The sequence below is a fragment of the Pantoea sp. ANP04 genome (assembly GCF_041982285.1).
GTDB lineage: Bacteria > Pseudomonadota > Gammaproteobacteria > Enterobacterales > Enterobacteriaceae > Pantoea > Pantoea eucalypti.
On record NZ_JAUTYS010000001.1, the window covers coordinates 115,025 to 172,695 of the forward strand.

A 57,671-nucleotide genomic window follows, 5' to 3' on the forward strand; every position below is an offset into this window, starting at 1 on the left:
ACCGCCGCGCTGACCACTGCGCGAACTTCCGGGTCAACGGCCACATAGCCAAAATCTGCGCTGAATGCGATGCGCAATTTGCCCGGAAGATGTTCCGGTGCACCCAGCCAGTCAACGTCGCTGCAGGGGATGGAGTGGCGGTCACGCATATCCGGTCCTGCCATCAGTGACATCATCAGAGCGGCATCGCGCACGCTGCGCGTCATCGGCCCGATATGCTCCAGCGACTCCCAGCTTGAGACGCCGGGATAGCGTTCATCACGACAGCCAGGCCATAACGGCACCCGCCCCATCGACGCCTTGAAGCCAAAAATGCCGCAGTGCGCCGCCGGAATACGCACTGACCCGCCGCCATCGCTGCCCAGTGTAATCGGGCAAAGGCGTGCCGCCACCGCCGCCCCGGAACCCGCGCTGGAACCGCCCGGCGTCATCGCCAGATTCCAGGGATTACGTGGCGACGGAAAAAGCGGATTGTGCCCGACGCCGCTGTAGCCGAACTCCGGCGCGGTGGTTTTACCCAGCAGAATGGCGTCGGCGGCCAGTAGCCGTTCCACCGTGATGTCGTCATCTTCCGGTATGAACTCTTTGTAAGCTGCTGAACCGGAGGTAGTGCGGACGTTTGCGGTGCAGATGAGATCTTTTACCGCCAGCGGCACGCCTGCCAGCGCGCCCAGTGTTTCTCCCCGCGCACGTCGGTCATCTATGGCTTTAGCCTGTGCCATCGCAAGCTCGGGTGTCGGGGTGCAAAAGGCCTGCACCGTCGGTTCACGCTGTTCCATCCTCGCCAGCGCCGCAGCGGTCAGTTCGCAGGCTGATACTTCCCCGTTGCGGATCAGAGCGGCCATCGTGGTGGCATCGTCGTCTAATAAGGAGTCAAACATGGGTTACCTCGCCAAAAGTGTACCCATGAGCTAGTGCATGAAGCGTGCCAGATAGCCGCGAACTCAAGGGGCTGGGTCAGGGATGCGAGGTGGAATACGGGCTGGGATACAAGATCGAATTCTTATGGTGTCAGAAGCGGGTCGCTGTTTATTTTTTCAGCACAGTGATGGCGCAGGGCTGCGCAATAAGGGTGCGTGCCAGGTGAATGGTTTGTGGGCTGGCTTACAGAACGGTGTTGTTAATGCGCAACAGCGGCTGAAATGCTGGAATGAATAACCTCACTTTTACCATGGATGTTTGACGGTGCTGAGCAGGAACTGAAAAATCGAGTTTCAGGGATTCATATGTTACGGCAGGGATGAGAAGTGCGTATTGAAGAAGATATTTATCTCGAAAACTACGAAATCAGACGAAAAAGATTTATTTATGACCGCCAGATTTATCACAGCTACGTTTTTGTTGGCGGCAGCGAAACTTACACTGTCATCGTTGGCGACCGGATAGATGAACAGACCTTTACCCGCATCGGATATCGGATGCCACCCGGTATCTCCTTTCCTGTTAACGGGCTGGCTGAGGTCTGTTTTGACGTGTTCGATGGTCTGGAGTGCATGAGCGATTTTCGCCACATCAGCATTCCCGGATTAGGTAGTGCAGTCGTTTTAAAAAGTGTAGTACTTGCGTTAATGGCACACCATGAAAGCTTCTCTATCGGCGGTTTTGTTTTCCAGCCTGCGTCTGGCGAGATCGTTGAACGCAATCGTCCGACTCCTCTGGAAGAGATCTACGACGCCATGCTTGGGTTAAAAAATGAACTACGCTACAATCGCCGAACAGGGTTGCCGAAGAAAGCGCCGCAACCTTTAATCCCGGACTGTTTCCAGGCTTATAAAGTAGTGACTACAGGGAGAGCTTGCTATGTCGTTTTATGATACACACGATGAAACAACCCCTTTGGCTCCGGTTGAAACCCGATATAAAGAGTTAAGGGCACTTTTGATTGCAGAGTGGCTGGCCCGGCCCGATCTGCCCGCCATTAAAGCTCAGTTAGCTCAGGCGAGAAAACGTTCGTCATCTGCCCTGTTGCGCCGCAAGCTGAAAGAACTGAATGCGCGCGACATGCAGGAAGCAAAGATTCCCGATTAGCACTCAAAGGCCCGATAAACGGGCCTTTCGTATTTTAATAGCTTCTGGTTCACCCGCAGGCGGCTTCCCGCCACCCACAATTCACCTCTATTCCGGAAAATCCGTCTCCACCGACGTCTGTTTCCACGCGTCTATCTCAGCCAGACGCTCTTTGAGCTTACCTGTCACGGCGTCATGGCCCCAGGCCCCCATCACCAGATGACGTGGCGGGTTTTCATGCTCGGTAATAGCAATCATCGCCGCGGCGGCCCGCGCCGGATCACCCTTCTGAGTGCCGCTGTATTCGGAGGTCGCTTTCATCCGCGCGGCGGCGGTCTCCGCATAGTCTGGCAGCGTGCTCGGCGTCTGATGCAGTGAGCGTCCGGCCCAGTCGGTGCGGAACGGACCTGGCTCAACACAGGTCACGTGAATGCCCAGCGGACCGGCTTCCAGCGCCAGCGAATCGGACCAGCCTTCCACCGCATGTTTGCTGGCAGAGTAGTAGCCTGAGCTGGCAAAACCGATTAAGCCTGCCACTGAGGTAATGTTGATCACGTGGCCGCTGCGCGCCTTTCTCATTGCGGGCAGCACGGCGCGGGTCAGGGCAAACAGACCGAAAACGTTGGCATCAAACTGCGCGCGGATTTCGCTTTCCACACCCTCTTCCACCGAGCTCTGATAACCGTAACCGGCGTTGTTTACCAGCACATCAATGGTGCCGAACGTGTCCAGGGCCGCACTGACGGCCTGGTCAATACTCAACTGCTGCGTCACATCCAGCGCTACCGCCAGTGCGTTGTCGTGTCCCTCAACCAGATCGGCAATGGACGCGGTATCACGCGCCGTCACAACCACCTTAAAGCCACGCGCGATGGTCTGCTGCGCCAGTTCACGACCAAAACCGGTCGAACATCCCGAGATTAACCAGACAGGGCTGGAATGAGCAGTCATAACAAGACTCCCGTTGAGAATGATGAAGGGGTTTAAGACCCGGACGCGAGGGCATCCGGGAATAAAGGTTAGTGAGACGCGACCGCCCCACTTAGCCCTTAATGCTTTTTATGAAACAGCTGACTGGCGGTGTCGCTGATGATTTGCGCTGCGCCGCGATCGCCCTTCACCATCGACGCCATAAAGGCTTTCGCCTGCTTAAAGGTGATGTGTGGCGGTAATGGCGCGACTTCCGGATCGGTTTTCACCTCCAGTAATACCGGGCGATCGGCGCTGAGCGCACGCTGCCAGGCACCTGCCAGATCGTCAGGATTGTCGACAAAAATACCGACCATTCCCAGCGACTGCGCAAACTCAGCGTACTTCACATCCGGCAGCTGTTGTGACGCGTCGAAGCGAGGGTTACCCTCCATCACGCGCTGCTCCCAGGTGACCTGATTCAGATCCTGATTGTTGAACACGCAGACAATCAGGCGCGGATCGGCCCACTGCTGCCAGTATTTCTGAATAGTGATCAGCTCGGCCATGTTGTTCATCTGCATCGCACCGTCTCCCACCAGCGCCACCACCGGTTTTTCCGGGTGAGCAAATTTCGCGGCAATCGCGTAAGGCACCGCCGCGCCCATACAGGCCAGACCGCCGGAGAGTGACGCGCGCTGTCCCTGCTTCACCCGATAGTCGCGGGCAAACCAGTTGGCGCAGGAGCCGGAATCCGAGGTGACAATGGCGTTGTCCGGTAACTGAGGTGACATCTCCCACACTACCCGCTGCGGATTGACCGGATTAGCCGGTGCCATGGCACGCTCTTCCATCAGCGTCCACCAGTCACGTACCTGAACCGCAATATCCTCCTGCCAGCTGCGATCCGCTTTATGCTCCAGCAGCGGCAGCAGCGCGCGCAGCGTTTCTGCCGCATCGCCATGCAGGTTCACTTCGCTGGGATAGCGCAGGCCCAGCATGGCGGGATCGATGTCTATCTGCACCGCACGCGCCTTGCCCTCTTCCGGCAGAAATTCCGTCCACGGGAAGCCGCTGCCAATCATCAGCAGGGTGTCGCAGTTTTGCATTAAATCGGATGAAGGTTTCGTGCCGAGCAGGCCAATCGAGCCGGTAACAAACGGCGCGTCGTCCGGCAGCACATCTTTGCCCAGCAGCGCTTTTGCTACTCCGGCACCCAGCACATTGGCAACCTGCACCACCTCAACGGCGGCGTTGCGTGCGCCCGCACCGATGAGAATCGCCACTTTTTTACCGGCGTTAAGCACGTCGGCAGCGCGTTGCAGGTCCGCTTCGTAGGGGATAACTTTGGGACGCTGATAGCCGCTGCCGGAATGGGTGAAGCCATGCAGATGCTGCGGCGGCTGCCACTCTTCATCCTGAATATCTTTAGGGATGATGATCACCGCCACGCCGTTTTGCGCTTTGGCAATGCGCACGCCACGATCCAGCAGATGGCGCACCTGTGTCGGGGTCGAAGCTTCCTGAACGAAGTTAGCGACGTCCGAGAAGATGCGGTCCAGGTTCATCTCCTGCTGATAACTGGCTCCACGCGCAGTCGCTTCTGCCTGTCCGGCAATCGCCAGCACCGGCGCATGGTCCATTTTGGCGTCATAAAGCCCGGTCAGCAGATGGGTTGCGCCCGGCCCGCCAGTTGAGAGACAGACGCCCAGCTCCCCAGTAAACTTCGCGTGCCCGGCCGCCATAAAGGCCGCCATCTCCTCGTGCCGCACCTGAATAAATTCGATGCCGTCACCTTTAGCGTTAGCGCGCTGGATAGCTCCCAGCACGCCGTTAATCCCGTCACCTGGATAGCCGTAGATGCGTGTGACGCCCCACTCTTTCAGGCGCTGGACAAAAAAATCACTGGTTTTCATGCTCATCGTCGCGTTGCCTTCATAGTCCATGCAGACTTAAAGCGTAGTCGACGATGCGCACTCTCCGTTAATTGTTCGCCATGGCCGGGTATCGCTGATGCAAATCACTGAATATTTGATTCATATCCGCCGTTTCGCCTATCTCCGCTACCGCCCGGAATACCTGGGTTTTCAGGAAATGACGCCAGCTGACCGGTGCGCCTGCCAGAAAAGCGGTCAGCAACTGGTAACGCTGAGGGGTCCAGAGCGTTTCAAAGCGATTCCGTGCCTCGCCGTGCTCAAAATGCTGCGCAGCGCGTTGCGGCATCGCGGCGCGAAGGCGCGCTGTGGCTGACTCATCCACACCGTCATCAACGATCACTACGCCATACTGCGCCCGGGCTGCTGCGACGCTGAGATAACCACAGCGCACATCCTGCATGACCGCCTCAGTCTCGCGCTGTGACGGCAGGCCATAACCGCCCGCGCCAGGGCCCCGCACTTCGACCACGTCACCCGGCTGGCAGTGGATTACGTCTGTGTTGCCGTGATTGATAACCTCGCCATTGCGCCGGGTGCAGAAGTAAGAGAGCGCCCCGTTCTGCCCGCCCACCAAGCCCGCCGAGGCAAACACCGACCGGTTACGGTTGCGCGCGGTAATCGTGGTGTTGGGCGAGAAAATCTCAAATGCCATTTCGGTCGCTAAGCCGCCGCGATAGCGACCTGGGCCGGCGCTGTCCTGAGCCAGCCCGTAACGATGAAAACGGATCGGGACTTCCGCTTCGTTGATCTCAATGGGCGTGTTTTTCAGGAAGGCAGACAGCCCGCCAGAGCCGTCAGGCCCGTCATGACGCGGCGTACCGCCCGCGCCACCACCCACTGGACCCAGAGAAGCAACCACGCTGCGGTTATGCGTCTGCGTGCGGATGTTCATGATTGAATTACCGCCCGGTGAATTGGCGGGAAGACGGTCCGGCATCGCCAGCGAGAAGACGCCGATTGTCGCAATCTGCGACAGTGCACAGGTCAGCGAGCGCATCCCCACCGCCGCCGGTGCTTCACAATTCATCACCGTACCCGGCGGCAGGATCGCCCGGGTCGGTCGCAGTGTTCCCGCGTTCAGCAGCAGCGAACGATCCAGTGTGGAGAGCACATAAGTGACGCCCACCAGCGCCAGCGGATGCCGTTCACGGCCGCCGGTCGGCATGTTCAGTGACGAGGCCAGCTGCGGGTCGCTGCCGGTGTAGTCCAGCTCCAGCTGATCGCCCTGCACCCGCAGTGTAATGGCGATACGGCAGGGATAACCGCCCTCGCCATCTTCATCGGCGTAGTCGGCATAAAAATACTCCCCATCGGGAATGGTGCTGATAATGCTGCGGGCCTGTGCTTCGGCGTAATCGAGAATCCCTTCTATGCCCTGTAAAAAATCGTCGATACCAAAACGGGCGATAATGTCGTGGATTTTACGCTCACCGACGTTAACTGAAGCCAGCTGTGCTTTGAAATCACCCCAGTTCTGGTCCGGCACCCGCACGTTGAGCCGCATGATGCTGGCGACCTCTTCATTGAGCTGCCCCTGCCGCATGATTTTCAGTGGCGGGATGCGGATCCCCTCCTGCACGATATCGGTCAGCGAGCGCGACAGTGAGGCGGGCACCGCGCCGCCGACGTCGGTGTTATGAATGTGCCCCACCACGAAGCAGACAATTTCGCCCTTGTAAAACACCGGCTTCCAGATGTGGATATCGGGCGAGTGCGTCGCCACATTGCCGGCGTAGGCGTCATTAGTAATGCAGATATCGCCGTCGGCGTAATCGTCAATCAGTGCCAGTACTGGCGCATAGTCGATGCCGCTGTACCAGGGTGCGCCAAAACTGCGCGGCGAGGCAAACGCCAGTCCGGTGCGGCTGACAATCTGGCAGGAGAAATCCTCCGTCTCTTTAACAAAGGTGGAGTGCGCGGTACGCATCAGGGTAAAGGCCATCGCATCAGCAGCAGCGGCGCAGTAGTTCGCCAGGATTTGTAAGTTACGTCCATCAATCGCCATGTTATGCCTCGTTCGCCGTGATCAGCAGGTTACCAAAGGAATCGACCGTCACGCCCATACCGGGCGGCACGCAGGTGGTGCAATCGTTCTGCGCAATGATGACCGGACCCCGTAACTGATGGCCGGCAAGCAATACGGTTCGCAGCACCACATCCACCTGATGCCATGCGCCGTCGATCCATGCATCGGTCTGTTTCAGCACTGGCACCGGTTCTGTCGCCGTTGCGAGCCGGTTAATCACCGGTTTTGGCGTGGGTGAGGCGATCACCAGCCGCAGGTTAATCAACTGCACCGGTGCCTGCGGGTCACTGTGACCAAACAGCTGCTGATGCTGGCGATCAAAGGCGTCATGCAGCGCAGTGAAATCTGCCTGCGTCAGCCAGCTCGCCTCCAGCGGCACGTCGATTTCAAACGACTGTCCGTGATAGCGCATATCCGCGCTGAACTGCAGGCTATAGGGCATGTCGCTGCCGTGCTCCTGCGTCAGCCAGTTGCAGGCGCGCTGCTGCAAGGCTTCGGCTTCACTGGCTAATGTGTCAGCCAGCGCAGGCGTCAGGTCGCCGTAGAGTGTGCGGATAAAATCGTTGCGGATGTCCGCTACCAGTCCGCCTAATGCGGAGAGCACGCCTGGCGTAGGCGGAACAATCACCCCTTTCATGTTCAGTTCGCGGGCAAGAAAACAGCCCATCATCGGGCCCGCTCCGCCAAAGGCGAGGAACCAGAATTCACGTGGGTCGAGGCCAAAGCGGGACAGCAGGCCACTGGTGTCGCTGTACATGCTGGAGATCGCCAGTTGAATAGCGGTTTCCGCGGTTTCCTCGACCGAAATAGTGAGGGCATCGGCCAGGGGCTGCCAGGCCGCCCGGGCGGCGGCAACATCCACCGTCACGGCGTTATAACCCAACGCACCGTGGCCCATCATGCCGCAGGCGGCAAAGGCATCGGTGGCCGTCGGCTGTGTGCCGCCGCGCTGGAAGCAGACCGGACCCGGCAGCGATCCGGCACTGTCTGGTCCCATCTGCAATACGCCCTGCCCGTCAATCCACGCCAGCGAGCCGCCGCCTTGCCCCACTGAGGTGACGGCGACAGAAGGAATAAAGATCGGGAAGTCGCCGATGATTTCGCCGTTGCCCTGCGCCACTTTGCCGTCAATGATCACCGCTACGTCGGCGCTGGTGCCGCCAATATCCAGGCTGAGGATTTTGTCAAAACCGCAGGCGCTGGCCAGATAGCTGGCCCCGATCACCCCGGAGGCGGTGCCCGAGAGCACCATCTGGACGCATTCGCGTTTCGCCTGCCCGACGCCCATTACCCCACCGTTGGATTTGGTGATACGCGGCGGCGGCTTTACGCCAAGCCGTTTCAGCGCCTGCTCAAAGGATTCCAGGTAGTGAATGACCATCGGCTGCACGTAGGCATTAATGGTGGCGGTGATGGTGCGTTCATATTCACGAATAATCGGCCAGATGTCAGCGGAACAGGAGGTCAGCAGCTCAGGCGCGACTTCCTCAATAATCGCTTTTACTGCTGCTTCATTATGCCGGTTGCGATAGCTGTGCAGCAGCGACACGACAATACCCTGACAACCTGCGGCGCGTGCCTGCTCAATGGCGTCCAGCACGCTCTGACGATCAGGCGCGTGCAGCACATTGCCGTGGGCGTCAATGCGTTCGCGGATGGCAAATACCCGGTCGCGGGTAATCAGCGGTGCGGCACGCCGGGAGAAAAGATCATGGATATGCGGAATTTTCAGCCGCGCCAGCTCCAGAACATCGCAGAAGCCCTCGGTAGCAAACAGTGCCAGCCGCACACCGCGCCGCTGGATCACCGCGTTAATCCCTACCGTCGTGCCGTGGGTAAAGTAGCCAATCTCAGCGGGATCAATGCCCTGATGCTGCTGAAATTGCGTCAGCCCGGTCTCGATTTCGCTGCCAGGTTTGTCCGGGCGTGACAGGACTTTGAGGGTATGGATCTGGTTCGTTTGCTGGTCCAGCACGGCGAAATCAGTAAAGGATCCACCAATATCCACGCCAACGCGGTATCGCATATCGGGTTAACTCCAGAGTTATGAGAGCGGAAATTCCATCAGCGTCTCGGGATGCTGCACAACACGCCAGCCGAGTCGCTGGTAGACCTGATGGGCATCCTGGGTTGAAAGCATCCAGCGGTGCACCGTTTGCAGCTCCGGATGTTCACGGACGCAGGTCGCCAGCCAGCTGCCCAGCCCGTGACCGCGCCAGTTTTCATCAATGATCACGTCGCACAGCCAGCCAAAACGGGTGTAGTCAGTGATCAGTCGGGCAAAACCTATCTGAGTCTGCTGGTGATAAAGACCAAACGGCAGCGAACCGGCAATCGCCCGCGTGGTTTTGGCCTGCGGCTGACCTTTGGCCCAGTAGGACTTCTCCGCCAGCTGAATATGGATCCAGGCAAGGTCCAGCCGCTGGCGATCGGTAGAAATGGTGAACATATCGCGCTGCCACTGCTGATCAGCAATCTGTAATGAGTCCATGGCAACTCCTTGTATCGGTTGAAATCATTTTAAAAGGGTTCGGACGATGGTTGAGGCTGTAGCGCGCCCTGAAACCGGGTGCAGCCACTGAATTTTGTAACGGAAAAAAATTTTATGCTGAGGGAAGATTGGGCAGATTAAAGCGGTATAGAGGTAACGGGATAACGGGTCAGGCAGGCAGCCAAAAAGCGGGATGGGTGTGACGGCCCTCTCTCCGGTGGACGCAGGAGAGAGGCAACGCCGGGCAGACATTTATACGCCGAACTCCACAGTGTGCTTCCCGATGAGCGATCGTAACGGCACGCTGCTTTTCATGATCGGGGATTTAATCACGATATAGCTGAAGTACTTATCAATGCCGATCTGCGCATCCAGCATCTTCTCAATCACTTCCTGATAATGTTCAATGCTGCGGGTAATAAAGCGCAGCAAATAGTCATAGCCGCCGGTGATCAGATGGCACTCCATCAGCTCATCGACGTCGCGCATCGCACTTTCGAACTTCATAAAATCTTCGCGGCGATGGCCTGACAGGGTGACTTCGGTAAAGACGGTCACCGAATCGGTAATGCGGGTGAGATTAATGTGCGCTTCATAACCGGTGATAAAACCAGCCTGTTCCAGACGTTTGACCCGTTGCAGACAGGGACTGGGCGAGAGACCGACGGCGTCGGCGAGGTTAACGTTGCTGATACGGCCATCTTTCTGGAGTTGCACCAGGATGTTGATGTCGATGCGGTCAAGTTTCATTAAGCCGTTCATAGCACCCCCCTCATTGTCAGAGCCTGTTGGGCCAGGCGCTTAATCAAATGTTCAGAACCTCCCGAAGATATAACACGCTTTACCGTAAACGCGCCAGCGCTTCGCAGTGGTTATACCAGCGGGAGGCTTTCAAATTATTCTAATAAAATCAATGAGGAATGCAGATTTAACCCAACCGGCCCGTGGCGCGGGCCAGCGCAATATCAAAGATATGCAATGCCTCTTCCAGTTGTGAGTCGGTCGTGACCAGCGGCGCCAGGAAACGGATGGTGTTGCGATGCAGGCCGCATTTGATCAGCAGCAATCCTTCCTGGCAGGCGCTGTCGAGGATCTTCTGGGTAAGCGCCGCATCGGGACGCCCCGTTTCGAAGTCGAGAATTTCCACCGCCTGCATAAAGCCCACGCCGCGCACATCACCAATGCAGGCATATTTGTCCGCCAGCTGTCGCAGACGGGCGTTGAGCTGTTCGCCGAGCTGACAGGACCGCTGCAACAGGTTCTCATGTTCAAACAGATCCAGTACCGCCAGCGCCGCCGCACAGCCCAGTGCGTTGCCGCCGTAGGTGCCGCCTAACCCGCCTGGCGTTGGCGCATCCATGATCTCTGCACGGCCAACCACACCGGAAATCGGCAGACCGCCGCCGAGGCTTTTCGCCAGGGTAATTAAATCTGGTTTGATCCCCAACTGCTGGAAGGCAAACATGGTACCGGTGCGCCCAAAGCCGGATTGCACTTCATCACAGATCAGCAGAATGCCGTGCTGGCTGGTGATACGACGCAGAGCCTGCATAAAGGCCGGTCCGGCTGGCAGGAAGCCGCCATCGCCCTGTACCGGCTCGATGATAATCGCAGCCACACGCTCAGGCAGTATCTGCACGGCGAAGAGCTGATCCATCGCCTTCAGGCAGTCCGCTTCGGTGATGCCGTGCAGCGGGTTCGGGAATGGCAGACGATAGATGTCGCCAGGGAACGGACCAAAGTTCTGTTTGTAAGGCGCGGACATACCGGTCAGGGTGACGCCCAATAAGGTACGCCCATGAAACGCACCATCAAACGCGATGATGCCAGGCCGCTGGGTGTGCGAGCGGGCAATCTTCACCGCATTTTCCACGGCTTCGGCGCCGCTGGTGAAGAAGACGCTTTTGAATGCCTCATCGCCGCCGACCAGTTTGTTCAGCCGCTGTGCCAGTTCAATGTAGCCCGGATAGGCCACCACCTGAAAACAGGCGTGAGAAACCAGACCCAACTGCCTGGTGACCGCATTGACCACCGCAGGGTGATTGTGGCCGACGTTCAGCACGCCGATGCCGCCAACAAAGTCGAGATAGCGATTGCCCTCCACATCCCATACTTCACTGCCTCTGGCGCGTTCGATCACCAGCGGATGGGCGGTCACTACACCGCGCGGCACATTCTGCTCACGTGCATCCAGTAACAGGCTGTTATCGGAATATGCTTGCTGCTCTGCCATGACATTCTGCATTTTAAACCCTCATCCACGTAACGTTCGGTTGGCTCAAGTATCGCAACCTGCTGGTTTCTTACGCTGCCGTAATTCCCCAGGCAGCGGCATTTCCTGTCAAAATCCCGCTGCATTCAGCAGGGAAATTTCTCTGCCAGCGCCTGACGAATCAGGGCGACAAAAACGTTAATGCCATGCGGGATCAGCGCATCATTGAAGTCGTAAGCGGCATGGTGCAGCGGCTTGCAGGGTGCCGATCCCAGCCACAGATAGGCACCGGGGCGCGCCTGCAGCATAAAAGCAAAATCTTCTGAGGTCAGCGCGGGCTGTGGTGCGAGGTCAGCCGGGATGCCCGCCTGCTTTAGCGCCTCAAGGGAAAGCTGCGCTTCCGTTGCGCTGTTGATCGTCGCCGGGTAGTAGCGCCGATAGCTGACCTCTGCCTGCAGGCCGTGGGCGGCGGTGATGTGCGCCGCCATCTGGCGCAAACGCGCTTCAATCGTATCCTGTGCAGTCGGGCTGAAGGTGCGCACCGTGCCGGTGATGTTCGCCTCTGCCGGGATCATGTTGTGTGAAAAGCCACCCTGCATTCGGGTAACGGTGAGCAGCGCGGTTTCGCATGGGTCGAGTGCGCGTGAAACCAGGGTATTCAGCTGCACCACCAGCTCACTGGTCGCAAGAAGCGTATCGCATGTGAGATGAGGCTGCGCAGCGTGACCGCCGCCACCCAGCACCCGAATATCAAAGCGGTCGGCTGCCGCCATGATGGCGCCGGGCCGGGTCTGCACCTGACCGAGGGGCAGTTCAGGCCAGTTATGAATGGCGTAGACCGCCTCACAGGGAAAGCGGCTGAAAAGGCCATCCTCGATCATCGCCTTTGCGCCCGCCTGCCCCTCTTCGGCAGGCTGAAAGATAAAGCAGACGCTGCCGTCAAAGCTGACGTCGCGCGCCAGTTTTTCGGCGGCCCCCAGCAGCATCACAGTATGACCGTCATGGCCGCAGGCGTGACTCACCTGCTCTGCCTGGCTTTGCCACTCTGTGCCGCTCTGATCCTGCATCGGCAACGCATCCATATCGGCGCGCAGGCCGATCATGCGGTCACTGCTGCCCTTTTTCAGTATCCCGACCACGCCGGTTTTACCGATGCCGCGATGCACCTCCATGCCCAGCTGTTGCAGGAAATTCGCCACCATCTCGCTGGTGCGTTGCTCCTGAAAGCCCAGCTCCGGGTGCGCATGCAGATCGCGGCGCAGTGCCACTAAATGTTCCATCTTAATATCCTCGCGAACGGTCAATTTCACCGTGCAGCGGTTCGCCACGCTGGTAGCGCCGCAGGTTTTCCAGCAGTGCCGCAATGGCGCTCTCATTCTGCGTCTGGCTGGCGATGTGTGGGGTGAGCCAGATGGCGGGATGGTGCCAGAACGGATGGCCCTGAGGTAACGGCTCCGGATCGGTGACATCAATCACGGCAGCACGGAGCTGACCGCTCTCCAGCGCTTTGAGCAGATCGTCATGGTTCAGTTGCGGGCCGCGACCGGCCTGCACCAGCGCCGCGCCCTGGGGTAACTGATTAAACAGGCTGTGGTTCAGCAAACCCCGCGTCGTGTCGGTCAGCGGCAGCAGGCAGATCAGAATTTCGCTGTGGGCCAGGAAGTCAGCGAGCTGATCAGCGCCGTGCCAGCAGCGTACGCCAGGAAAGTGGCGTGGTGTGCGGCTCCAGCCTGCGCAGTCAAAACCCAGCGCCACCAGTTGCACTAACGCGGCCTGACCCAGTTCGCCCAGCCCCATCACGCCGACCCGCCGCTGCGAGGCGGGTAATGCCACGTGCGCCAGCCACTGCTGCTGGCGCTGCTGATGAAAATAGCGCGGCATATCACGATGCAGCCCGAGCACCGCAAAGGTGACATATTCCACCATGCCCTGCGTCAGACCCGGTTCGATCATCCTGATTACTGGCAGGTCGGGCGGCAGCGCACTGAAGTCAAACTGATCGGCGCCGGCACCCACCGAGAAGAGCAGTTTCAGGTGTGGAAACCGCGCCGGAATGTCTGCCGGAGGCTGCCAGGCAACCAGCGCCTCAACCTGGTCTGGTTCACCGGTCTCTGGCCAGATATGCAGGTGAATGTCAGGTGCATGTTCTGCCAGCCAGCGCTGCCAGATCCGCCCACGTTCAGGCTCCGATTTATAGACGATATGCATCAGGCCATCGCCTGCGTCATCAATCCAAACGCCTGCATACCCTGCGGTGTCCAGGGCATGCCGCGCACCATTGTGGTGGGCGCATCGACCTGAGGAATACCGAGAGAGGTTAGCCAGGCAGCCATCGGCAGCGCGGCGTCGGTGTCGATTCGCAGGAATTCACCCTGTAACGACTGCATCAGCGAGGCGACCAGCGCCTGCGCGATCGCAAAGTCAGCGGCGATTACCGGGCCAATTGCCCAGCCGTGCCCAAAGCGGCGCAGGCTGGCGAAGCCCTGAATCTGCTGTGATGCGTCCTCTAAAATCACCGTCTGACAGTCGCGCAGTAAATGCGCAATAAGCGCCGGGCGATGCATACCGTGTGCCTGCTGATCCAGCGTCACCAGCGTGCTGTGATCGGCCAGTGTCGCCGGGCGCAGCTGGCATCCCGCCGGGATCACAACGTCTGGCAGCGTGGTGACTTCACGGGTCTGGTGCTGACGAATCTCACCACAGCTGACAAACCCGAGCTTTTCATACAAGCCTTTGCCCATTTCAGTGGCGTGCAGACGCACGTTGTAATCCGGTACTTTTTCCAGTTGCGCCAGCATCAGCTGTTTGCCGAGGCCACGCCCCTGCTGCTGGTTATCGACAATCACCAGACCCAGCGTGGCGGCACTGTCGCCCCAGCGCCAGAGCACGGCACTGCCGATCAGCCTGCCCTGCTCTTCAATCACTGTGCCCTCGCCCAGCTGCAGCGCCAGCGCCCAGTCTTCGCGTCGGTGGGGCCATTTCAGTGCCTGCGTCATGCTGAAGCACGGGTTAAGATCGTCTGGCGTCATTGCGCGTATTGTCAGGCTCATTAAAGCTCTCCTTACATCATGCCTGGTGTTTCAAGTCCGCTGCCGTCCACCAGACGGCTGTAGCGGTACGGCGTTGGATCAACGATAGGGGTGGCTTCGGTGGCAAGATCCGCCGCCAGTCGACCGGCTCCCGGTCCGATACCGAAGCCGTGGGCGCTGTACCCTGCAGACAGCACCAGCCCCGGCAGTTTCGCCACGGTAGAGATCACCGGAATTGCGTCCGGGGTACTGTCGATCATGCCGCCCCACGACTGCGCCAGCCGGAGGTTCGCCAGCGCCGGGTATTCACGCCGCATCGCCGCCAGCCCCTCTTCCACGATTTTTGCATCGGCGGCCGGATCGAGAATGCGCATGCGCTCAAACGGTGACTCGCGGTCAAATGCCCAGCCACCCATCGCCTCCGGGCCGTTGAAGAACGGCGACAGCCCAAGGTTCAGGGTGAGATTCTTGCGGCGACTTTTGAATGTGGGATAGAACTGACGAGCGTAACGCAGCCCCTGAGCGCCTGGCTCCAGACGCCCGCGACCCGAGACGGAGACGGTGTAACTGCCATCCATCTGCGGCCGGCAGGCAAAGCCCGGCGTGTAGAGCGGCATGGCGATCGCCTGCTCGATAGGCTGAGTACGGAAAGCGGTGCCAATAACGTTGCCCAGCGGCAGATCAATGCCATGACGACGGCAGAACATCGAGGTCCACGCTCCGCCGGCACAGATAACCCGGCTGGTTTTGATCAGACCGCGTTCGGTCCAGACGCCGCTGACACGGCCGCCAGCGATATCCAGCCCGCGCACCGCACACTGCTGAAACAGCATTGCGCCTTTTTTCAGCGCGCCCGCCACCAGCCCAGGCGCAGCGAGGCGCGGTTCGGCGTGGCCGTCGGTCGGCGCTGAGAGACCGCCCCGCCACGGAGTGGTGCTGCCCGGCGTCATTGCTTTGGCCTGCTCCGCCGTGAGAATCGAACTGTTTACGCCATAGCCCTTTGCCATCTGGATCCACTTGTCCCAGGCCGCAATGTCCGACTCTTCCTGCGTGGCGTAGACCAGACCACTGCGCCGGAACCCAAGCTCTTCGCCAGTTTCATCATTTAGCTCACCCCAGCGTTGCAGCGCATAAATAATCAGCGGCAGTTCGCGCTCATCGCGGTTCTGCTGTCGACACCAGCCCCAGTTGCGGCTTGACTGCTCTGCCCCTACCAGGCCTTTCTCAATCAGCACAACCTTCACTCCCTGCTTTGCCAGCTCCCAGGTGGCTGCGGCACCGGCAATACCGGCGCCAATCACCACCACATCGGCGGAATCAGGGAAATTCGCACTGTCCTGTACATAACGAATCGGTGCAGGCATAACACAATAACCTCTGTTGTCAGTATCGGGTCTGGCGCAGGGCAATATCGCCGCTGTGCGTAAGTACGTCGCCTGCGCAATGCATCACTGCACTGCAGGCGGGTAAATCAGAGCGCGCTAACTCACTCTGCTTTTAAAATCTCTTCATGCTCATCCAGCCAGCCCTGACGCAGCTCCGGCACCGCGCGTTTCAGCCGCTCGAAATAGAGTTCACTGGTCGGCTTGTCGTAGTCATTACGTGCCAGCTGAGTGACGATCCGACCGCTCTTCATTACCACAATTTCGTCGCACACCGCGCGAACGGCATGCATGTCGTGGCTGATAAAGATTACTGAGAGGCCCAGCTCACGGCGCAGCTCGCTGATTAAGTCGAGTACGGCGGCGGCAACCACGGTGTCCAGCGCCGAGGTCACTTCATCACACAGGATCAAATCCGGTTCAGCCGCCAGCGCACGCGCAAGGTTGACGCGCTGCTTTTGCCCGCCAGAAAGTGCCCAGGGACGCCGCCACAACACGCTGCGTGGCAGCTGTACCAGATCCAGTAGCTGATAAAGTCGCTGCTGGCGGGCCGAACCACTCAGGCCGTGAAACAGCGTCAGCGGTCGCGACAGGATACGTTCAACGCTGTGGGCCGGATTCAGTGCGGTATCCGCCATCTGGAACACATACTGAATGCGCCGCAGCTCGTTGTCAGGACGTTTTTGCATATCGCCCGCAATGTAGTGGCCGTTAAACAGGATGTGGCCGTGACTGGGGGCATTAAGTCCGGCAATGGCATGCGCCAGGGTGGTTTTGCCCGAGCCTGACTCACCGATAATGCCAATCGCCTGTCCTTTCCACAGTTTGAGGTTAATCTCCTCAAGAATGCGCACTTTCGAATGGCCGTCGCTGCCACGCGGGCCATAACCTGCGTTGAGGTCGCGCACCTCCAGCAGCGGCTGAATATCGGCAGCGGCCGGGCACCAGTTGCTGGGCCGCTCTTTCTGCCGCGCGGCGTCCATCAGTAAGCGGGTGTACTCTGCCTTAGGCGCGCCAATCAGATGCGCCGTGCTGCCATACTCCGCCATTTTGCCGCGCAGCAGCACCAGAATCCGGTCAGCCATCTGTGCCACCACGGCCAGATCGTGACTGACGTAAATCGCGGTGACCCCACGCTGCACCACCACGCGGCGAAACGCTTTCAGCACTTCCACCTGGGTGGTCACATCCAGTGCGGTGGTCGGTTCATCAAGGATCACCACATCCGGATCGCCAATCAGCGCCATCGCCGTCATCAGACGCTGTAGCTGTCCGCCCGATACCTGGTGCGGAAAACGGTCTCCAATGGTCTCGGGGTTCGGCAGCGCCAGTTCGCGAAACAGGCCTATGGCCTTCTCTTTCGCCGCTTTGCGCGTCAGGGTGCCGTGAATAACCACCGGCTCAATGACCTGATCGAGAATCTTCATGCCCGGATTAAACGATGCCGCCGCGCTCTGGGCGATATAGGCGACGTTGTTGCCGCGAAAGGCGCGTAACTGGCCTGGCGTCAGGCTGTTAACATCGGTGCCAGCAACGTGAATGTTACCGTCGGCAATGCGGCAACCGCTGCGGGCATAGCCCATCAGTGCCATGGCGATGGTGGTTTTACCTGAGCCGGATTCGCCAATCAGCGCCAGCACCTCTCCCTTCTGCACGGTAAAATGAATGTCGGAAACCAGGTCAATCTCTTCGCCGCGATCGGTCTGCGCGGTGACGCGCAGTTTATCCACCGATATCACTGGCATGGCGGTATGTGGTGTCACGTTCATGCTCCCTCCTTCGCCAGCGTCATCGGACGCATCGCCTGAAGGCTGTCTATAAACAGGTTGGCGCCAATGGTCAGGCTGGCAATCGCCAGCGCGGGCATCAGGACGGCAGGCGAACCGTCAAATAGCCCCTGCATATTTTCACGCACCAGCGTGCCCCAGTCGGCATACGGCGGCTGAACGCCCAGACCGAGGAAACTCAGCCCGCTCAGCAGCAGCACGATATAGACAAAGCGCAGGCCAAAGTCCGTCAGCATCGGGTGCACCATGTTAGGCAGGATGTCGTGAATGGCGATATACCAGCGGCTTTCGCCCCGCAGCCGTGAAGCACGGACGTAATCCATGCTGCGCAGCGAGCTGGCCATGGCAAAAGCGATACGAAATGCACCCGGCCAGTAGGTGAAAACCGCCGTCAGGATCAGCATCGGCAGCGAGGAGCCAAATACCGCGACGATCATCAGCGACAGCACTTTGCCTGGCAGCACCAGCAGCGCGTCATTGACACGGCCCAGTAACTCCTCCAGCCAGCGTCCCGTGACCGCGGCCAGCAGCGCCAGCAGCGTGCCGATCAGACTGGCCAGCAGCGCCGCACTCAGTGCCAGGCCGATAGAGAATTTCGCGCCGTAGAGAATACGGCTCAGCATGTCGCGTCCCAGATAGTCGGTGCCCAGCAGGTTATCCGCCGTCAGGTCACCCATCAGCGGGCCGCCGCCGATGTCATCAATGCTGTGTGGCGCCAGCGATGTGCCGAATACCGCCATCAGAAGCCAGAACAGCGACATCATCAGACCCAGCCGACCTGACCAGGAAAGAGACTGAAAGAAACGCCAGGGCAACAAGAGAGTATTCATGCGCTTCTCCATTTCGGGTTAAAGGCGATAGTCAGAATGTCGGCCGCCAGCAGCAGCACCAGATAGCAGGCGGCGAACAGCATCACGCAGAGCTGCACCACCGGCAGGTCGCGGTTACTGACCGCATCCACCAACTGGCTGGCCAGACCGGGATAGCTGAAGATGGTTTCGATGATGATCACTCCGCCAAACAGATAGGAGAGACTGAGTGAAATCGCGTTGGCGATAGGGCCGACCGCATTGGGCAGCGCGTGGCGCAGCACGGCGCGGAGCGGCGACACCCCTTTCAGCAGCGCCATCTCCAGATAGGGGCTGTCGAGCTGATTGATAATGGCGGCTCGCGTCATGCGTGCCATCTGCGCCACCAGCACGCAGCAGAGTGTCAGCACCGGCAGCGCGTATGCTTTGAGGTAGCTCAGCAGGTCGCTGTCCGGACTGCCGAACGACATCGCCGACACCCAGTGCAGTTTGACGGCGAAAATCAGCACCGCCACGGTGGCCACCAGAAATTCCGGTACCGCAACCGTCGCCATCGTGCCGATAACCAGTGCCCGATCGAGCCGGGAACCGCGATTCATCGCCGCGATGATGCCGATGATCAGCGCCATCGGCACGCAGATCAGCGTGGTGATACCCGCCAGTTCAAAGGTGGCGGGGATACGCTGCGCCACCAGCTGTGAGACCGGCAGATGGCTGGCAAACGAGGTGCCGAAATCTCCCTGCACCATGCCGGTCAGCCAGTGGATATAGCGCATCAGCAAAGGCTGATCGAGACCCAGTTGCTGCCGTAACGCCGCCACCGTTTCCGGCGTGGCGTTCTGGCCGAGGATCATCTGTGCCGCGTCACCCGGCAGCAGGCTGGTGATGAAAAACACCACCGCCGAGACGATAAGCAAAGTCAGGATGCCGGCGCCAATCCGCCGGGCAATCAGGAACATCATGTATCGGTTCATCGGCGTACTCCTTAAAAGAGCCTGTTGGGCCAGGCGGGGATCAGGCTGACAGCCACGCAAACTCATGGAAGCGATAACCCATCATCATGCCCGACGGCCAGGCCTCTACCCCTTTAACCTTCCTGTTATAACCATCGGTGGAGCTGATAAAGGTGGGGATAATCGTGCCGCAGTGGTCATAGATCAGGGCCTGCATGTCGCCATACATCTGCTTGCGTTTTGCCTGATCGCGCTCACCGCGTGCGGCGACCACCAGCTGATCAAACTGGGGATTTTTCCAGCCCGATTCGTTGTTCGGGGCCGTAGAGAGGTAGAACTGAGAAAAGAGCATATCGAGCGTTGGACGCGGGTTTATCGAGCCATATCCGATCGGATCTTTCATCCAGTGCGAAGACCAGTAACCGTCATAGGGCACGCGGCGTACTTTCACGTTGAGACCCGCCCCACGCGCCATCTGCTGAATCAGCTGTCCGCCTTCGTTCGCGCCTTCGATATTCGGCGTGGTGATGATCTCTACCGTGGAGCCTGTCATGCCTGCCTTTTTGATATGAAATTTCGCTTTTTCAACGTCGAGCGGGCGCGGCTTGAGGTCGGCGTTGTAAAGCGGATGCCACGGCGGAACCGGGGTGTCATTACTGACGTCGCCGTATCCCTGCAGTACCGTTTTCACCAGCATTTCGCGCGGCTGCAGGTATTTCATTGCCAGCACGAAATCTTCGTTGTTACCTGGCTTAACATCGGTGCGGATGATCAGGTTGGTATACATGCCCGATTTACTCTCCAGCACACCAAATTCATTGCTGCCTTTAAGGCGCTTGCAGTCAGCGGCGGTCAGTGTCGACACTATCTGCAGATCGCCCGACATCAGGGCATTGACGCGTGCCGCACCGTCGGTGACACCAATCAATTCCACCTCATCCAGATGGGGCAGTCCGGGCTTGTAGTAGTTGGGATTTTTCGTGCCGATGGTGCGCGTCCCCGGCATAAACGTTTTGCAGACAAAGGGACCGGTGCCGATGCCTTTGCTGAAATCGGTGGTGCCATCCTTCACAATTAAAAACGGTGGCGTTGCCAGCATGTAAGGGACATCGAAGTTGGCACTGTTGAGCTCCAGCTGCACCTCATTGTCATTCACCGCACTGAACGATTTAAACTGATCGGCCAGCTTAAAAGCGATAGAGGCGATGGCAGGATCTTTGTGGCGGCTGAGCGAGAAGATCACATCTTTCGCGGTCAGCGGTTTGCCATCGTGAAAGGTCACCCCTTTACGCAGTTTGATATGCCAGGTGATGCCGTCGCTGGATTCAATCGATTCGGCCAGCGCCGGTTTCGCCATCAGGTTTTTATCCAGTTCGGTCAGGCCGCTGTAGAACATAAACTGACGGGTGTAATCCGCACTGTTGTTACTTTTGGCAGGATCGAGCGTGTCGGTGGCTGACGCATTCGACATCGCTGCCCGCAGTTTTCCGCCTTTAACCGGCTTGTCATCCGCCAGTGCTTTCCCTGAAAAACCGATCAGGCCGCTGCTCATCGCCGCTCCCGCGGAGAGGATTTTCATCAGGCTGCGACGTGACAGTGAGCCTTCAGTGATCATGCGCGTCAGTGCCGGATTTACCGCATCAGCATCGTTATTATCAAATTTACTCATCTCTCTACCCTCAATAGTCAGGCGAACCGGGAATGATGTTCTGGCGGTGCTGGTGACCTGGCGGCCAGCATCCGACGGGACGTTATGAAAGGCGATCCTTTGCTTTGTAATAGAGTCCTGCGAGCGGTAAAAACCATGGCTTGCCGTGATAACCGGGTAGCGCGGGCCATGTGTCGCGCTGCCAGGGATTTTCAGTGCGCTTTTCGGTCAGCAGATCGGCCATCACTCGCCCCATCCACACCGACATCTGCGTGCCGTGACCGCTGTAGCCCAGCGAATAGAACAGACCATCCTGTTCACCCGCGTGCGGCAGACGGTCGGCGGTCATGTCGACCATGCCGCCCCAGCAGTACTCCACCTCTGCCTGTCCCAACTGCGGCAGCATCTGCGTCATGGCACGGCGCAGGATCTCGCCGCTGCGCGAATCGGATGTCGGGTTGCTGACGGCAAAACGGGCACGGCCGCCAAACACCAGACGGCTGTCAGCAGTCGTGCGAAAGTAGTTGCCGATATTCAGCGAGGTGACGTAAGTCCGATTGTTGGGCAGCACCTGGCGCAGCAGCGTCGGGTCCAGCGCTTCGGTCACCACAATAAAGCTGCCGACCGGCACAATGCGGCGCTGAAACCAGGGGAAAGGACCGACGTTGGAGCAGCCGGTCGCCATCAGGACTTTATCCGCCACAATGGTGCCCTGCGCCGTGTGTATCCGGTGCTGATAGCCTTTGAGTCGCTCTAACTTCGTTACCGCGTGATGCGGAAAAATCTTCGCCCCGCTTCGTGCAGCGGCTTCAGCCAGCCCGACGCCAAACTTACCCATGTGCATTTGACCGCCCCGTTTCTGCAGCAGGCCGCCGTGGAAATCGTCGCTGGCGATCTCGTCGCGCACCGCCGTTTTGTCGAGCAGTTCGATCTCCGGGTCCACAGTGCGACGCATCAGTTCATACGCCTCCCGCAGTCCGGCCACGTGCGACGCTTTGCTGGCCAGCTTAAGCTTGCCGCACAGCCGGAAGTCACAGTCGATGGCTTCATCCTGGATCAGTTGCTGGACATAGCTCACCGCATCGTCAAACGCCCGATAGAAGCGGCTGGCCTGTTCCAGACCCTGACTTGCCACCAGCGAGGCGAAGTTCTGCGCTACACCGGTGTTGCAGTGGCCGCCGTTGCGCGCCGAGGCCTGGCTCATCACGTCACCACTCTCCAGCAGCACCACACTGATGCCGCTGCGCGCCAGGTTAAGCGCCGCCGAGACGCCGGTGAAACCGCCGCCAATCACGACCACGTCCGCCTGTACGGGCAGCGGTTCGCGGGCGGCGCCGGTAAAGGCGGGAGCGGTGGCCTGCCAGAACGATTCCAGTTTCATGGGGTGTTCCTCAGAGTCCGACGACGCCAGGCAGGCCGCCGATATCTTTGATTTCGGTGTACTGGTAGTAGGGATTCGCCGGTTCATGGCCGCGATTGACCCAGACCTTGTTTTTGATGCCGAGATCGTAGGCGGTCATCAGGTCATAGCGGAAGCTGGAGGAGACATGGAGGATCTCCTCCGGGCCGCAGCCGAGCTTATCCAGCATGTATTCGAAACCTTTCATCTGGGGTTTATATGCGCCCGCTTCTTCAGCGGTGATGGTCAGGTAGATGGGTGCACCCAGACGCGGTTCATGGTGTGGGATCAGGTCTTTCATCGAATTGGTCAGCAGCACCAGCGGAAACTCCTTAGCCACTTTTGCCAGCCCGGCGGGCACATCAGGATGCGGTCCCCAGCTGGCGCAGTCAGTGTAGATAAAGTCGCTGTCGGCTTTGCTCCATGTCACGCCCCACTTTTTGCAGGTGCGCTGAATCGCATTACTGACCACGTCGTAATAGGGTTTCCATGCGCCGAGCACCTCATCCAGCCGGTAGCTGGAAAAGTCGGTGGTAAAGGCATGCATTGCATCCGGGTCGACGCGGTCGCTGAAACAACGCTCCGCCGCGCCAGCCATATCGAAGCGAATCAGCGTGCCGTAACAGTCAAACGTGATGAATTTCGGTTTAAACAGTGCCATGTAACACCCTCGTCATTGTCAGTTGCGCTTAGAAATCGATGAGTACACTTTTCTGGCGCTGGCAGGCCTGAAACGCCTGACGCCCTAAATCTTTACCAATGCCAGAACCCAGGAAGCCACCGGTTGGAATAATGAAGTCGCCGGAGCGTCCATAGCGGTTAATCCAGACGGTGCCCGCCTCTATGGCACGCATCGCCCGCATGGCACGAGGCAGGCTCAGCGTGTGCACGCCGGCACAAAGGCCATAGGTGTCATGGGCGGCCATCGCCAGCCCCTGCTCTTCGTCGTCAAACGTCTGTACTGTCAGAACCGGACCAAAAATCTCCTGCTGCACCGCCGGGTTATCCTGCGCCACGTGGCTCAGCAGTGTGGGCTGCCAGAACCAGCCGTTGTCGGTGTCGGCAAAACGCTCTCCGCCCACCAGTACCTCTGCGCCCTGTGCTTTTGCTGCCTCAATGACCGAGCAGACTTTGTTGCCCTGGCGTTCGTCGATCAGCGGGGCATAACGGCTCTCTTCCTGCCACGTGACACCCGGTTTAAGTTCGCGGCAGAGCTGGGCCAGCCGCTCAACCAGCGGATCGGCGATATTGCGTTGTACGATAAGACGGGTGCCCGCCACGCAAGCCTGCCCGCCGTTGGCGGTAAAGCCGCGCAGAATGCGCTGAGCCAGCACCTCAAGGTCACCCGCGTCATCGAATACCAGTTGTGGACTCTTACCGCCCAGCTCCAGTGTCACGGGTTTCATACCGTGCTGCGCGGCATCGCTCATGATGCGTTTTCCGGTCACGGTCGAGCCGGTAAAGGAGACTTTGCGCACCAGCGGATGGGTCACCAGCGCGCTGCCGGTCACCGCGCCACTGCCCTGAACAATATTCAGCACGCCCGCCGGTAAGCCCGCCTGGATCGCCAGTTCAGCCATACGCACGGTTGAAAACGGGGTCAGTTCAGAGGGTTTGAGCACCACGGCGTTACCCGCCGCCAGCGCCGGTCCGCATTTCCACGACGCCATCGACAGCGGAAAATTCCACGGGGTAATCGCGGCGATGACACCATAAGGTTCAGCAATCAGCATGCCGAGACTGCTGTCACGGGTTGGAAAGAGGTCACCGCTGTATTTGTCGGCGCATTCGGCATAGAAGCGAATCGCTTCGGCGGTGAACGGAATTTCATGCAGCACAACGTCGCTGATTGGACGGGTCGAACCCAGTGCTTCCAGCTGAGCCAGCAGCGTGTCCTGCTCAATCAGATCGGCCCAGCGGCGTAACACGCGACCGCGTTCGCGCGGCGGACAGCCGGACCAGCCGCTGGTTTTCAGCGCCTGATGCGCAACAGTGACAGCGCGATCAACATCCTGCGGCGTCGCATCCTGCAGCGTGGCATAGACTCTGCCATCCGAGGGACGTTTTACCTCAAATGATGCGCCCTGGCTCTGGCAGTGCTGGCCGCCAATATAATGGCCAGCCGGAAGAGAAACTTTTTCAGGGTCGAAACTTAACATGGAAAAATCCTTATTTGTTACACCCATCAGTTGCTGTTTTATTAGCGTTTTCACTGGCCGATTTCTGTGGCGTTAATAAGCTAATGCAGAAAGTATGCCAGCCGGGCAAAAAATAAAAATGCGTTTAAAACAGCGCAAAAAAATTTTCTGCCGTATTGCCGGGGGATTTTTTGCGGAATTGCCGAACAATTAAACAGATGATTTACTTCACAAAATTTATGCGCCCTGCTGGTGCAACCTGCACGGAAATTGCACCAAAGCGGATATTAGTGACCAGGCCGCTCATTCTTCGATTCCTGACTCACCGTTTACCGACGTGCCTCACATCCCGGATAAATTCTTTAAATTTTTAAAGAGTATTATTTGACGCCGAAGAATTCAGGTTGCGCATCAGGCAAAAAAAAACGCCAGCCGGATGATCCGGCTGGCGTTCTCTTAATATTTAATTACAAACTGCCAATGTGAAATGTTTTCTGTTCCAGATATTCATCAATTCCGTAGCGGGACCCTTCACGCCCTATACCGGAGAGTTTGACGCCGCCAAATGGCGCGACCTCCAGGGAAATAGCGCCGGTATTAAAGCCGACCATGCCAAACTCCAGCGCTTCCGCCACCCGCCAGGCTCGCCGGATATTCTCGGTAAAGAAATAGGCGCCCAGGCCGTAAGGCGTGTCATTCGCCATCGCAATCGCCTCCTCTTCATCATCAAAGATAAACAACGGCGCGACCGGGCCGAACGTCTCTTCATGGGCGATACGCATACTGGACGTGACCTCACCGAGCACCGTGGGCTGCACAAACGTGCCGTTGCCCTGGCTGATGCCGCCGGTCAGCAGCGTTGCCCCGTGACTGAGCGCATCGTCGATATGGCCGTTCACTTTCTCGACGGCGCGGCTGTTGATTAGCGGGCCTATGGTGCTGTTTGGCGCAAAGCCATCGCCCACTTTCAGGGTGGCAACGGCCTCCAGCAGTCGTGCGGTAAAGCGCGGATAGATACTTCGCTGCACCAGAATACGGTTAGCACAAACGCAGGTCTGACCGGCGTTACGGAACTTACTGAGCATGACGCCGGCAACCGCAATTTCAATATCTGCATCATCAAACACGATGAGCGGCGCGTTGCCGCCCAGCTCCAGACTCAGGCGTTTTATGCTGTTGGCGCTCTGCTGCATCAGCAACTGGCCGATTCGGGTGGAGCCGGTAAACGAAATTTTGCGCACCGTGCGACTTTCAGTTAGCGACGCACCAATCTCCGTGGGCAGCCCGGTCAGTACCTGCAACACGCCCGACGGGAATCCGGCGCGCTCTGCCAGCACGGCCAGGGCCAGCGCCGAGAGCGGTGTCAGCTCCGAAGGTTTAACGATAATCGGGCAGCCGGCCGCTAACGCCGGAGCAACCTTGCGGGTGATCATCGCAATCGGGAAGTTCCACGGCGTTATAGCCGCAGCCACCCCGACAGGCTGTTTCAGCACCAGGATGCGGCGGTCCTCGCTGGGTGCAGGAATGGTGTCGCCGTAGATTCGACGCGCCTCTTCTGCGAACCATTTCACAAAGCTGGCGCCGTAGAGCACCTCGCCCCGGGCTTCCGCCAGCGGCTTGCCCTGCTCGGCGGTCATGATGATGGCCAGGTCATCAGCATGTTCGACAATCAGCTGATGCCATTTTTCCAGCAGCGCGGCACGGCTGGCATTGGTGGTTTTGCCCCAGCTGATGCGCACCGTTTCTGCATAGGCTATCGCCTGCTCCGTCTCCGTGCGGCCCAGCGCCGGAATGGTGGCCAGCGTTTCGCCCGTAGCGGGATCGATAACCGGCAGCGTGGCGCCCTGATGCGCATCCTGCCAGCGTCCGGCAAACAGCGCCTGCTGGCGCAGCAGATCGCTATCGGTAAGTTTTAATCGCGACATAACATCCCCTCGTGGTCAGTTAATTCCACTTTATCGTGCCGGGTCAGCGCAGGATGTTGTTGTGCGGGGTGAGAAAGGTGAGTGAAATAGTTTTTCGCGCTGTTTTGAAATTTTATGCCGTGCCTAAACAGCTGCGCATCCGGCTGGATGCGCGCACTTTAAATCTGGAAGTCGATAACCGGTTCATCGTCGTTGCTGTAGGAGAGCGCCTGACGTTTGATCTCTTCCAGTGACAGGTTGGCGTTGCAGAGTTCCAGGAACTGCCAGACGTAGTTACGCTGCAGCTGACCGCGTTTGAGGCCGAGCCATACGGTGCTGGCATCAAACAGATGCGTGGCATCCAGGCGTTCCAGCTCTTCATTCTCTTCGGTTTCACACGCCTGATCGGCCAGGATCCCGACACCCAGACCGAGTTTTACGTAGGTTTTGACTACGTCTGAGTCCTGGGCGCTGAGCACGATATCCGGTTTCAGGCCCGCCGCCTGGAAAGCACGGTCAACCCGCGAACGTCCGGTAATGCCCTGTCGATACGTGATGAGAGGATAGCGGCTGAGCGTGCTCAGTGAGACCGGCTGGTTCTGTACCAGCTCATGTCCTTTCGGCACCAGCAAAGCGTGATGCCAGCTGAACCAGGGGAATGCCGCCAGACTGCTGTTATTCACCAGCATTTCACTGGCGATGCCGATATCCGCTTCACCCGCCAGCAGCATGGTGACGATTTCCTGTGGCGATCCCTGATTCAGCTCAAGACGAACGTTGGGATAAAGCTGACGGAACGCTTTAATCACTTTCGGCAGGCTGTAGCGCGCCTGAGTATGGGTGGTGGCGATAGTCAGGATGCCACTGGTTTCATTGGTAAAGACATCAGCCAGTCGTCTTACCTTTCCTGCTTCATCCAGAATGCGTTCGGCAATTGTCAGCAGTGCTTTGCCCGGTTCGGTCATGCCCAGCAGGCGCTTACCACGACGGATAAAGATCTCCACGCCCAGCTCGTCTTCCAGATCGCGAATATGGCGGCTCACACCCGACTGAGAGGTAAAGAGCGTATTAGCGACTTCCGTCAAATTAAACTCACAGCGGGCCGCCTCGCGGATGATTTTAAGCTGCTGGAAATTCACGATATTTACCTCCCTTTACATAATCTGATTCGTTGATGGTAAGAACAATTATTGATAACTGGAAATACTTAAAAATTTGGCTTTATGACTTTAGGGAATAAAGGGTGGGAGTGTTCGCTGCGCGAATGGGCTGAGGTGCACGCAGGTGCTGGGGAGTGTTCGCTGCGCGAATGGGCTGAGGTGCACGCAGGTGCTGGGGGGTGTTCGCTGCGCGAACGGGCTGGGGTGCACCTGGGTGCCTGGGGGTGTTCGCTGCGCGAACGGGCTGGGGTGCACCTGGGTGCCTGGGGGTGTTCGCTGCGCGAACCGGCGCTGAGAAGGTTTCGTTCGCCTGGCGGGTTGGGGAGTTTCAGTTACGCCTCTGCAGGCGACCAACAAGGGGGCGCCAGTCGCCGCGCCCCCTTGACCCCGGGCTCCGGCCTGCTTCACCGCCGCTTCGCGGTCCCTTCGCTTCTTCCGGATTTCTTACGGACCGGCGGGACGCGCCATCCCTGGCGCGAACCCGCCTCTTCGCGGCATCCCTGCCGCTCGTCCTGAAATCCCTCATCCGCTCAGCGGCTCTGACGGCCTCCTTCCCCGCTTTATCTCTTCTTTTTGTGTTGGTTACGTCATCGCTGTAAGTCTGAAGGATTATCTGCGGCTCTCCGCCTGGCAGGAAGAATGGCCTTCTACCCTCGCTGATATCTCTTATTTTTGTGTCGGGTACGTCATCGCTGTAAGTCTGAAGGATTATCTGCGGCTCTCTGCCTGGCAGGAAGAATGGCTCTTCACCCTATCAAATGTTGCCTCTTCTTTTTAATGCTGGTGCATTGCCGCTGATAGTTTTCAAAATTAGCTTTGGCTTTCAAACCACCAGACAACGCCATGTCCGATAAAAACCAGGATATTAAAGGCAGGGGTTTACCAGAGGCATCCGAAGCGCTGAGGAACAACCGGAGGCAAGGAGGAGCCGACAGGACGCCGGCGAAAGGACGGCTCGCGCCAGGGATGGCGCGTCCGGACGGTCCGCGAGCCGCAGGGCGTGACGAAGGCACCCCGCAACGCGGGGCGCGCAGGCTGCCGGACGCCGGGATTGTTAAGGGGCGGGCGTTCGCCCCTTGACGCGTCCGTCTGCACGGGCAAACTGAAACTCCCCAACGCCTGGCGGGCGTAACCCGCTCAGTGGGCAGGCACCGCGCAACGTAATTTTCTCAGTGTGAAGGTGCAGCAAAGCGAGACCCGCCCCCGCTGCTAAGCGTAATCAGCTCAATACCTGGCCCGCTGCTAAGCGAGATCGATTCCGAACCCGCCCGCTGCAAGCGCCCCTACCCCACTAACATCAACTCCCGCTCCTCAGTCAGCGGCCTGTTCAGCAGCGACAGCAGGATATTCTTCACCGCCTGTGCGGAAGGCGACAGCGGCAAACGGGCGGAAATGTTCAGCGACAGCGGCAGGCTCAACGATGGACTGTTGATGCGCGACATCCAGGCGTCCGTCGATCCCACCAGCGCACGGGCAGCGGATTCAGGTAATACCGTCACACCCATCCCACTGGAAATCGCTGCGGTCAGAGTAGAAATTGATTCGATCTCTCCGATGATGCGCGCGCTCAGGCGGCGCAGCGAAAATGCCTCATCAACCCGCTTGCGCACGGCGCTGTAGTCGCGTGGTAAAAACAGGCTCATCTGTGCCACATCGGCCAGATCGACGCTGACACCGGGATAATCAGTGGCGCCTACCAGGAAGAGATCCTCTTTCATCAGCGGCATACTGTTAATTCCGGCAGTGGGTGCGCGATCGTACAGCACCGCCATATCCAGCTGACCGCTCATCACCTTCTCGTTCAGCACGCTGCCACTGTTTTCATGCAGGTAGACCAGCACTTCCGGAAACTGATCGCGTACGGTTTGCAGCAGCGGCATGGTCAGCGAGGATGCCGCCGTGCCGGGTGCCAGTCCAATCGACACCTGACCGCTCAGCACCTGACCGGCGTTGATGACTGCGGTCTGGGCCTGCTCGCACTGGCGCAGAATAGTACGCGCATGGCCATAGAGAATCTTACCGGCTTCCGTTGGCGTAACGCCGCGCTTGGTGCGAATCAGTAATTGCTGATCCAGTTCATTCTCCAGTGTCGCGACCTGCTGACTGAGTGCAGGCTGTGCGATGTGCAGCACTTCTGCTGCCTGCGTCAGACTGCCGATATCGACGATTTTAACAAAGTACTTTAGTCGTCTTAAATTCATCTTGCCTCCGTCACTCACCCCGAATAGCGAAATGGGTCTGATCCAATCGCCCTGATAACAGAGATTTTGCAAGATGCAGGCCAGGTTTAAAGAGCAGCAGTCAGTGTCCAGCCAGATTTTTCCTAACGGCCCGGAAAATAAGCGTTTCTGATTACCTCTTAAGGGTTAATAAGGATCAGGAATGCGTAATCAGTGAGAGTAAGGATCCCGGGCGCACTGTGACAGTGCAGACGCTGCGAGTCAGACGTGCATAAAAGTGATGACAGACTGTACAGTTTTAGTGCAGTGGAAACGTATTGCACCTGATGAAGGCTTGCAGGGCCTGAAGCGTAGCGGTAAAGCGCAGGATAAAAATGTAAACGCTATCAGCAGGATTTCTTATCGCTGACGAAGGGAGGGAGGAAAGTAAACAGTGCCCTCTCCCGCATGCAGAAGAGGGCAACGCCTGCTGATTAACGTTTTTTGCGGTTACGGTGCATATCGATTGAGACCGCCGCCACGATGATGATCCCTTTGATGATGTCCTGAATGTAGGCATCGACACCAACGAAAGTGAATCCACTTTTAATCAGGCCGAGAATGACCGCGCCGATTAACGTGCCGGTGATACGGCCCACGCCGCCCATCAGGCTGCTGCCGCCGATCACAGCTGCGGCAATCGCATCCAGCTCGTATGACATCCCCATGCTTGACTGACCGCTGCTGACACGCGCCGCCAGGACCACACCCGCCAGGCCAGAGAGTGCACCAGCAATGGTGTAGACGATGATCAGATACTTATTAACGTTAATACCGGAGACTTTCGCCGAGGTCATGTTGCCGCCGATGGCGTAAACATATTTACCGTAGCGGGTATGTTTCAGGGCGATGTGGAACAGCAGCGCCACCACCAGGAAAATCACCACCGGCATTGCACCCTGTCCGATTGAGGTAAAACCGTCAGACAGGAAGCTGATTGGGTTACCCTGGGTGTAATACTGCGCCAGACCGCGTGCCGATACCATCATGCCCAGTGTGGCAATGAACGGTGGAATCCCGGTGCGGGTAATCAGTACGCCGTTGACGACGCCCGCCAGTAAACCGACGCCAATACCGGCCGCGATAGGGATCACCGCAGGCATATTCACCAGCGAGGGATACATCGGTGACAGACTGTCAGACGTCTGCGCCAGGCTCGCGGCAACCACCGCCGCCAGGGCAATCACCGACCCGGAGGAGAGATCGATACCGGTGGTAATGATGACCTGGGTCACGCCAACGGCGATAATCCCGATAATCGCCACCTGCAGGACAATCAGGATCAGACGGTTGGTGTTGAGCAGGAAAGACTGGTCACGCACGTACCAGCCAAACATTTCAAAAATTAACGCAATCCCCACCATCACCACGAAAATGCCGGTATCTTTCGGCAATTTATGACGCACGCTGGCGAAAAAAGAGGGTTGCTGCGGGGCTGCCGGGGTAGCAGTAGCTTTCATATTGCTCATAGTGGTCTCGCGCCTCACTCGGATGCCAACGACAGAATGGTTTCCTGATCGGCTTCTTCTTTATCGAGGATGCCGGTTATACGCCCGCCGTGCATCACCATCACCCGGTCGCTCATGCCAAGGATTTCCGGCAGTTCAGAGGAGACCATGATGATAGCCACGCCACGGTTGGCAAGTTCACTGATTAAGCGGTAAATCTCCGCTTTAGCGCCGACATCAATGCCGCGCGTCGGTTCGTCCAGAATCAGAATCTTCGGTTGCGCCAGCAGCCAGCGGGCAATCAGGACTTTCTGCTGATTACCGCCGCTGAGGTTGTTGATGATCTGATCCATGGTCGGTGTTTTGATATTCAGGCGACGGATCTGGTCCATGCAGTCCTGCGCCATCTTCACATGGCTGACAAACCCGCTTTTACCGCTGTACTCCGGCATGTTGACGATGCTCATGTTCTCCATCACCGACAGCACCAGAAACAGCCCGGACTTTTTGCGATCTTCGGTCAGAAACGCCATGCCCTTTTCAATCGCCGTGGAAGGTGAGTCGATCGTCACCGGCACGCCATCAATTAAGATCTCGCCGCTGTCGAAGCTCTCCATGCCGAACAGGCTCTCCATCACTTCGCTGCGACCGGCACCCACCAGTCCGGCGACGCCGAGAATTTCACCCCTGCGGACGTTGAAACTGACATCAGTAAAACGATCTTTGCAGGTGAGATTGCGAACCGTCAGGACATCTTCTCCGATGGCGCTGTTGAATTTCGGGAACAGCTGGGTCAGTTCACGTCCCACCATCTGCGTAATCAGCGACTGACGGGTATATTTCGCCGTCTCATCACTGGCAATCCAGGCGCCGTCGCGGAAAATACTGACTTCATCAGTGATGTTAAAAATTTCATCCATCTTGTGACTGATGTAGATGATTGCTTTGCCTTGCTCCCGCAGATCACGAATGATGGTAAACAGGTGCGCCACTTCAGTTTCGGTGAGCGCGGAGGTGGGCTCATCCATGATGACGATATCTGAATCCCAGGAGACCGCTTTGGCAATCTCGACCATCTGCTGTGACGCAATGCTCAGCTCGCCCACCATGCTCTCCGCTTTCAGGCGGATATTCAGCCGGTTGAGCAGCTCCTGCGTCTTCTGATTCAGCCGGGCGTGATCAACAAAACCAAACTTCATTGGCTCACGACCCAGCCAGATATTCTCAGCGACGGTCATATAGGGCACCAGATTGAGTTCCTGGTGAATCATCGAAATGCCGGAACGCAACGCGTCCATGGTGTCCTGAAACTGCACCGGCTCCCCTTTAATTTTGATGGTGCCCTTATCGGGACGGTACATCCCGATAAGGCACTTCATTAAAGTGGATTTGCCCGCGCCATTTTCGCCCATCAAGGCATGTACCGTTCCCGGACGCACCCGCAACGAGACGTTGTCGAGGGCTTTAACGCCGGGGAAGAACTTGCTGATGCCTTCGGCTTCAAGCGCAAACGCGTTCATACATCACCTCCGTACAGCTGGGTCGGGAACGATTATTTCAGGTTACGGTTGGTAAACTGTTCCATGTTTTCTTTGGTAATCAGCTGGTAAGGAATGTTGATGATTTTCTGGACTTTCTCACCTTTCACCAGTTTGATTGCCGTCTGCACCGCACCTTCACCCTGGCCCTGCGCATCCTGGAATACTGTGGCGACCATCTTGCCCTGCTTCAGCATCTGCAGCGCATCCGGTGTGCCATCGACACCCGCGATCAGGATTTTGTCCGGGTTTTTACCCAGCGCCTGCAGCGCACCAATCGCCATTTCATCGTTGTTCGAGGCGATGGCATTGATCTGATCACCGGCAGTCATCCAGTTACTGACCACATCCACCGCATCGTTACGGGTAAATTTGGCGGTCTGTTTCTGAACGATTTTGATGCCAGGGAATTTAGCTGCGACTTCTTCCACGCCTTTAGTACGGTCGCGGGTCGCTTCGTTTGCCAGGTCACCCATCAGGATGGCAACGTTGCCTTTGCCGTTCATCGCCTTCGCCAGCGCTTCCATCTGTAAGCGTCCGGCCAGTTCTGAGTCGGATCCGACATAAGCCATTTTTCCGGTCAGTTCAGCCCCAGGGCGGCGGTTTACGAAGATCAGCGGAATACCCGCTTTGCTCGCCTGATCCATAATCGGTTTCACCGCATTGGTATCGACCGGGTTAACGATCAGCGCATCAACACCCTGTCCGATAAAATTTTGTACCTGCTGCAGCTGCTGTGAAACGTCGCCTTTTGCATCCTCAACCTGCCCTTTGACGCCATCTTTCTGCATCTCTTTCTGCATTGAGGTACGCAGAATGGTCAGGAAGTTGTCATCAAACAGCGCCATAGAGACGCCCACTGAAATATCTTTTGCCATAACTGCGGCAGGTAACATGCAGGCTAACAGTGAGGCGACAATCGTTTTTTTAATGTTCATAGGGACCCTTCTTATTTGTTAACTTGCTCAGTGGCTGCGGACCACGAATGAAAAATATCTTTTACATTCACCCAGCCTGTCTGGCGTCTGTTTCGGAAAATTTGAGGTAAGACTTCAGGTTCTGGCTATTTTTGTGATCGACCACTCCTTTTCACAATCACTTGATCTGCAAACAGTTAGTTTCAAAATGCCGTTTCACTTCTGGCCGATGATGACGACCGTGATGATAAGCAGTTCATTTGTTCCATATGATCTCGTTTTGAAATTTTTATCATAAAAGCACTGAAACGCTTGTTTTAACATCGGCAAATAACAAAACTTTGACATGCATCTAACATCTAATGAGAAATGCCAGCAAAGTGAGATCCTGTTGGCAGTTTGAAAATCCATCAGAAGTGACTAAAAACCGCCAATCCGCTGCTTTTACGAGCATCTGAACGCAAATCAGTAAACAGGGCTTTGACAAGCAGGATCTACGCCGCTAATATTCGCCCCGTTCAAGCGATTCCTCTGTAGTTCAGTCGGTAGAACGGCGGACTGTTAATCCGTATGTCACTGGTTCGAGTCCAGTCAGAGGAGCCAGAATTAGAAAAGCCCGCTCAGGGAAACCTGAGCGGGCTTTTTGCTTTTGTGTTACAGGTCGGTGAATCACTGACAGGTTCAGATGTGAACCATCAAATAACGATGTGCTGTGGGCGCTACTCAGGCGGCCCTGTAGATAGCGTGTCTATCGACCCCCACTGATGTTAGCCAGGAAGCGGTTTAGCATTTGTGCTGTGCCTTTCCGCCATCCTTTTCCTTTGCTGCCTGCCAGAGAAAATAGCGCCAGTGCCTGGTTCTTTCTTTAGTGCAAAGGTTCTGCGAGCTTTCATGCAATCAGTTAAAAAGCCACGCAGGTAAAGACAAACGAAAGTGGGCTTCCCATCATAAAAGTATGATGTCCGACATTAATCACATCAAGTTGTAAGGTTTCCGGGTCGCCGGTAAATTCAGCTAACAGCTTCTCAAAGGTTGGATTATCTGTATTGTCAGTGGGAGAGATAATGATGCGGCTTATAGAGTAATGCGCTGTATTACTGCCCCTTACTTCCCCCCTATTCAGTATGAGGGTTCTTCCTAAATTTTTTTCCTCATTATTGATTAACACCCGTCCATTCAGTAAAAAATATCCGGTTCCGTCCTTGTATAGTCTGAGATCCTGGGCGACATTAAATTTAAGCGTCTGTCCCTCACCACCCAGATCGTATTGGGTAAAAGAGTAACATCTCAATGGCAATATTAAATTATTTTCAGACCCAAAAAATATAAAACCCAGAAGAATTGCCGTACAGACAGTTGAAATAGCTATCAGAACTCTCACGTTTGGAAACATCATATTAATTCTCGTTAATATGGAAGAAATTATTGCAACTGGTTACATTCCTCTCTTTTCCAAGCTTGCAATACGAAATTAATGTTCGGCCATCATCTTTTGGCGAAAAAGACGTATAGTTATCAAAATAGATTTTTTTATTTTTATCACAGACTAAATTATTTTCTGCTAAAAGAGCAGTTATTTTACTTTTTACTTCTTTCATCTTATTTTCATTGAGATCCTTAACAAAAACCACCTCGCATCCCTCTGCAAGAAAATCTGATTTCAGATAAATGTTGATATTATCCAATGAAGACGTATTGTTTTTAAAGACTAACACCGCAGTTGCAATAAAAACGGGTGAAATGATATACAGGCAAAGAACAATGACTTTCCATGAAAGAAAAGATCCAGGTTTATTTAATAATGCCTTAGGTAAATGAGCCGGTGGGGATGACTCTATTCCGTCAAAGGAGGGGGATTTAACGACAGAATGATTAGTATTTAACTTAATACCAATTTTAGGAATGGTAATGACAATTTCATCACATCCAAATGCGGATAATGCACGTCTCATTATACTCAGGTATTGCGTTAAATTTGCATTTGACCCTCTGAGGTTATGTTTATCCCAGACTTCAACAATCAAATATTCTCTTGTCAGAATATCGCCATTGGAATCAAGAATGAGTGCCAGTAATCGCGCCGAAGGCAGGTTAATCTGAACGGTATCTTTCGTCGGTATATGTCGGAGAGTACTGTCATCCGTATTAAACACTATTGAACCATTAATGGTATACAACACCTTCACATCCCCCCCCGATTAAATAAATTCAATCTCAGATTTATCTCACAACATAATACAGTTAAACCCTTTTTGCACGTAGCATTTTTAAACCAAGCGAATAAAAAGGACGGGAACGCGTTGATACCCAGTGACTCTGTTTCAGGGAAATCATTGTCCTGATGTCGGAACGCCGTTGCTAACGAAAGTATGAGTATGTTCGCACAGCTGAACCTTCCGCTGTCAGAAGGGAATTACGACGATTCAACCAGATTCACGGCAGGAGATGCTCTTTTAAACTCTCCTCCGGATGTCAGGTAGTGGGCAGCCTGCAACAATCGGCGACTGTTTAAGCTAAAAAAATAACAAAAATAGATCATTAAACTAAAAATACAGATAAATTCGAATTACATTCCGTTATTGGTTTTCCTGTATAACACTGTTTCCATCCTGAGGTAGCAAGCCCCGGCCAGTGTGGGGGTTAAGGTGGGTACGCATCTTGCTTCAGCTCGGTGATTATAGATGTACCTGAATCCGCGCCATCTATATGAATGTGAAAAGCAATGACCTGGTAATTTCTTCAACATGCTTTATGGGCATTATAAATAACCCGAAAACACACCAGAGGATTACTGAATATGAAACTTAAATTTAAACATTATTGCACGACTGCCCTTTCCACCTGTGGCTCATCGGGCTCGCTAACTACCTGTGCCGCTTTTTATCTGAATCTTTTCTCTTCTTAAAAATCTGGCCGTGTATTTTTAAAATGAATTTCTTTGTTAATTTTACGTTTACCTAAAAATTAACAAGGGTATTTTACGATTACGTTTATTCAGGAATAATTATCCTCTGATAGGGATGTGTTATGTATTTACTTTGTAATAAAAAAACTTACAGGGCAGCCGGGGCTGTACTGGCCGCCGCGATATTAATCAGTAATGGCGCTACTCCGGCTTTTGCGCAGGAGCTGAAGACGGTCACCAATACCAAAGTATTCGAGGTCAAACTTGGTGCCTCACGAGTGATATATAACCCGGACTCCAGCGGAGCGTCTTTATCCATCACCAATGCGCAGGCTTACCCCATACTGGTGCAGGGAAAGGTGCTTGCGGAAGATAAAAAAACACCTGCGCCTTTTATTGTCACCCCGCCAGTTTTCCGTCTGGATGCACAGCAGCAGAACCGCCTGCGAATTATTCGTACCGGCGGTCAAATGGCCGGTGACCGTGAAACGCTGCACTGGCTTTGCGTGACCGGTATTCCGCCTAAAGATAGTGATGTCTGGGCTCAGGATGAGAAAGGGACACCGTTAAAGCCCACAGCAGTCACGCTGAACCTGGAAGTCAGCGCAAACAGCTGTATTAAGCTGCTGGTGCGCCCGTCCGGCGTGAGAGGAACGATGATGGATGCCGTATCCGCGCTTAAGTGGCAACGCCAGGGCGATAAGCTGACGGTAACTAACCCTTCCGCATTTTATATGAATTTGTCCTCACTCAGCGTGGGGAAGATGAATATTCCGGATAGGGAATATGTCGCTCCGCACTCTTCCCGCAGCTTTATCCTGCCAAAAGGCGCTGCCGGTCAGGTGAAGTGGACGGTTATCACTGATGAAGGTGGAGAGAGCCGCACGTTTCAGTCGCCGTTGCACTAATAAGGCGCCTGGATAATGAAATATTTTCGGTTTTCTGTGGTGGCCATCGTGGTATCTGCCGGGCTGTTTTCAATGCCGGTGATGGCCCGGACCTGGGAATTTGATGCTTCACAGTTGGGTGGTGGTGTCAGTGATGCGGATATCGCTCTATTTAACCAGGGCGGGCAGCTTCCAGGAACCTATCTGGTTGACGTGTTGCTCAATGGTGAGCAGGTGGATTCCCGTGAAGTGGTTTTTGTTCAGCAGGAAGATTCCCGGGGCATGCCTGTTTTGCAGCCCTGCCTGAGCAGGAAGCAGCTTTTACGTTACGGCATAAAGACGGAAGACTATCCGGCATTGTCCGGCAAAGGCCTGGACGCAAACAAAGATTGTGCTGACATCCGCGTTATTCCGCATGCCAGAGCTGATTTTAATTTCGGGGCACAGCAGCTGGTGCTGAGCGTTCCGCAGATAGCATTGCGCCCTGAAGTAAAGGGCATTTCTCCCCGAGAGCTGTGGGATGAGGGAGTCCCGGCGATCCTGATGAATTACCGGACCGGTACCAGCCATGTGGAATCCCGGGTCGGGAGTAGAAATGTCAATGAATCGCAGTACCTGCAGCTGGAGCCCGGCGCTAACTGGGGACCATGGCGATTACGTAATTCGACGACGTGGCAGAAGAGCCGCGGACAGACCGGCCGCTGGCAGACTCCTTATACCTATCTTGATCGGGGCCTGTATGACATGCAAAGCAGGCTGACGCTGGGAGAGCGTTTCACGCCGTCGGAAATTTTTGACAGCGTACCTTTTCGCGGCGTGATGCTGGGTTCGGATGAAAATATGCTGCCCTTTTCGCAGCGGACTTTTTCACCCGTGGTGCGCGGTATTGCCCGCACTCAGGCCAGGGTAGAAGTGAAGCAGAATGGCTACACGGTTTACAACGCCACGGTAGCGCCCGGCCCGTTTGCCCTGAGTGACTTTGCCGCTGGCGGCTCGGGTGGGGATTTGCAGGTTACCGTATGGGAAGCCGACGGCACTACTCAGGAATTCAGCGTCCCTTATCAGACGCCGGCGATTGCGCTGCAGGAAGGCCACAGCGTGTACAACCTGATGGCCGGGCAGTATCGGGCATCAGATAACACGGTTGATTCGCCTCTGGTTGCACAGGCCACTGTTATGTATGGCCTGCCGTGGAGCCTGACCCTATACGGCGGTTTGCAGGGCGCGGAGCGCTATCAGGCGACGACTGCGGGGCTGGGTATGTTGCTCGGGTCGTGGGGCGCGGTATCTCTGGATGGGACTCACGGCCGTGGGCAGAAGAAAGAGCGTGAAAGTGAAACGGGGGGATACGGACGGCTGCGCTACAGCAAGCGCGTTGAGGTAACCAACACCTCGCTTGATCTGTCCCATACCCGCTATGACGCATCCGGTTTCAGCACGCTGTCTGAGGTAATGGACAGCTATCGGCAGGAAAACCCAGCCGGCAGTGACGCACAACGCCGGTCTGAGACAACCCTGACGCTCAGTCAGTCATTGGGCGGATTGGGGAGTCTCAGCCTGAGCGGTTCTCGCAACAGTTACGGCAACGGGCAAGGGAGTACAGAGTCGTTCAGTGCCGGCTATGGCGTCAGTATACGCGGCGTTTCCCTGTCGCTGAATGCGACGCAGAACCGTAACCGGAACAGCGGCAGTAAATGGCAGGATAACCGGCTGATTAACATGATGGTCAGTATTCCACTGGACCGCTGGCCTGGTGGGGCAACCCAGGCGACCTATCAGATGACGTCGCCTTCATCCGGCGGCAATACACAGCAGGTGGGGCTCAGTGGTCAGGCGTATGACCGCCAGTTGCAGTGGAATGTGAACCAGCGTCAACGTTCGGGGGCGGTGAGCGGAGACCGCAACGACAGCGACCTGAACCTTGGCTGGAGCGGGGGCTACGGCCAGCTGAATGGCCGTTACGGCTACAGTCCGTCTTACCGGCAGACAGGACTGGATGCGTCAGGCGGCATCGTGATTACCCGCAGTAATGTCACCGCAGGGCAGACGCTGAACGATACCGTGGCACTGGTGGAAGCGCCGGGTGCCTCCGGAGTGGCTGTTGGCGGCTGGCCGGGAGTGAAAACCGATTTTCGTGGCTACACCACACAGTCAGGCCTGCAGCCTTACCGGAAGAATATTGTCAGCCTGGACCCTGCTCGTCTTTCGGCTGATGCAGAAATAAAACAGACGGACGTGACGGTAGTGCCGACGCAGGGCGCGGTTATCCCGGCCACCTTTATCACGCATATTGGCCGGCGGGCGCTGGTGACACTGATACGTCCGGACGGTAAACCGGTTCCTTTTGGGGCACTGGTTACCCCGGAAAACCAGGCGTCATCAGGCAGTGGCATTACCGGTGAAGCCGGGCAGGTGTATCTGTCCGGACTGAACGGAAAAGGTGCCCTGATGGCGAGATGGGGAGAGAAGCAACAGTGCCGGGCTGATTACCGTCTGCCGGAAAAACCAGGGCCAGCAGGGCTGTATCTGTCAGAGGCAGTTTGTCGCTGAAAGCAGTTACCGGCTCCCGAAAAAACTGAACAGAAACATCACCCGGAGAAGGGGAATGATGAACAGAAAAAGATTGTATCTGATAGCGGCAGCGCTTTTGACAGTCATGGCCAGCAGCGCTCCGGCTGTCGCGACGGGTAGCCCGCAACTGGTGTTGCAGATGAACCATGGCCTGCAGGCGGGTGCTGTCAGAGACGGCACAAAGCTCGGCAGGGGCACGCTGGTCAGCTACGACATCCATACGGGCTTTCAGCTCCGGAGCGAGCAGGCTGTATCCGGCCAGCAGGGAGGACGTTATGTGCTGACAGGCCAGCAGAATCCGGCGCATCAGTTGCGGGTGCGTCTGGTGCCACAGCAACAGGTGGTAACGGAAATGGCGGACATGCAGGTGATAACCGTGCATACCGGCGAAGACAGAATGGTTTTTGACATTCTGGCGGATGGCGACCAGAGGGTGAAAGCGGATACCTACTCTTTAAACATCGCTGGTCAGGTGGTCACTCAGTAACGTGCAACAGCCGGGCGCTATATAGAGATTTCACGAATACCACGTCACTGACATTTTTGGTGACGGGGAGCCATCGGTGGCACATATGCCTCGATGGTCGGGTAGACGCACTGTCTACGACTTTTAGGGACGACTGCAGTCGTTAATTCAACACAACAAAGGATAGAGATATGAAATTTTTAAACATCAAAACCTCAGCGGCAGCAGCGATAATCATCGCGGGTATTTCATCCCACGCAGCAATCGCAGCGCTGTCCGAAGCCAGTACTACGTCGGCCGACATTACTTTTACTTCTCCGCTCACTGTTTCTAACGTTTTGACACCGGTGTCGGGTCTGTCGGACGGGACTCATAATAGTGGAAAAGTGCTGGCAAATGGTACCATCACTTCGACAGGCGGCGCCTCTCGTCATTACATAGCTTTCGGTATGCCCGGGTCATTAACAGGGTCTGGTAACGGCACACCCCAGTTCCCATTAAATATTAAAGGCAAAAACGACAGCAATAACGCCATTCTTGTATCAATACTCAGGCCTTCTGATACTCCTGGCTCTACTGGCTTTACTCGTTGCACAGAGTTAGGTTTGACATGTAACACCGACACCGATTACATTTTATACAGCACTGCCACCAACGGCGTATCAACTTACAATGTTACATTAAGCGGGACGCAGAACGTGAAACCTGATACCTATACCGTCCAGACCACCGCTTACGCGTATGGAGACTGACAGAAATAAAAACATCAGGCGAACACCCTGTAATGTTCAGGGATTTGACTGACTCTGTCGCATTGACGTTAATCAGAAGCATAGGCGGGGAATCCCGCCTATGCTTACAGCTTCAAATTTTCAATCTCAGGTAAGCCAGTTCAGAGAATAGCTTCATATTTCAACATTCATTAACAGTAATCGACACAAATCCTTCTGGTTACATTGTTCTGCCTGTTCGGCAGTAACAGAGATTTACGCAACAAAGAATGTTGTTATCATGTTCAAATCAAATAATGAGATCGCATTAAATTCCTTCTATGCGAGGGTTGTATTTTTTATGCCCGTAAGTACATGAAGGCGAAGGCTATATTAGCGAGTTACTGACAAAGGCGATCTCAGCCAGAAAAGCCAGAATTAATAAAGCCCGCTCAGTTTTCCCTGAGCGGGCTTTTTGCTTTTCAGCTCTCTTTATCTTTCTGGCAAATTATCCTTTCGCAAAGTTCGCCTGAATGCGCTGTTGCAGATAATCTTCGGCGGTGATGGCCGGATATTTCGCCTGCGGCCCCAGAATCTCCACATCTTTATTAGCCTGACAGAAAAAGGCCAGGCTGTAGCGCGCACCCTGGTATTCGCCGGGCAGTGGGCTTCTCACACGGTGGAAATTTGACGGCAGCTGATCGTCGCTCCAGCGCATCAGCATGTCGCCGATGTTGCAGGTGATCACCTCTTCGCGCGGCTCGATGCTGGTCCACTGCTGACTTTCGCGGTCTTTGCCAGGACATACCTGCAACCCGCCCTGACCGGGACGCTGGAACAGCAGCGTCAGACAGTCAAAATCTGTATGCGCACCCGCGCGCCACATCCCCTGCTCTGACTGCTCAGTGGCATAGTAGTGCAGCATGCGCAGCGTACTCTGGTAAGTTTGCAGGTCCGGATTATGTGCCTGCTCGAAAAAGTGCTCAGGAAAGCCCAGTTTCAGGGCAAAACAGGAAAGCAGTTTCATGCCCAGTTGCCAGCATTGCGATTCAAAATTCAGCATGGTCTCTTTGAAGGCCGGCAGTTCCTGTTCGGTCGGCCATAGCGGTGCCATCAGCGGACGGGTAATCTGGTAAGACTCTTTCTGGTCTGGCGTTCGGGTTGATGGACGCACCTGAGACTTATTCTCCCAGCCTGCGTTACGCGCCAGCGGATATTGCGCTTTTATCTCTTCGGGTAGTGAGAAGAAATCCTCTGTCATGCTGAACGCCTGACGGATATCGCCGAGTGCAATGCCGTGATTGCTGACCTGGAAGAAGCCAATTTCTACGGCTGCGCTCCAGAGTTCGTCGGCGATCTCACTTTTACGGTTTTCGAAATCTGATAAATCGATACAACGCACTTCACGGGCAAAAGTTTCTTCACCCATCGCGCCCATTCCTGCTTCTTTTTCCAGTTCCTGTAATGCATATGCTGTTTGATTTGATTGCGTCATTGTTCTTATCCTTCTTAATCAATAGGGTTAGCGCGCAGCGCGCTGTTGTAAAGTACGGACGGCAGACATTGCCTCATGGCGCATGGCCTCCAAATCGAGTCCGGGGATGACATCGTTTTCGACGATCACCCGGCCATTTATCATCAGTGCCTTAAGCGAAGCGCGTCCGGCACAGGCCACCGGACCAATGGCCATGTCGTGCAGGCCGAAGTAGCGCGGGTCATCCAGCCGATAAATGGCGATATCCGCCAGCCTGCCCACCTGCACGGTGCCGCTTTGTTGCAGGCCAAGGATCTGCGCCCCGCCTGCGCTGCCCCACCGCACCACGTCTTCAACAGATGCTGCGTCGCCGCCGCCTTCAAACGTGCCGCCGTCATAACGCGGTGTCGCCAGCATGCCTTTTCGGGCGCGCTGCAAAAGCCAGGCCGCATGCGCTTCACTTTGCATATCGGCGGCTTCGTTCGATGCCGCACCGTCTACGCCTAATGAAACAGGCACACCGGCCTGTTCCAGCGCCAGCAAATCAGCGATGCCGCTGCCCAGACGCCCGTTGCTTTGCGGGCAGTGTGCAATGCCAGAGCGGGTCTGACCCAGCATCGAGATTTCCTGCGGCAGCAGTTTTACCAGGTGCGCAAACCAGACGTCCTCACCCAGCCAGTCGTGTTCCGCACAAAACTGCACCGGCGTCATGTCGAATCTGGCACGCGCCGCATCAAGATAATCCACGGTTTCCGACAAGTGGCTGTGCAGCCGAATCCCCAGACTGCGGGCCAGTTTCGCCATTTCGCGCAACTCCGCACCGGGTGCAGAATGCAGCAAGGTTGTAGGTGCCATCACCACACGGCGCAGTGACGTTGGTTTCGGATCGTGATAACGACCCACCAGCCGTTCAATATCCGCCATGTAATCCCCGAAGTTTTCCGGGCGCAGCGCCTGCGGCAAATCTTTCTCGATCGCGCGCCCCTGCGTTGCGCCACCCCGACATAGCACAATGCGCATTCCCAGCGCCTCACCTTCACTGAACAGGATTTCCGAGGTATCGAACGGCATATCTGGCCAGTAAAGGTAGTTATGGTCCGCCACCGTCGCGCACCCGGAACGCAGCAGTTCAGTCAGGCCGATACGCACCGCAAGACGAAAGGTGGATTCATCGAAGGTGGCACGAAAACGATAAGGCGTGGCACTCAGCCATGCGGTCAGGCTTTGGTTCAGCCCCTGCGGTTCCCCTTTTAACAATGACTGAAACAGGTGATGGTGCGTATTCACCCAGGCGGGATAAACCACGCAATCGCGGGCGTCGATCAGCTGCTCGTCGGGCATTGCCGTCAGGGAACCTATCGCCTCGATCACCCCATGACGCACGCGAATATCCGGCCCGGCGTGACGCGCTGCCTCTCCCGGCAAGCCGGTGAGGATTGCGTGCGCATTTTTAATCAGTAAAACGTCAGATGACATTGCAACACTCCTCAGGGCTTAACCTGCATCTGGTCGACAATTTCAGTGGTATACGCCTGCTTCCAGTCGGTATTCGCATTCAGCAGTCTGGCGTTCACCATGAAATCACGGGTTTTCTGCCAGCGGGCTTCCGTCATGGTGCCCCACCCCTTTGTTGCCGCATCACCGCCGTCAATCAGATGGTGCGCTTTGATTTGCTGAACGCCCCAGGCCAGCAGGTCGTCCGTCATCTTCGGGTTATCCTTTTTGATCAGCGCGTTGCCCGCCGCCGGATTTTGCAGATAGCTTACCCATCCTTCCATCGACGCCTTTACAAACTTAGCCATCGCCTCTTTACGGCCGCTGATCAGTTCAGGACGGGTGATCAGAATGCCGCCGTAAGGGGGATAGCCGTGCTCTGAGAAGAGGAAGAAATTCGATTTCACACCCGCCTTTTGTGCCTGAAAAACTTCAGAACTGACATAGGCTTGCTGCGCGACATTTTCGTCAGCCACAAAGGGCTGGATATTGAAGGTGTAAGGACGAACCTGTGAATCGCTAAGCTGATAGCGTGCTTTCAGCCATGGCCACCAGGTCGATTGCCCGGAGCTGGAGACTAAAATGGTTTTGTCTTTCAAACCGTCCAGGGAAGTGACTGAAGTATGTGTCAGCAGCCCCTGAGGATCAAACTGGAAAGGGGCGGCGATGGCTTTGGCCTGAAAACCGCGCTGTACGGATTCGAGTAGCTGGAGATCATAACCGATGATCACGTCCGATCGCTTTGCCAGCAGCAACTGCATGCCGTTGACCTGCGGGCCGCCAGACTGAATGCTGACATCCAGCCCGTAACGCTTGTAAATGCCTGTGGCCTGCGCCTGATAATAGCCGCCCTGCTCCGCCTGCGCGTACCAGGATGTCAGTAGCGCTATTTTCTCATCGGCGTGTGCCGACAGTGAAAATGCGGCAGGGATCAGCGCGCTCAGCACGCAGCAAGACAGGGGAATGCGGGAAACTGACTTCATTGCTCCTCTCCTAATCATCACCGGAGGGGGCATTGAGCGAATGCGGCTCAGCTCCCCTGACCGGCTCAAAATGAACCGCGAAATGGTTGCTGAGCAATGTCCCGCGCAGTTGCCCGCACTGACCGCTTCTACTCACTGTGGGTTATACAAGAAAGGTGCCAACTCCACGAATGCGCTTTCTCTGCGCTTTAACAGGGGATTGATCGGCGCTGGCTCTGCAACCTTTGATTCATTACAAAGCAGCCAGCACCAGAACAGTGCAAATCAATCCCGATCACCTCGCGGCATCTGGATCTCGCTGAACAACATCTCCAACTGTTTGAGCATCATCGAGGCGGCCAGCGAAAGCTGTCTTGTCGGGGCGACGCACAACGAAAGGGTGAACGTTTTTAATTGCGGATCGGTCAGCGGAATAAATTGCAGTTCATCGCTTTCCACCTCATCAATGATGTCGAGCCAGCAGAGAATACCGATGCCCATTTTCTCTTTAATCAGCGAGCGGATCATGTGGATGTTATTGGATACCGCGACTTCGTTAATCATGTCGCCGTTGATATTCATCAGCGCCTGGACGGGTTCGGCCAGCATCAGCGGCGCAGCCGGCAGGATAAACGGATATTCCATGCACTGGCTAAAACGCACGTGGCTTCTGTCGCCGAGCGGGTGCCCTTTCGGCACCACAATCCCCAGCTCGATTTCTGCAAAAGCGCGTACCTGCAACTCTCGTGAACTTTGCGGATTAAGCATCAGACCAAAGTCAGCATCGCCAGATATCAGCGCCTGCTGAATGTCCACATTGTTCATGGTGGTCAGCGTGAAAGAGATATTCGGATAATCAGCATGCACCTTCCTGAGCATCGCCGAGAAAAACTGCCGGTTGATGGCGTCAATGGTGGCAATTCGCACGTGTCCGCGCCGCAGACCGCGCAGGTCATCGAGTTGCTCGCAGACGCGGGTGAAATCCTTTTTCCAGTTGTTGGCGGCGTGCAATAGCAGCTCGCCGGCTGCCGTTAGCCGCAATCCGGTCGGGTGCCGTTCAAACAGCGGCATTGCCAGTTCTTTTTCCACCCGCAGGATCTGCCGGTCAATCGACGATGCGGCGACATGTAAGGTTTCTGACGCCTTACGAAACGAGCCCTGGCGGGCAACCTCAGTGAAGTACAGCAGAAACCGTGAGAATGCGAACATGATTGAGTGCTCTCTTTTTTGCAACGGGTTGTGCGAATCAAAGCGCTGGACGCAACAGCTTTACAACAATAACGTAGCTTTCATTGCAATGGGAACAATCGTTTCATCGACATTACATCCCGCCGCGGGCTATTCCAGGCCGGATGGCAGCAGGTTATGCGGTGAACAGGTTACCCTGGTTTATGAATGACTCATCAAAATGAATACGGTAAATGACGATGAATGATGCCGGATTAATTCCTGTCACGATCAAGGCGATCGGCGAAAATGGTAAAGGAAATATTTCACTGCAACTTATTGCGCAGGACGGTGGATTATTACCGCCCTGGTTACCCGGTGCGCACATTGACCTTTTCATTCCTGAAATTGGCCCGCGCCAGTATTCTCTCTGCAACGAAAATCACAGCGGGGAATATTATGAAATCTGCGTAAAACTGGCAGACAACGCGACCGGCGGGTCGCACTTTATTCATCATCATTTCAGTGCTAACGACACACTCAATATCTCGATGCCACGTAACCATTTCCCTCTGCCAGCCGCCGGGCGCTATCTGTTATTTGCCGGAGGAATTGGCATTACGCCACTGCTGGCGATGGCGGAACAGATTTCTCGGCAAGGCATTGAATTTGAACTGCACTACTACATTTCGGGCCTGGATAAAGCGGCGTATATACCGCGTCTCACAGCACCTTCACTGGCAAGAAATCTCTTTTTACATGACAGCAGCGCAAACGATTCCCTGCGGCACACGACGCCGCTGAGCCTGTGTCAGCCGGATGCCAATACGCAGGTGATGGCCTGTGGCCCGGATGGGTTTATTAAGCGCCTTGAAGAGATTATGTACACGCACCACTGGCATAAGAATCAATTATCTTTTGAGCGATTCAGCAATAACACTATAAACAAAAATAACGCCAACTCTGAATTTCACATTGAGCTGAAATCCAGCGGAAAACGTTATTTAGTTGGTTCAGACCAAAGCATTGCAGAAGTCTTATTGAGTGCCAGAGTCGATATTATGCTGTCGTGCGAACAGGGTATTTGCGGCTCATGCATTACGGATGTCATCGACGGTATTCCCGATCACCGCGACTGCGTGCTGACAGAAGAAGAGAAAGCGGAGAACACGCAGATTACGCTGTGCTGTTCGCGCGCTAAGAGTCCTGTTCTGGTCCTGGACCTGTAATGCCAACGCGGAGCCTCAATATGAACTTTCCTTCTTTTGCCTCACCGTTAAACGGCATTGCCAACGTGCGCCTTCCCGCCTGGCTGCTTCCTGCCGGGTGGCCTGAGGAGGCAGGTGAACCGGTGACGGCAGATCTGCGCGTTGAGGCAGGCAAAATAACTTCCATGACGCCTTTTCAGCCCGACCAGAATGATTTGTGGGACGCACAGGGCATGCTGGCGCTGCCAGGTCTGCTCGAACCTCATGCGCATCTTGATAAAACCTTCACCATTGGTCGCAGCCGTCCCCTAAAACCCGGTCTGCTGGCCGCGATTGAAACCCTGCATGAGGATCGCCGGCACTGGACCACGGCAGATCTTCATCAGCGTGCCCGACAGGGAATGGCATGGGCCGCCGCCAACGGCGTAACCCGCCTGCGCACCCATATTGACTGGTTCGATGCCACGCCGCCGCTGGCCTGGACGGCACTGGCCACTATCACACAACCCGGCGTCATGCTGGAACGGGTGGCGCTGGTCCCGCTGACTCTTTTTGCCGACAGCGAGGCCGCTGACCGCATCGCCGCTGCGGTGGCGCAAAGCGGGAACCACTGCCTGCTGGGTGGATTTATCCACTCATCCAACTGGGATCCGGCCGCCATGACCAACCTGATGCGCAGTGCCTCGCGCTGGCAACTGAATCTGGATTTGCATATCGATGAAGAGCTCTCGCCGGTGGCACACGGCCTGAGCTGGCTGGCGCATTACCTGTCAGAAAATAGATTCAGCGGCCATATCTGTTGCAGCCACGGCTGCGCGCTGGCCTCCGGCAGTGAACATCAGGCAGTGGAGGTCCTGCGTTTGCTGGCGGAGCAGCGCGTCACGCTGATTGCACTGCCGATGACCAACCTGCTGTTGCAGGATGCCGTCACCGGCCGCACGCCACGACAGCGCGGCATAACGCTGCTGAAAGAGGCGCAGGCGGCAGGCGTTCCGGTGCTGCTCGGTTGCGATAACGTGCAGGACGCTTTTTGTCCGGCCGGCAGCTACGACCCGCTGGATACGCTGGCCTGTGCCCTGTTCGCACTGCAGCTGGATAACGTTTTTGACTGGCAGTCGCGACTGATCTGCGATGTCACCGCGCTGAGCGGTGATGCACCGCCCGGCCTGCCACTCGCACCTGGCAGCGATGCCACGCTGATTCTCTTTCCAGGCAGCGACAGCCTGACCTGGCCTTTAAACAGCGCAGCCCGGCTGGTTTTCCACCATGGCAGGCTTGCCCACCAACGTACCTGGAATCCGGAGTTATCCCATGAGTCTTGAAGCGGGTGCGGGTAAACCGCTCGCCAACTATGCCGCGTGGCGCCGCGCGGGCGATTTTGTTTTTCTCTCGGGCGTGATTCCGGTTAATCCGCAGAGCGGGACCATCGTGCGCGGCTTTCAGGATATCCCCGCCGAAGCACGCCTGCTGTTGGGTGAAACCGGCGAATTCTCGACTGATATCAAACAGGGGCCGATCCTCGCCCAGAGCTGGTATGTGCTCGAAAGTATCCGCCACATCATTGAAGACGCCGGCGGGCAGATGAGTGATGTGATCAAGCTGGTGCAGTACTTTCGCAATCTTGATCATTTCCCCTATTACAGCCGGGTCAGAAAGCTTTTTTATCCCGGTCAACCGCCGGTTTCTACCGTGGTTCAGGTCAGCGAAATGCTGCCCTGCGCCGACGTGCTGATTGAAGTGGAAGCCACCGCCTGGTTACCCCAGTCCCGCTAACCCTGACAAGTCCGAACACGAGGCAGAGCATGATTAACGGCTATATTCCCGCAGAACGTTTTCTCCCTTTTCTGAGCTGGACAGCTATCGCTGCTCTGCCCGACAAGGCTAACACCGTGATTGTCTTACCGACCGGCGCCATCGAACAGCATGGCCCGCATCTGCCGTGTTCGGTGGACAGCGTGATTTCCTCCGGCGTCGCGGGTCACGCACTGGCGCGGCTTCCGGAAGAGATTCCGGCCTTCGCGATTCCGCCCATTACTTACGGCAAGTCGGACGAGCATCTGAACTTCCCCGGCACGCTGACCCTGACCGGCGACACGCTGTTGCAGACGGTGCTGGAAATTGCCGAATCGCTCTACCGCGCCGGGTTCCGCAAACTGCTGATGATCAATGGGCACGGCGGACAGCCGCAGGTGCTGCAAATGGCCTCGCGGGAAATGCGCCTGCGTCACGGGGACATGATCATGATCCCGCACGACGTGTTCCGCGTGCCTAACGTGGAAAATCAGTTCCTGAGTGCGCAGGAGCAGAAAATGGCGATGCATGCCGGTCACAGCGAAACGGCAGTGATGCTGGCTCTGGCACCGGAATGCGTTCACATGGAGCACGCGGTCGCCAATTATCCGCCGGCGTTTCCCTGTCCGACGCTGTCATCTGGCCGCCCTGTCGCCGCCTGGGCTTCTTATGATTTTGGTCCGAGCGGCGTAATCGGCGATCCGATTGGCGCAACCGCCGAACAGGGGCACGCGATCCTCGATTCGCTGGCGGCAAGCTGGGCGCAGGCGATCACGGAGATCCACCTGATGGAATGGACAGTCCGCAGCGAACCCACCTGGGGTAAACACCACTGGAACGGCTTTGTGCAAACCCGCTTCACTCCTCCTTCGTCTTCTCTGGCCTCTGAATAAAGGAATTCTCAAGATGAAACTACGGCGTTCACCCACTTACACCCTGCTGGCTCTGCTGCTGGGCGGCGTTTCGGCCAGTTCAATGGCGGAAGAGAAATTCACGTTCCTGACCAACTGGTACGCGCAGGCGGAGCATGGCGGATTTTACGAGGCGCAGGCTAAAGGGTTGTACAAAACCGCCGGTCTGGATGTCAGCATTAAAATGGGCGGCCCGCAGGTTAACGTGATGCAACTGATGGCCGCTGGTCAGGCGGACTGTACGCTCGGCGACAATGGCCAGGCGCTGGAAACCTGGCAGGCTGGCGTGCATGCGGTGACCGTGGCGACGGTGTTCCAGCATTCGCCGACGGTGTTTATCAGCCACGATAAAGTCGGGGCCGGCGAGCAACTGAAAGACAAAACCTTTTTGCTGGCGACCGAGGCGTATACCTCATTCTGGCCCTGGGCGAAAAGTGAACTGGGGCTGGGTAACGCCAAAGTCCGGCCCTACACCTTCAGCGTGCAGCCGTTTCTTGCGGACAATAATCTGGTACAGCAGGGTTATGTGACTTCCGAGCCGTTCTCAATCGAGAAAGGTGGCAAACCGTTCTATGTCTACATGCTTAGCGACTGGGGATATCCGCCTTACGGCAACTCCATTATCTGCATGGCCGACACTGTCAAAAAACGCCCGGCAGCCGTGGCGGCGTTCGTGAAAGCCTCCATGCAGGGCTGGAAGGAATATCTGCAGGACCCCGCCGCGGGCAACGCGCTCATTACCCAGGCTAACCCGCGTATGGGCGCCGACCAGATTGCCTTTGGCATTGCGCAGATGAAGAAGTATGCGCTGGTGACGGGTGGCGACGCGCAAACCGGCGGTATCGGCATCATCACTGAACCTCGTCTGAAAAAGACCTGGGAGATGCTGGTCAAAAATAAACTCATCGATGCGGATAAAGTGCCGTTTGCGCAGACCTATACCCTCGACATGATTAAAGACGCGAAGGTTATGCCATGAATTCAGCCCCGAAACTCACCGTGATGAGCGATGTCCGCTCAGTTATTTCTCCAACCGTTCCGGCTATCGAGGTGTTGTCGGCGGAGAAAATTTACAGCAACGGCACCCGCGCGCTTCTGCCGGTCAATCTGACCATTAATCAGGGCGAATTTGTCACGCTGCTCGGCCCGTCGGGCTGCGGCAAAAGTACGCTGTTAAAAATGGTTGCCGGTCTGGTGGAACCCAGCGACGGCAAGCTGATGCTGTGGCGCCGCGAAAGTCGTGAAAAAGCGCAGGTTCCGCTCTCTTTCGTGTTTCAGGAAGCCACGCTGATGCCGTGGAGTAATGTGCAGAACAACGTGCGCTTGCCGCTGGATCTGGCAGGCGTACCCCGCGCTGAAGCCAATACCCGCGTCAGTGAAGCGCTGGAACTGGTGGGGCTTGGCAAATTTGCCAACGTCCTGCCTCGCGAACTGTCAGGCGGCATGCAGATGCGCGTGTCGATTGCCCGCGGCCTGGTCACGCGCCCGAAGCTGCTGCTGATGGATGAACCTTTCGGCGCGCTCGACGAAATCACCCGCAACAAACTCGACAGCGACCTTCTGCGCCTGTGGCGGGAACAGGGACTGACGGTCGTGTTCGTCACTCACTCGATCCACGAAGCGGTGTTCCTGTCGCAGCGGGTGATCATGATGGCCGCGCGTCCGGGGCGCGTGGTGGAAGATATCGCCATCAACGAACCTTTTCCGCGCAGCGAAGATTTCCGCGTCAGTCCGGCATTTTCACGCTATGCGAAGCAGTTGCAGGACAGCCTGCTGCAAGCCAGCCAATCGGGTATGGAGTAACGGTATGAAAACGCAAAATGCTTCTCCGTGGATCAACAACCCCACGTTTCGCAAAGTGCTCTATCCGGCGGTAGTCGCCGTGGTGGTCATTTTGCTATGGCAAGGCTGGGTGAGCTATTTCAACATCCCTCAGTTTCTGGTGCCGTCACCGGTGGTGATGCTGCAAAGCCTGTGGACACATTGCGGTTCGCTGATGACGTCGCTGCTGTTCACCCTGAAAATCACCCTGATTTCATTTTTACTGTCGATTGTCATCGGTGCAGTCGTGGCGTTCGTACTGGTACAGAACCGCTTTATTGAAACCGCGCTGTTTCCCTACATCGTGTTCCTGCAGGTGACGCCGATCGTCGCCATCGCGCCGTTGATCATCATCTGGGTCAAAGACACCACATTGTCGCTGGTGGTGTGTTCAACGCTGATGGCGGTGTTCCCGATTATTTCCAATACCACACAGGGGCTTCGCAGCGTATCGCCGGGGCTGCTGAGCTATTTTCAGCTGAATCACGCCAGCCGTCTGCAAATCCTCATTCGCCTGCGCATTCCCTCCGCTCTGCCCTATTTCTTCGGCGCACTGCGCATTTCCAGCGGTCTGTCACTGATTGGTGCGGTGGTGGCTGAGTTTGTGGCCGGCACCGGCGGCAATAATACCGGCCTGGCCTACCAGATATTGCAGGCGGGCTATCAGTTGGATATCCCGCTGATGTTTGCCGCTCTGCTGCTTATTTCACTCACCGGCATTGCACTCTTTGGCGCGATGTCCTGGATTTCCCGACGCGTGCTGAGTGCCTGGCATGAAAGCGAAGCCGTGCAATCTCATTAACCTCATTCATCTTTAGGCAGGAAGATTATGGACAGTGAACAACGTCAACAGGCGCTCGCCCTGATTCTGCAGGCGCTGCCTGATCTGGACTGGACTTTACAGGCGCCGAAGGTCAAACGCCTTTCCCGTGATTTTCACTGGTTCAGCCCGGTGCTTAAGCGGCAACTGGAAGACAAACAGGCCGATGCCGTGGTCAGGCCGCGCAGCGAAGAAGAGCTGAGATTACTGGTGAAAGCCTGTGTTCAGCATCAGTTGCCGCTGATCCTGCGCGGCGGCGCGACCGGCAACTACGGCCAGCTGGTGCCACTGGAGGGCGGCATTCTGGTCGATATGACCGGATTCAATCAGGTATGTGAACTGGGCAACGGCGTGGTACGGGCGCAGGCTGGGATCCGGCTGGCGGAGATTGAAACCCTGACCCGGCCAACAGGATGGGAACTGCGCTGCATGCCTTCCACCTACCGGCTCGCCAGTCTGGGCGGCCTTTACGGCGGCGGATTTGGCGGTATCGGCTCCATTAACTACGGCCCACTCGGCGCGCCCGGCAATGTGCTCAGCGTAAAAGTCATGACGATGGAAGCCGAACCACGCATTCTGCAGGTGCCCGCGCCACAGGCATTGCTGCTGCATCATGCCTATGGCAGCAACGGTATTGTGCTTGAGGTGGCGCTGGCACTGGCACCGGTCCATCAGTGGATTGAGAGGCTGGACGTGTTTGATGATTTCACCGACGCGCTGGATTATGCCAATGCCTTTGCCCGTTCGCCGGGGCTGGCAAAACGCCAGCTCGCGCTGTTCGCCGCGCCAATCCCCTCTTATTTCAGTCACCTGAACGGACGCTATCAGGCCAGCCAGCATGCGGTAATCAGTGTGATCGCGCAGGAAAGCGAAGGATTTTGCGCGCATCTGCTGGAAAAATACCGCGGTCAGAGCGCCCTGCGCCAGCCGGCCGACGAAGCGCGTGAGGCTAACGCGTCGCTGATGGAGTATTGCTGGAACCACACCACGCTGCACGCACTTAAAGTTGACAGCTCTCTGACATATTTACAGACAGCGTTTAATCACACCTGTTATCGTCAGCAGATTATCGATATGGCAGCGTTGTTCGGTGATGAGGTTATTTCGCATATTGAATTCCTGCGTGACAATGATGGCAACATTACCGCAAGCGGTTTGCAACTTGTGCGTTATTCAACTGAAGAAAGACTGAATGAAATAATGACAACCTTCCGTGACAATGACGTAAAAATAAATAACCCACATGTTTATCATATTGAGGATGGTAAACAGGGAGAAATTAAACCTGACGTCGTTTCTGTTAAGAAGTGTCTTGATCCTGAAGGATTACTTAACCCCGGCAAGCTCAAAGGCTGGGCGGAACGCGACAATCTGATATTAGATAAAGACCCTCTGTTATTAATCATTAAATAATAATAATCCTCCCCACTTCTGGTGACAGAAACAGAGGCGGGGCGGCGATTGCCTGTGTGTGCCCTTAAATAAAAGTTACCGGCAGTTGTTCTGCCAGGCAACTCTATTACTTTTTGACAGGATGGCACTAATGAGAAATAACGCTATTCAGCGTTACGCTGAAGTTGAGCGCTATTGGTGTCGGATTTTCAATTCGCTTTTTATTCCATGGAATAACTAGCGTACAAAATACTGAAAATTTTATTTCTGTATGCCTGAGCCGATTAGGGATGGAACTAAAGAATGGAGGGGGAATGTAGGATAACGTTCAGACCATACTGAATTTTTAGTGAGATCACTAATTTTATTAGTCGATAACTGAATACGGTCTGAGATAAAAATCAGCGTAATTTTTCGGTGACACCTGACTAACCTTAATGTGATTTAAATTTTAAACAAACTAATCACTGTCACATCAATCTGAAGGCATGAATAATATCTGTAAGAATGTTTAGCAGAGTGGTTTGGAAAGGGGAATCTGCGTAAATACGGAGTCATTCAGGATGAAGATGATCGCCTGACAGATAATGAAGATTCTCGACGGACGTGGGTGTTCATTCTTTGTTCCAGCGAGACAACCCCACCATATTAAGAGACGCTGGCGGGTTAACGCCTGGCACAGCTTCCTGTGATAATGCTGTGCCCGATAGCGTCAGGGCGTCGGCCGACTGTTTTCTGAAGAACTGCGGAGAATCAGGATTATTTTTTACGCCAGAAAAGAAAGGCAGCCAACGCTGTGAGCACGCCAATCAACGGCATTGTTCCCGCGCCGGCCAGAAAGTTATGCCGATCAATGGCATTCTCTTTTCTGATATCTGCAAAGCGCGCAGCGGCCTGCTTTTCATCAGGAGCACGCACTTCTTCAGCCTCTTTTATAAACCCCTGAGCAAGCAACTCGCTGGCGCGGTTCATGTCTGACCTTGCCAGGGCAATGGTCTGTTTTCCCTGCGTGTAGAAACAGTAATCTGGCATCAGTTGTGCTCACTATTGAGAGTGGGATTTCTATTTTATAGGATAGAGCGCGTGGTAAATAGCATTGCTCATGAATAAAACTGTTTATATCTGACTGCTTAATCAAAACATTAGCAAAATCCTGCACTTTCCCTTTGCAAACCGTTATCGCTTTTGATCCATACTTTCATAAAATAATTTTGATCAGGATCAAATAAATACAATTCAACTCCATATAATTATAAATTTTTATTTTATTAATCAGAAGCTTGCAATCATGCCTGAAATTATTAGAAGGCAAATAATTTCAAAGTTAACAATAAAAAGCCAACTCATTAGCCCCTCATGCAATTATAAATAAAATTAAAGGTTATTTTCACCCTGACGATATAAAGATCATCTTTGGCATTATTTAACTTTTTTTTCTTTTCTTCTGCTTCTGAACCTCATTAAAGGTGAACCTCATGGGTCTTTCTCAACGTATCTCTGATATTAAAATCGGAAAAAAACTGGGTGCCGGCTTTATCGTCCTTATCGCTGCCTCCCTTGCCATTACCTTTATGGCTTTTGACTGTTTTCGCAGTATCAAAGACAACTCTGCCCGGCGCTCAATTACCGTGGAAATGGTTAACACCTTAGGCAAAGCACGTCTTAACCGTACCCTCTACCAGTACACCAAAGATCCCAAATTTGCGTCACAGAACGTTCAGGCCCTGAAGGATCTAGAAGCGCTTTATAAACGGCTGGATGGATTCAAATGGGATGAGATTGGTCAGCAGAAAGTCACCCTGATGGGACAGCTGCTCAACGACTATAAGAACCAGCGTGAGAAATTCGTGGCATCCGCGGAAACGACCTCCGCCGCTCTCAATGCGATTAAACCCGGTGCCCTGATCGGTTTTGCACATCAGTTTGAATCGCTCGATATGGCTCAGTCACCGGATGCGGCCCTTCCCGTCATGCATCTGGCTGCCGCGCTGTTTGATGCCGCCAATGTTGAAAAAGCGTTTCTGGATAAACCCACAGAGGCCAGCAGAGATGCGGTGCTGGAAGAATACACTGCGATTAATACGCTGAGTGAGCAGCTGGACATTTTTGCTCAGCCCACCATTAGTGATGGCACGCGAAACTTACTTAACACGCTTGCGCAGCAGCGCCAGGCTTTAACGCGCTATATCGATGCTTCAGAGAAAGAAAAAGGCGAATCTGCGAGCCTGACTGCTGCTGCTGAACGGCTCAATGCGGCAGTCTCTGACACCTTTGCGTTCCAGTCTCAGCTTTCTGCAGAGTTCATTAAACAGGCGGAGTGGCGTATTGCGTTTGCCGCGCTGATTTGTGCCATTCTGAGCCTGCTGATTGCCTGGCGGATCACCCGCAGCATTACGCAGCCCCTGAAAGAGACACTGAATGCCGCGCAGCGTATCGCCAGCGGTGATTTAACAACCTCGCTGAAAACCACGCGTGGCGATGAGTTGGGTCAGTTGATGCAGGCGGTAGATGCAATGAACATCAGCCTGCAGAACATCATCACCAACGTGCGCGATGGCGTCAGCAGCGTGGCGCGCGCTTCGGCAGAAATTGCCGCAGGCAACACCGACCTGTCATCGCGCACTGAGCAGCAGTCTGCCGCCGTGGTTCAGACAGCTGCCAGTATGGAAGAGCTCTCCTCGACGGTGAAACAGAATGCGGAGAACGCCCACCATGCAAGTCAGCTGGCGACCGATGCGTCGGTGAATGCCGGACGCGGTGGTGAGATTATCCGTGATGTTATCGTCACCATGGACAGCATCAGCCAGAGTTCAGGGAAAATTGGCGAAATCATTCACGTCATCAATAGCATCTCTTTCCAGACTAACATCCTGGCACTCAACGCTGCCGTGGAAGCGGCACGCGCCGGTGAACAGGGGCGCGGGTTTGCGGTGGTTGCAGGTGAAGTGAGAAATCTGGCCCAGCGCAGCTCGCTGGCCGCTAAAGAGATTGAAACGCTGATTCGCGAGTCACTTGACCGGGTGCAGGATGGCTCTGCGTTTGTTGAACGCGCCGGCACCACGATGAATGACATCGTTCGCTCAGTCAGTCAGGTTAAAGACATTATGGGTGAGATTGCTGCCGCATCTGACGAGCAAAACCGCGGCATTTCTCAGATTGCCACGGCCATGGCCGAAATG

At 55.8% G+C, this 57,671-nt stretch carries 47 protein-coding genes and 1 tRNA gene (2 of these 48 running past the window's edge); 16 read left to right on the top strand and 32 right to left on the bottom strand.

Annotation, left to right across the window (positions count from 1 at the left end; translation table 11 throughout):
- A protein-coding gene (locus Q7C21_RS00570; protein ID WP_375150263.1) for an amidase crosses the window boundary here: on the bottom strand, positions 1-881 show its 5' portion. Its footprint begins 556 nt before the window's first position; 881 of the gene's 1,437 nt are visible here — the first part of the coding sequence; the start codon lies at positions 879-881; its stop codon lies beyond the left edge, outside the window.
- A 366-nt stretch (positions 882-1,247) separates the two neighbouring features.
- Here Q7C21_RS00570 and Q7C21_RS00575 point away from each other — a divergent pair, with 366 nt between their 5' ends.
- Positions 1,248-1,814: a hypothetical protein gene (locus Q7C21_RS00575; protein WP_003852402.1), complete on the top strand. Its 567-nt coding sequence runs from the start codon at positions 1,248-1,250 to the stop codon at positions 1,812-1,814.
- The gene (locus Q7C21_RS00580; RefSeq protein WP_003852400.1) at positions 1,801-2,028 is read left to right on the top strand and encodes a hypothetical protein; all 228 of its coding nucleotides are present in this window, start codon (positions 1,801-1,803) and stop codon (positions 2,026-2,028) included. Before Q7C21_RS00575 ends, Q7C21_RS00580 begins: the two co-directional genes overlap by 14 nt.
- Positions 2,029-2,115: 87 nt before the next feature.
- Here Q7C21_RS00580 and Q7C21_RS00585 read toward each other — a convergent pair whose 3' ends face one another.
- The 24 genes from Q7C21_RS00585 to Q7C21_RS00700 form a co-directional block, all read right to left on the bottom strand.
- A complete protein-coding gene (locus Q7C21_RS00585) occupies positions 2,116-2,958 on the bottom strand; it encodes an oxidoreductase (RefSeq protein WP_003852399.1) in 843 nt (280 codons plus the stop codon).
- 98 nt (positions 2,959-3,056) lie between these two features.
- The gene (locus Q7C21_RS00590) at positions 3,057-4,838 is read right to left on the bottom strand and encodes a thiamine pyrophosphate-requiring protein (protein ID WP_003852397.1); all 1,782 of its coding nucleotides are present in this window, start codon (positions 4,836-4,838) and stop codon (positions 3,057-3,059) included.
- A 61-nt stretch (positions 4,839-4,899) separates the two neighbouring features.
- Complete coding sequence (locus Q7C21_RS00595) at positions 4,900-6,858, bottom strand: hydantoinase B/oxoprolinase family protein (RefSeq protein ID WP_110411295.1); 1,959 nt, start codon at positions 6,856-6,858, stop codon at positions 4,900-4,902.
- Position 6,859: 1 nt separating this feature from the next.
- Positions 6,860-8,905 carry a hydantoinase/oxoprolinase family protein gene (locus Q7C21_RS00600; protein ID WP_008926919.1) on the bottom strand — a complete coding sequence of 682 codons (2,046 nt, stop codon included), beginning with the start codon at positions 8,903-8,905 and terminating at the stop codon, positions 6,860-6,862.
- Positions 8,906-8,923: 18 nt separating this feature from the next.
- Positions 8,924-9,370 (bottom strand): GNAT family N-acetyltransferase, encoded by a 447-nt coding sequence (locus Q7C21_RS00605; RefSeq protein ID WP_003852392.1) that lies wholly within the window; start codon positions 9,368-9,370, stop codon positions 8,924-8,926.
- A gap of 252 nt (positions 9,371-9,622) precedes the next feature.
- On the bottom strand, positions 9,623-10,132 hold the full coding sequence (locus Q7C21_RS00610; protein ID WP_003852391.1) for an Lrp/AsnC family transcriptional regulator: 510 nt from the start codon (positions 10,130-10,132) through the stop codon (positions 9,623-9,625).
- A gap of 166 nt (positions 10,133-10,298) precedes the next feature.
- The gene (gene gabT, locus Q7C21_RS00615; RefSeq protein ID WP_008926920.1) at positions 10,299-11,615 is read right to left on the bottom strand and encodes a 4-aminobutyrate--2-oxoglutarate transaminase; all 1,317 of its coding nucleotides are present in this window, start codon (positions 11,613-11,615) and stop codon (positions 10,299-10,301) included.
- Positions 11,616-11,728: 113 nt separating this feature from the next.
- On the bottom strand, positions 11,729-12,862 hold the full coding sequence (locus tag Q7C21_RS00620) for a M20 aminoacylase family protein (RefSeq protein WP_039659907.1): 1,134 nt from the start codon (positions 12,860-12,862) through the stop codon (positions 11,729-11,731).
- Between the two features lies 1 nt (position 12,863).
- Positions 12,864-13,790, bottom strand: coding sequence for a glyoxylate/hydroxypyruvate reductase A (locus tag Q7C21_RS00625; protein ID WP_039659905.1), 927 nt, complete (start codon positions 13,788-13,790; stop codon positions 12,864-12,866).
- The gene (locus Q7C21_RS00630) at positions 13,790-14,632 is read right to left on the bottom strand and encodes a GNAT family N-acetyltransferase (protein ID WP_039659904.1); all 843 of its coding nucleotides are present in this window, start codon (positions 14,630-14,632) and stop codon (positions 13,790-13,792) included. Before Q7C21_RS00630 ends, Q7C21_RS00625 begins: the two co-directional genes overlap by 1 nt.
- Positions 14,633-14,643: 11 nt before the next feature.
- Positions 14,644-15,975, bottom strand: coding sequence for an FAD-binding oxidoreductase (locus tag Q7C21_RS00635; protein ID WP_003852381.1), 1,332 nt, complete (start codon positions 15,973-15,975; stop codon positions 14,644-14,646).
- Positions 15,976-16,097: 122 nt separating this feature from the next.
- Positions 16,098-17,762 carry an ABC transporter ATP-binding protein gene (locus tag Q7C21_RS00640; RefSeq protein ID WP_039659902.1) on the bottom strand — a complete coding sequence of 555 codons (1,665 nt, stop codon included), beginning with the start codon at positions 17,760-17,762 and terminating at the stop codon, positions 16,098-16,100.
- Positions 17,759-18,610, bottom strand: a complete 852-nt coding sequence (locus tag Q7C21_RS00645) for an ABC transporter permease (RefSeq protein WP_375150264.1) — start codon at positions 18,608-18,610, stop codon at positions 17,759-17,761. The genes Q7C21_RS00640 and Q7C21_RS00645 overlap by 4 nt, the downstream gene beginning before the upstream one ends.
- Positions 18,607-19,563 carry an ABC transporter permease gene (locus Q7C21_RS00650; RefSeq protein WP_003852376.1) on the bottom strand — a complete coding sequence of 319 codons (957 nt, stop codon included), beginning with the start codon at positions 19,561-19,563 and terminating at the stop codon, positions 18,607-18,609. The genes Q7C21_RS00645 and Q7C21_RS00650 overlap by 4 nt, the downstream gene beginning before the upstream one ends.
- A 40-nt stretch (positions 19,564-19,603) precedes the next feature.
- Positions 19,604-21,211: an ABC transporter substrate-binding protein gene (locus tag Q7C21_RS00655; RefSeq protein ID WP_003852374.1), complete on the bottom strand. Its 1,608-nt coding sequence runs from the start codon at positions 21,209-21,211 to the stop codon at positions 19,604-19,606.
- A gap of 82 nt (positions 21,212-21,293) precedes the next feature.
- Positions 21,294-22,571 (bottom strand): NAD(P)/FAD-dependent oxidoreductase, encoded by a 1,278-nt coding sequence (locus tag Q7C21_RS00660; RefSeq protein ID WP_375150265.1) that lies wholly within the window; start codon positions 22,569-22,571, stop codon positions 21,294-21,296.
- Between the two features lie 10 nt (positions 22,572-22,581).
- Positions 22,582-23,250: a haloacid dehalogenase type II gene (locus Q7C21_RS00665; RefSeq protein WP_003852370.1), complete on the bottom strand. Its 669-nt coding sequence runs from the start codon at positions 23,248-23,250 to the stop codon at positions 22,582-22,584.
- 28 nt (positions 23,251-23,278) lie between these two features.
- Positions 23,279-24,748 carry an aldehyde dehydrogenase gene (locus tag Q7C21_RS00670; RefSeq protein ID WP_008926926.1) on the bottom strand — a complete coding sequence of 490 codons (1,470 nt, stop codon included), beginning with the start codon at positions 24,746-24,748 and terminating at the stop codon, positions 23,279-23,281.
- A 446-nt stretch (positions 24,749-25,194) separates the two neighbouring features.
- Positions 25,195-26,652: an NAD-dependent succinate-semialdehyde dehydrogenase gene (locus tag Q7C21_RS00675; protein ID WP_375150266.1), complete on the bottom strand. Its 1,458-nt coding sequence runs from the start codon at positions 26,650-26,652 to the stop codon at positions 25,195-25,197.
- A gap of 158 nt (positions 26,653-26,810) precedes the next feature.
- Positions 26,811-27,770 (bottom strand): HTH-type transcriptional regulator Cbl, encoded by a 960-nt coding sequence (cbl, locus tag Q7C21_RS00680; protein WP_003853203.1) that lies wholly within the window; start codon positions 27,768-27,770, stop codon positions 26,811-26,813.
- Positions 27,771-29,074: 1,304 nt separating this feature from the next.
- Positions 29,075-29,992, bottom strand: a complete 918-nt coding sequence (nac, locus tag Q7C21_RS00685) for a nitrogen assimilation transcriptional regulator NAC (protein ID WP_140916213.1) — start codon at positions 29,990-29,992, stop codon at positions 29,075-29,077.
- A 452-nt stretch (positions 29,993-30,444) separates the two neighbouring features.
- Positions 30,445-31,470: an ABC transporter permease gene (locus Q7C21_RS00690; RefSeq protein WP_375150326.1), complete on the bottom strand. Its 1,026-nt coding sequence runs from the start codon at positions 31,468-31,470 to the stop codon at positions 30,445-30,447.
- Positions 31,471-31,493: 23 nt separating this feature from the next.
- Complete coding sequence (locus tag Q7C21_RS00695; RefSeq protein ID WP_003852594.1) at positions 31,494-32,978, bottom strand: sugar ABC transporter ATP-binding protein; 1,485 nt, start codon at positions 32,976-32,978, stop codon at positions 31,494-31,496.
- 32 nt (positions 32,979-33,010) lie between these two features.
- On the bottom strand, positions 33,011-33,934 hold the full coding sequence (locus tag Q7C21_RS00700) for a sugar ABC transporter substrate-binding protein (protein WP_003852592.1): 924 nt from the start codon (positions 33,932-33,934) through the stop codon (positions 33,011-33,013).
- Positions 33,935-34,440: 506 nt separating this feature from the next.
- On the opposite strand from Q7C21_RS00700, the gene Q7C21_RS00705 reads away from it, so the two are divergent.
- A tRNA-Asn gene (locus Q7C21_RS00705) sits at positions 34,441-34,516 on the top strand.
- Between the two features lie 298 nt (positions 34,517-34,814).
- Here Q7C21_RS00705 and Q7C21_RS00710 read toward each other — a convergent pair.
- Both Q7C21_RS00710 and Q7C21_RS00715 read right to left on the bottom strand, forming a co-directional pair.
- The gene (locus tag Q7C21_RS00710) at positions 34,815-35,309 is read right to left on the bottom strand and encodes a FidL-like protein (RefSeq protein WP_008925991.1); all 495 of its coding nucleotides are present in this window, start codon (positions 35,307-35,309) and stop codon (positions 34,815-34,817) included.
- Between the two features lies 1 nt (position 35,310).
- On the bottom strand, positions 35,311-36,093 hold the full coding sequence (locus Q7C21_RS00715; protein ID WP_008925992.1) for a winged helix-turn-helix domain-containing protein: 783 nt from the start codon (positions 36,091-36,093) through the stop codon (positions 35,311-35,313).
- Between the two features lie 847 nt (positions 36,094-36,940).
- Here Q7C21_RS00715 and Q7C21_RS00720 point away from each other — a divergent pair.
- From Q7C21_RS00720 to Q7C21_RS00735, 4 genes are all read left to right on the top strand, one after another.
- The gene (locus Q7C21_RS00720; RefSeq protein ID WP_192377727.1) at positions 36,941-37,726 is read left to right on the top strand and encodes a fimbria/pilus periplasmic chaperone; all 786 of its coding nucleotides are present in this window, start codon (positions 36,941-36,943) and stop codon (positions 37,724-37,726) included.
- 72 nt (positions 37,727-37,798) lie between these two features.
- Positions 37,799-40,255, top strand: coding sequence for a fimbria/pilus outer membrane usher protein (locus Q7C21_RS00725; protein WP_370580573.1), 2,457 nt, complete (start codon positions 37,799-37,801; stop codon positions 40,253-40,255).
- A gap of 55 nt (positions 40,256-40,310) precedes the next feature.
- Positions 40,311-40,763, top strand: a complete 453-nt coding sequence (afaD, locus tag Q7C21_RS00730; RefSeq protein ID WP_008925995.1) for an AfaD family invasin — start codon at positions 40,311-40,313, stop codon at positions 40,761-40,763.
- A gap of 170 nt (positions 40,764-40,933) precedes the next feature.
- Positions 40,934-41,494 (top strand): hypothetical protein, encoded by a 561-nt coding sequence (locus tag Q7C21_RS00735; protein ID WP_192377729.1) that lies wholly within the window; start codon positions 40,934-40,936, stop codon positions 41,492-41,494.
- 466 nt (positions 41,495-41,960) lie between these two features.
- Here the strand turns inward: Q7C21_RS00735 and Q7C21_RS00740 are convergent, their stop codons facing one another.
- The 4 genes from Q7C21_RS00740 to Q7C21_RS00755 form a co-directional block, all read right to left on the bottom strand.
- Complete coding sequence (locus tag Q7C21_RS00740) at positions 41,961-42,947, bottom strand: isopenicillin N synthase family oxygenase (RefSeq protein WP_105099013.1); 987 nt, start codon at positions 42,945-42,947, stop codon at positions 41,961-41,963.
- Between the two features lie 27 nt (positions 42,948-42,974).
- Positions 42,975-44,402, bottom strand: a complete 1,428-nt coding sequence (locus Q7C21_RS00745; protein WP_375150267.1) for an amidohydrolase family protein — start codon at positions 44,400-44,402, stop codon at positions 42,975-42,977.
- Between the two features lie 11 nt (positions 44,403-44,413).
- A complete protein-coding gene (locus tag Q7C21_RS00750; protein ID WP_375150268.1) occupies positions 44,414-45,403 on the bottom strand; it encodes an ABC transporter substrate-binding protein in 990 nt (329 codons plus the stop codon).
- A 264-nt stretch (positions 45,404-45,667) separates the two neighbouring features.
- Positions 45,668-46,591 carry a LysR family transcriptional regulator gene (locus Q7C21_RS00755; protein WP_140033265.1) on the bottom strand — a complete coding sequence of 308 codons (924 nt, stop codon included), beginning with the start codon at positions 46,589-46,591 and terminating at the stop codon, positions 45,668-45,670.
- Positions 46,592-46,803: 212 nt separating this feature from the next.
- On the opposite strand from Q7C21_RS00755, the gene Q7C21_RS00760 reads away from it, so the two are divergent.
- From Q7C21_RS00760 to Q7C21_RS00795, 8 genes are read left to right on the top strand one after another with little or no spacing between them, the layout of a single operon-like run.
- Positions 46,804-47,778, top strand: a complete 975-nt coding sequence (locus tag Q7C21_RS00760) for a PDR/VanB family oxidoreductase (protein WP_004571371.1) — start codon at positions 46,804-46,806, stop codon at positions 47,776-47,778.
- A 20-nt stretch (positions 47,779-47,798) separates the two neighbouring features.
- Positions 47,799-49,079 (top strand): amidohydrolase family protein, encoded by a 1,281-nt coding sequence (locus tag Q7C21_RS00765; RefSeq protein WP_140033263.1) that lies wholly within the window; start codon positions 47,799-47,801, stop codon positions 49,077-49,079.
- Positions 49,069-49,530 (top strand): RidA family protein, encoded by a 462-nt coding sequence (locus Q7C21_RS00770; protein ID WP_008926002.1) that lies wholly within the window; start codon positions 49,069-49,071, stop codon positions 49,528-49,530. The genes Q7C21_RS00765 and Q7C21_RS00770 overlap by 11 nt, the downstream gene beginning before the upstream one ends.
- Before the next feature lie 29 nt (positions 49,531-49,559).
- Positions 49,560-50,441 (top strand): creatininase family protein, encoded by an 882-nt coding sequence (locus tag Q7C21_RS00775; RefSeq protein WP_004571368.1) that lies wholly within the window; start codon positions 49,560-49,562, stop codon positions 50,439-50,441.
- Between the two features lie 13 nt (positions 50,442-50,454).
- On the top strand, positions 50,455-51,438 hold the full coding sequence (locus Q7C21_RS00780; protein ID WP_004571367.1) for an ABC transporter substrate-binding protein: 984 nt from the start codon (positions 50,455-50,457) through the stop codon (positions 51,436-51,438).
- Positions 51,435-52,262 carry an ABC transporter ATP-binding protein gene (locus tag Q7C21_RS00785; RefSeq protein WP_004571366.1) on the top strand — a complete coding sequence of 276 codons (828 nt, stop codon included), beginning with the start codon at positions 51,435-51,437 and terminating at the stop codon, positions 52,260-52,262. Before Q7C21_RS00780 ends, Q7C21_RS00785 begins: the two co-directional genes overlap by 4 nt.
- 4 nt (positions 52,263-52,266) lie before the next feature.
- Positions 52,267-53,082, top strand: a complete 816-nt coding sequence (locus tag Q7C21_RS00790) for an ABC transporter permease (protein WP_004571365.1) — start codon at positions 52,267-52,269, stop codon at positions 53,080-53,082.
- A gap of 27 nt (positions 53,083-53,109) precedes the next feature.
- Positions 53,110-54,513 carry an FAD-binding oxidoreductase gene (locus Q7C21_RS00795; RefSeq protein WP_004571364.1) on the top strand — a complete coding sequence of 468 codons (1,404 nt, stop codon included), beginning with the start codon at positions 53,110-53,112 and terminating at the stop codon, positions 54,511-54,513.
- Positions 54,514-55,251: 738 nt separating this feature from the next.
- On the opposite strand, the gene Q7C21_RS00800 is transcribed toward Q7C21_RS00795, so the two are convergent.
- A complete protein-coding gene (locus tag Q7C21_RS00800; protein WP_370640789.1) occupies positions 55,252-55,464 on the bottom strand; it encodes a hypothetical protein in 213 nt (70 codons plus the stop codon).
- Between the two features lie 503 nt (positions 55,465-55,967).
- On the opposite strand from Q7C21_RS00800, the gene Q7C21_RS00805 reads away from it, so the two are divergent.
- Positions 55,968-57,671 carry the 5' portion of a methyl-accepting chemotaxis protein gene (locus Q7C21_RS00805; RefSeq protein ID WP_004571362.1) on the top strand. The gene runs 207 nt beyond the window's last position, so only the first 1,704 of its 1,911 coding nucleotides appear in the window; the start codon lies at positions 55,968-55,970; its stop codon lies off the right edge, out of view.

Coding starts and splice junctions, on each gene's coding strand:
- Q7C21_RS00800 (WP_370640789.1), bottom strand. CDS start 55,464: ATGAACCGCGCCAGCGAGTTGCTTGCTCAGGGGTTTATAAAAGAGGCT.
- Q7C21_RS00580 (WP_003852400.1), top strand. CDS start 1,801: ATGTCGTTTTATGATACACACGATGAAACAACCCCTTTGGCTCCGGTT.
- Q7C21_RS00795 (WP_004571364.1), top strand. CDS start 53,110: ATGGACAGTGAACAACGTCAACAGGCGCTCGCCCTGATTCTGCAGGCG.
- Q7C21_RS00780 (WP_004571367.1), top strand. CDS start 50,455: ATGAAACTACGGCGTTCACCCACTTACACCCTGCTGGCTCTGCTGCTG.
- Q7C21_RS00785 (WP_004571366.1), top strand. CDS start 51,435: ATGAATTCAGCCCCGAAACTCACCGTGATGAGCGATGTCCGCTCAGTT.
- Q7C21_RS00635 (WP_003852381.1), bottom strand. CDS start 15,975: ATGCCTGCACCGATTCGTTATGTACAGGACAGTGCGAATTTCCCTGAT.
- Q7C21_RS00630 (WP_039659904.1), bottom strand. CDS start 14,632: ATGAGCCTGACAATACGCGCAATGACGCCAGACGATCTTAACCCGTGC.
- Q7C21_RS00670 (WP_008926926.1), bottom strand. CDS start 24,748: ATGTTAAGTTTCGACCCTGAAAAAGTTTCTCTTCCGGCTGGCCATTAT.
- Q7C21_RS00735 (WP_192377729.1), top strand. CDS start 40,934: ATGAAATTTTTAAACATCAAAACCTCAGCGGCAGCAGCGATAATCATC.
- Q7C21_RS00595 (WP_110411295.1), bottom strand. CDS start 6,858: ATGGCGATTGATGGACGTAACTTACAAATCCTGGCGAACTACTGCGCC.
- Q7C21_RS00625 (WP_039659905.1), bottom strand. CDS start 13,790: ATGCATATCGTCTATAAATCGGAGCCTGAACGTGGGCGGATCTGGCAG.
- Q7C21_RS00720 (WP_192377727.1), top strand. CDS start 36,941: ATGTATTTACTTTGTAATAAAAAAACTTACAGGGCAGCCGGGGCTGTA.
- Q7C21_RS00790 (WP_004571365.1), top strand. CDS start 52,267: ATGAAAACGCAAAATGCTTCTCCGTGGATCAACAACCCCACGTTTCGC.
- Q7C21_RS00585 (WP_003852399.1), bottom strand. CDS start 2,958: ATGACTGCTCATTCCAGCCCTGTCTGGTTAATCTCGGGATGTTCGACC.
- Q7C21_RS00775 (WP_004571368.1), top strand. CDS start 49,560: ATGATTAACGGCTATATTCCCGCAGAACGTTTTCTCCCTTTTCTGAGC.
- Q7C21_RS00660 (WP_375150265.1), bottom strand. CDS start 22,571: ATGAAACTGGAATCGTTCTGGCAGGCCACCGCTCCCGCCTTTACCGGC.
- Q7C21_RS00665 (WP_003852370.1), bottom strand. CDS start 23,250: ATGGCACTGTTTAAACCGAAATTCATCACGTTTGACTGTTACGGCACG.
- Q7C21_RS00765 (WP_140033263.1), top strand. CDS start 47,799: ATGAACTTTCCTTCTTTTGCCTCACCGTTAAACGGCATTGCCAACGTG.
- Q7C21_RS00590 (WP_003852397.1), bottom strand. CDS start 4,838: ATGAGCATGAAAACCAGTGATTTTTTTGTCCAGCGCCTGAAAGAGTGG.
- gabT (WP_008926920.1), bottom strand. CDS start 11,615: ATGCAGAATGTCATGGCAGAGCAGCAAGCATATTCCGATAACAGCCTG.
- Q7C21_RS00710 (WP_008925991.1), bottom strand. CDS start 35,309: ATGATGTTTCCAAACGTGAGAGTTCTGATAGCTATTTCAACTGTCTGT.
- Q7C21_RS00645 (WP_375150264.1), bottom strand. CDS start 18,610: ATGAATACTCTCTTGTTGCCCTGGCGTTTCTTTCAGTCTCTTTCCTGG.
- Q7C21_RS00695 (WP_003852594.1), bottom strand. CDS start 32,978: ATGAACGCGTTTGCGCTTGAAGCCGAAGGCATCAGCAAGTTCTTCCCC.
- Q7C21_RS00770 (WP_008926002.1), top strand. CDS start 49,069: ATGAGTCTTGAAGCGGGTGCGGGTAAACCGCTCGCCAACTATGCCGCG.
- Q7C21_RS00655 (WP_003852374.1), bottom strand. CDS start 21,211: ATGAGTAAATTTGATAATAACGATGCTGATGCGGTAAATCCGGCACTG.
- Q7C21_RS00620 (WP_039659907.1), bottom strand. CDS start 12,862: ATGGAACATTTAGTGGCACTGCGCCGCGATCTGCATGCGCACCCGGAG.
- Q7C21_RS00600 (WP_008926919.1), bottom strand. CDS start 8,905: ATGCGATACCGCGTTGGCGTGGATATTGGTGGATCCTTTACTGATTTC.
- Q7C21_RS00760 (WP_004571371.1), top strand. CDS start 46,804: ATGACGATGAATGATGCCGGATTAATTCCTGTCACGATCAAGGCGATC.
- Q7C21_RS00690 (WP_375150326.1), bottom strand. CDS start 31,470: ATGAAAGCTACTGCTACCCCGGCAGCCCCGCAGCAACCCTCTTTTTTC.
- Q7C21_RS00650 (WP_003852376.1), bottom strand. CDS start 19,563: ATGAACCGATACATGATGTTCCTGATTGCCCGGCGGATTGGCGCCGGC.
- Q7C21_RS00605 (WP_003852392.1), bottom strand. CDS start 9,370: ATGGACTCATTACAGATTGCTGATCAGCAGTGGCAGCGCGATATGTTC.
- nac (WP_140916213.1), bottom strand. CDS start 29,992: ATGAATTTAAGACGACTAAAGTACTTTGTTAAAATCGTCGATATCGGC.
- Q7C21_RS00745 (WP_375150267.1), bottom strand. CDS start 44,402: ATGTCATCTGACGTTTTACTGATTAAAAATGCGCACGCAATCCTCACC.
- Q7C21_RS00610 (WP_003852391.1), bottom strand. CDS start 10,132: ATGAACGGCTTAATGAAACTTGACCGCATCGACATCAACATCCTGGTG.
- Q7C21_RS00725 (WP_370580573.1), top strand. CDS start 37,799: ATGCCGGTGATGGCCCGGACCTGGGAATTTGATGCTTCACAGTTGGGT.
- afaD (WP_008925995.1), top strand. CDS start 40,311: ATGATGAACAGAAAAAGATTGTATCTGATAGCGGCAGCGCTTTTGACA.
- Q7C21_RS00740 (WP_105099013.1), bottom strand. CDS start 42,947: ATGACGCAATCAAATCAAACAGCATATGCATTACAGGAACTGGAAAAA.
- Q7C21_RS00755 (WP_140033265.1), bottom strand. CDS start 46,591: ATGTTCGCATTCTCACGGTTTCTGCTGTACTTCACTGAGGTTGCCCGC.
- Q7C21_RS00750 (WP_375150268.1), bottom strand. CDS start 45,403: ATGAAGTCAGTTTCCCGCATTCCCCTGTCTTGCTGCGTGCTGAGCGCG.
- Q7C21_RS00675 (WP_375150266.1), bottom strand. CDS start 26,652: ATGTCGCGATTAAAACTTACCGATAGCGATCTGCTGCGCCAGCAGGCG.
- Q7C21_RS00640 (WP_039659902.1), bottom strand. CDS start 17,762: ATGAACGTGACACCACATACCGCCATGCCAGTGATATCGGTGGATAAA.
- Q7C21_RS00700 (WP_003852592.1), bottom strand. CDS start 33,934: ATGAACATTAAAAAAACGATTGTCGCCTCACTGTTAGCCTGCATGTTA.